Origin of the sequence: Kitasatospora sp. NPDC093550, from assembly GCF_044764985.1 — a bacterium.
Taxonomy (GTDB): Bacteria; Actinomycetota; Actinomycetes; order Streptomycetales; family Streptomycetaceae; genus Kitasatospora.
The window spans coordinates 1-56,411 of sequence record NZ_JBIWJF010000015.1; the positions used below are offsets into that span (position 1 = coordinate 1).

Annotated in this window: 50 protein-coding genes, 4 tRNA genes, 1 pseudogene and 1 riboswitch (1 of these 56 running past the window's edge); of the genes and pseudogenes, 22 read left to right on the forward strand and 33 right to left on the reverse strand. The window is 73.0% G+C overall.

Annotated elements, in window-relative coordinates; genetic code table 11:
- Positions 1-90: 90 nt before the first annotated feature.
- The 3 genes from ACIRD3_RS23695 to ACIRD3_RS23705 all read right to left on the reverse strand — a co-directional run bounded on the left by ACIRD3_RS23695 (position 91) and on the right by ACIRD3_RS23705 (position 3,314).
- Positions 91-675 carry an ATP-binding protein gene (locus ACIRD3_RS23695; RefSeq protein ID WP_402219996.1) on the reverse strand — a complete coding sequence of 195 codons (585 nt, stop codon included), beginning with the start codon at positions 673-675 and terminating at the stop codon, positions 91-93.
- A 283-nt stretch (positions 676-958) separates the two neighbouring features.
- Positions 959-1,783, reverse strand: a complete 825-nt coding sequence (locus ACIRD3_RS23700) for a glycerophosphodiester phosphodiesterase family protein (protein ID WP_402219998.1) — start codon at positions 1,781-1,783, stop codon at positions 959-961.
- Positions 1,784-1,901: 118 nt separating this feature from the next.
- Positions 1,902-3,314, reverse strand: coding sequence for a purine-cytosine permease family protein (locus ACIRD3_RS23705; protein ID WP_402220001.1), 1,413 nt, complete (start codon positions 3,312-3,314; stop codon positions 1,902-1,904).
- Positions 3,307-3,453: riboswitch (TPP riboswitch) on the reverse strand. It overlaps the preceding gene by 8 nt.
- A gap of 208 nt (positions 3,454-3,661) precedes the next feature.
- Here ACIRD3_RS23705 and ACIRD3_RS23710 point away from each other — a divergent pair.
- Together ACIRD3_RS23710 and ACIRD3_RS23715 are read left to right on the forward strand one after the other, a co-directional pair.
- Positions 3,662-5,506: a S1C family serine protease gene (locus ACIRD3_RS23710; protein ID WP_402220003.1), complete on the forward strand. Its 1,845-nt coding sequence runs from the start codon at positions 3,662-3,664 to the stop codon at positions 5,504-5,506.
- A 77-nt stretch (positions 5,507-5,583) separates the two neighbouring features.
- Positions 5,584-5,671, forward strand: a tRNA-Ser gene (locus tag ACIRD3_RS23715).
- Between the two features lie 159 nt (positions 5,672-5,830).
- On the opposite strand, the gene ACIRD3_RS23720 is transcribed toward ACIRD3_RS23715, so the two are convergent.
- The 17 genes from ACIRD3_RS23720 to ACIRD3_RS23800 form a co-directional block, all read right to left on the reverse strand.
- Positions 5,831-7,198 (reverse strand): tyrosine-type recombinase/integrase, encoded by a 1,368-nt coding sequence (locus ACIRD3_RS23720; RefSeq protein WP_402220005.1) that lies wholly within the window; start codon positions 7,196-7,198, stop codon positions 5,831-5,833.
- A 62-nt stretch (positions 7,199-7,260) separates the two neighbouring features.
- Positions 7,261-7,452, reverse strand: coding sequence for a helix-turn-helix transcriptional regulator (locus tag ACIRD3_RS23725; RefSeq protein ID WP_402220008.1), 192 nt, complete (start codon positions 7,450-7,452; stop codon positions 7,261-7,263).
- A gap of 477 nt (positions 7,453-7,929) precedes the next feature.
- Positions 7,930-9,405, reverse strand: coding sequence for an ATP-binding protein (locus tag ACIRD3_RS23730; RefSeq protein ID WP_402220011.1), 1,476 nt, complete (start codon positions 9,403-9,405; stop codon positions 7,930-7,932).
- Positions 9,406-9,407: 2 nt separating this feature from the next.
- A complete protein-coding gene (locus ACIRD3_RS23735) occupies positions 9,408-10,262 on the reverse strand; it encodes a DNA primase (protein WP_402220014.1) in 855 nt (284 codons plus the stop codon).
- Between the two features lie 86 nt (positions 10,263-10,348).
- The gene (locus ACIRD3_RS23740; protein WP_402220404.1) at positions 10,349-10,957 is read right to left on the reverse strand and encodes an SAM-dependent methyltransferase; all 609 of its coding nucleotides are present in this window, start codon (positions 10,955-10,957) and stop codon (positions 10,349-10,351) included.
- A 110-nt stretch (positions 10,958-11,067) separates the two neighbouring features.
- Positions 11,068-11,352, reverse strand: coding sequence for a hypothetical protein (locus tag ACIRD3_RS23745; protein WP_402220017.1), 285 nt, complete (start codon positions 11,350-11,352; stop codon positions 11,068-11,070).
- Positions 11,349-11,561 carry a hypothetical protein gene (locus ACIRD3_RS23750; RefSeq protein ID WP_402220019.1) on the reverse strand — a complete coding sequence of 71 codons (213 nt, stop codon included), beginning with the start codon at positions 11,559-11,561 and terminating at the stop codon, positions 11,349-11,351. The genes ACIRD3_RS23745 and ACIRD3_RS23750 overlap by 4 nt, the downstream gene beginning before the upstream one ends.
- 12 nt (positions 11,562-11,573) lie before the next feature.
- Entirely contained in the window at positions 11,574-11,762 is a 189-nt protein-coding gene (locus tag ACIRD3_RS23755; protein WP_402220021.1) for a hypothetical protein, read from the reverse strand.
- 46 nt (positions 11,763-11,808) lie between these two features.
- Positions 11,809-12,063: a hypothetical protein gene (locus ACIRD3_RS23760; RefSeq protein ID WP_402220024.1), complete on the reverse strand. Its 255-nt coding sequence runs from the start codon at positions 12,061-12,063 to the stop codon at positions 11,809-11,811.
- 149 nt (positions 12,064-12,212) lie between these two features.
- Positions 12,213-14,405 carry a cell division protein FtsK gene (locus ACIRD3_RS23765; protein WP_402220027.1) on the reverse strand — a complete coding sequence of 731 codons (2,193 nt, stop codon included), beginning with the start codon at positions 14,403-14,405 and terminating at the stop codon, positions 12,213-12,215.
- 97 nt (positions 14,406-14,502) lie between these two features.
- Entirely contained in the window at positions 14,503-15,147 is a 645-nt protein-coding gene (locus ACIRD3_RS23770; RefSeq protein ID WP_402220030.1) for a hypothetical protein, read from the reverse strand.
- 47 nt (positions 15,148-15,194) lie between these two features.
- On the reverse strand, positions 15,195-15,575 hold the full coding sequence (locus ACIRD3_RS23775; protein ID WP_402220033.1) for an RRQRL motif-containing zinc-binding protein: 381 nt from the start codon (positions 15,573-15,575) through the stop codon (positions 15,195-15,197).
- A 2-nt stretch (positions 15,576-15,577) separates the two neighbouring features.
- Positions 15,578-15,898, reverse strand: a complete 321-nt coding sequence (locus tag ACIRD3_RS23780; protein ID WP_402220034.1) for a hypothetical protein — start codon at positions 15,896-15,898, stop codon at positions 15,578-15,580.
- On the reverse strand, positions 15,895-16,860 hold the full coding sequence (locus ACIRD3_RS23785) for a DUF2637 domain-containing protein (RefSeq protein ID WP_402220037.1): 966 nt from the start codon (positions 16,858-16,860) through the stop codon (positions 15,895-15,897). The genes ACIRD3_RS23780 and ACIRD3_RS23785 overlap by 4 nt, the downstream gene beginning before the upstream one ends.
- Positions 16,857-17,111 carry a hypothetical protein gene (locus tag ACIRD3_RS23790; RefSeq protein ID WP_402220040.1) on the reverse strand — a complete coding sequence of 85 codons (255 nt, stop codon included), beginning with the start codon at positions 17,109-17,111 and terminating at the stop codon, positions 16,857-16,859. The genes ACIRD3_RS23785 and ACIRD3_RS23790 overlap by 4 nt, the downstream gene beginning before the upstream one ends.
- On the reverse strand, positions 17,111-17,404 hold the full coding sequence (locus ACIRD3_RS23795; protein ID WP_402220042.1) for a hypothetical protein: 294 nt from the start codon (positions 17,402-17,404) through the stop codon (positions 17,111-17,113). The genes ACIRD3_RS23790 and ACIRD3_RS23795 overlap by 1 nt, the downstream gene beginning before the upstream one ends.
- Positions 17,405-17,517: 113 nt before the next feature.
- Positions 17,518-18,225 carry a hypothetical protein gene (locus tag ACIRD3_RS23800; RefSeq protein WP_402220045.1) on the reverse strand — a complete coding sequence of 236 codons (708 nt, stop codon included), beginning with the start codon at positions 18,223-18,225 and terminating at the stop codon, positions 17,518-17,520.
- Positions 18,226-18,449: 224 nt separating this feature from the next.
- Between ACIRD3_RS23800 and ACIRD3_RS23805 the strand changes: the two genes are divergently transcribed.
- The 6 genes from ACIRD3_RS23805 to ACIRD3_RS23830 all read left to right on the forward strand — a co-directional run bounded on the left by ACIRD3_RS23805 (position 18,450) and on the right by ACIRD3_RS23830 (position 24,809).
- Entirely contained in the window at positions 18,450-19,214 is a 765-nt protein-coding gene (locus ACIRD3_RS23805) for a GntR family transcriptional regulator (protein ID WP_402220047.1), read from the forward strand.
- Positions 19,215-19,221: 7 nt separating this feature from the next.
- The gene (locus ACIRD3_RS23810; RefSeq protein ID WP_402220050.1) at positions 19,222-19,950 is read left to right on the forward strand and encodes a histone deacetylase; all 729 of its coding nucleotides are present in this window, start codon (positions 19,222-19,224) and stop codon (positions 19,948-19,950) included.
- 249 nt (positions 19,951-20,199) lie between these two features.
- Positions 20,200-21,027, forward strand: coding sequence for a MerR family transcriptional regulator (locus ACIRD3_RS23815; RefSeq protein ID WP_402220053.1), 828 nt, complete (start codon positions 20,200-20,202; stop codon positions 21,025-21,027).
- A 344-nt stretch (positions 21,028-21,371) separates the two neighbouring features.
- Positions 21,372-22,736, forward strand: coding sequence for an FAD-binding oxidoreductase (locus ACIRD3_RS23820; protein ID WP_402220055.1), 1,365 nt, complete (start codon positions 21,372-21,374; stop codon positions 22,734-22,736).
- A 455-nt stretch (positions 22,737-23,191) separates the two neighbouring features.
- A complete protein-coding gene (locus ACIRD3_RS23825) occupies positions 23,192-23,521 on the forward strand; it encodes a hypothetical protein (protein ID WP_402220057.1) in 330 nt (109 codons plus the stop codon).
- Between the two features lie 499 nt (positions 23,522-24,020).
- Positions 24,021-24,809, forward strand: a complete 789-nt coding sequence (locus tag ACIRD3_RS23830) for a pyridoxal 5'-phosphate synthase (protein ID WP_402220059.1) — start codon at positions 24,021-24,023, stop codon at positions 24,807-24,809.
- Positions 24,810-24,856: 47 nt separating this feature from the next.
- Here the strand turns inward: ACIRD3_RS23830 and ACIRD3_RS23835 are convergent, their stop codons facing one another.
- Positions 24,857-25,924, reverse strand: coding sequence for an EamA family transporter (locus ACIRD3_RS23835; protein ID WP_402220062.1), 1,068 nt, complete (start codon positions 25,922-25,924; stop codon positions 24,857-24,859).
- Between the two features lie 152 nt (positions 25,925-26,076).
- On the opposite strand from ACIRD3_RS23835, the gene ACIRD3_RS23840 reads away from it, so the two are divergent.
- The 6 genes from ACIRD3_RS23840 to ACIRD3_RS23865 all read left to right on the forward strand — a co-directional run bounded on the left by ACIRD3_RS23840 (position 26,077) and on the right by ACIRD3_RS23865 (position 32,309).
- On the forward strand, positions 26,077-26,949 hold the full coding sequence (locus ACIRD3_RS23840) for a DUF1906 domain-containing protein (protein WP_402220065.1): 873 nt from the start codon (positions 26,077-26,079) through the stop codon (positions 26,947-26,949).
- Between the two features lie 45 nt (positions 26,950-26,994).
- Entirely contained in the window at positions 26,995-28,260 is a 1,266-nt protein-coding gene (locus ACIRD3_RS23845; RefSeq protein WP_402220067.1) for a hypothetical protein, read from the forward strand.
- A gap of 108 nt (positions 28,261-28,368) precedes the next feature.
- Entirely contained in the window at positions 28,369-28,761 is a 393-nt protein-coding gene (locus ACIRD3_RS23850) for a hypothetical protein (protein WP_402220068.1), read from the forward strand.
- Positions 28,762-28,763: 2 nt separating this feature from the next.
- Positions 28,764-29,945, forward strand: a complete 1,182-nt coding sequence (locus tag ACIRD3_RS23855; RefSeq protein WP_402220070.1) for a hypothetical protein — start codon at positions 28,764-28,766, stop codon at positions 29,943-29,945.
- A gap of 101 nt (positions 29,946-30,046) precedes the next feature.
- The gene (locus ACIRD3_RS23860; protein ID WP_402220072.1) at positions 30,047-30,517 is read left to right on the forward strand and encodes a hypothetical protein; all 471 of its coding nucleotides are present in this window, start codon (positions 30,047-30,049) and stop codon (positions 30,515-30,517) included.
- A 130-nt stretch (positions 30,518-30,647) separates the two neighbouring features.
- A complete protein-coding gene (locus tag ACIRD3_RS23865; protein WP_402220073.1) occupies positions 30,648-32,309 on the forward strand; it encodes a long-chain fatty acid--CoA ligase in 1,662 nt (553 codons plus the stop codon).
- Between the two features lie 99 nt (positions 32,310-32,408).
- On the opposite strand, the gene ACIRD3_RS23870 is transcribed toward ACIRD3_RS23865, so the two are convergent.
- Positions 32,409-35,867 (reverse strand): PAS domain-containing protein, encoded by a 3,459-nt coding sequence (locus ACIRD3_RS23870; protein WP_402220075.1) that lies wholly within the window; start codon positions 35,865-35,867, stop codon positions 32,409-32,411.
- A gap of 178 nt (positions 35,868-36,045) precedes the next feature.
- Between ACIRD3_RS23870 and ACIRD3_RS23875 the strand changes: the two genes are divergently transcribed.
- From ACIRD3_RS23875 to ACIRD3_RS23900, 6 genes are all read left to right on the forward strand, one after another.
- Positions 36,046-36,139: transfer RNA gene (locus ACIRD3_RS23875), tRNA-Ser, on the forward strand.
- A 208-nt stretch (positions 36,140-36,347) separates the two neighbouring features.
- Positions 36,348-36,423 (forward strand) — tRNA-Arg (locus tag ACIRD3_RS23880).
- Between the two features lie 32 nt (positions 36,424-36,455).
- Positions 36,456-36,531: transfer RNA gene (locus ACIRD3_RS23885), tRNA-Arg, on the forward strand.
- Between the two features lie 288 nt (positions 36,532-36,819).
- Positions 36,820-39,954, forward strand: a complete 3,135-nt coding sequence (locus ACIRD3_RS23890; RefSeq protein ID WP_402220076.1) for an Ig-like domain-containing protein — start codon at positions 36,820-36,822, stop codon at positions 39,952-39,954.
- Positions 39,955-40,147: 193 nt separating this feature from the next.
- On the forward strand, positions 40,148-41,428 hold the full coding sequence (locus tag ACIRD3_RS23895) for an SPFH domain-containing protein (protein ID WP_402220078.1): 1,281 nt from the start codon (positions 40,148-40,150) through the stop codon (positions 41,426-41,428).
- Entirely contained in the window at positions 41,425-42,408 is a 984-nt protein-coding gene (locus ACIRD3_RS23900) for a C40 family peptidase (RefSeq protein ID WP_402220080.1), read from the forward strand. Before ACIRD3_RS23895 ends, ACIRD3_RS23900 begins: the two co-directional genes overlap by 4 nt.
- A 58-nt stretch (positions 42,409-42,466) precedes the next feature.
- Here ACIRD3_RS23900 and ACIRD3_RS23905 read toward each other — a convergent pair whose 3' ends face one another.
- Positions 42,467-43,423, reverse strand: a complete 957-nt coding sequence (locus ACIRD3_RS23905; protein ID WP_402220082.1) for an aldo/keto reductase — start codon at positions 43,421-43,423, stop codon at positions 42,467-42,469.
- Positions 43,424-43,575: 152 nt separating this feature from the next.
- Here ACIRD3_RS23905 and ACIRD3_RS23910 point away from each other — a divergent pair, with 152 nt between their 5' ends.
- The gene (locus ACIRD3_RS23910) at positions 43,576-43,776 is read left to right on the forward strand and encodes a hypothetical protein (protein ID WP_402220084.1); all 201 of its coding nucleotides are present in this window, start codon (positions 43,576-43,578) and stop codon (positions 43,774-43,776) included.
- 57 nt (positions 43,777-43,833) lie between these two features.
- Here ACIRD3_RS23910 and ACIRD3_RS23915 read toward each other — a convergent pair whose 3' ends face one another.
- The 8 genes and pseudogenes from ACIRD3_RS23915 to ACIRD3_RS23950 all read right to left on the reverse strand — a co-directional run bounded on the left by ACIRD3_RS23915 (position 43,834) and on the right by ACIRD3_RS23950 (position 53,999).
- Positions 43,834-44,838, reverse strand: coding sequence for an endo alpha-1,4 polygalactosaminidase (locus ACIRD3_RS23915; protein ID WP_402220087.1), 1,005 nt, complete (start codon positions 44,836-44,838; stop codon positions 43,834-43,836).
- 22 nt (positions 44,839-44,860) lie between these two features.
- The gene (locus ACIRD3_RS23920; RefSeq protein WP_402220090.1) at positions 44,861-45,553 is read right to left on the reverse strand and encodes a spherulation-specific family 4 protein; all 693 of its coding nucleotides are present in this window, start codon (positions 45,551-45,553) and stop codon (positions 44,861-44,863) included.
- A complete protein-coding gene (locus ACIRD3_RS23925) occupies positions 45,550-46,467 on the reverse strand; it encodes an NAD-dependent epimerase/dehydratase family protein (RefSeq protein WP_402220093.1) in 918 nt (305 codons plus the stop codon). Before ACIRD3_RS23925 ends, ACIRD3_RS23920 begins: the two co-directional genes overlap by 4 nt.
- A 125-nt stretch (positions 46,468-46,592) precedes the next feature.
- A pseudogene (locus ACIRD3_RS23930) lies at positions 46,593-47,294 on the reverse strand (NDP-sugar synthase); the annotation flags it as partial.
- A 72-nt stretch (positions 47,295-47,366) separates the two neighbouring features.
- Complete coding sequence (locus tag ACIRD3_RS23935; protein WP_402220096.1) at positions 47,367-48,359, reverse strand: SDR family NAD(P)-dependent oxidoreductase; 993 nt, start codon at positions 48,357-48,359, stop codon at positions 47,367-47,369.
- Between the two features lie 122 nt (positions 48,360-48,481).
- Positions 48,482-50,002, reverse strand: coding sequence for a hypothetical protein (locus ACIRD3_RS23940; RefSeq protein ID WP_402220099.1), 1,521 nt, complete (start codon positions 50,000-50,002; stop codon positions 48,482-48,484).
- 34 nt (positions 50,003-50,036) lie between these two features.
- Positions 50,037-51,548, reverse strand: a complete 1,512-nt coding sequence (gene pelF / locus ACIRD3_RS23945) for a GT4 family glycosyltransferase PelF (RefSeq protein WP_402220102.1) — start codon at positions 51,546-51,548, stop codon at positions 50,037-50,039.
- Between the two features lie 111 nt (positions 51,549-51,659).
- The gene (locus tag ACIRD3_RS23950; RefSeq protein WP_402220104.1) at positions 51,660-53,999 is read right to left on the reverse strand and encodes a hypothetical protein; all 2,340 of its coding nucleotides are present in this window, start codon (positions 53,997-53,999) and stop codon (positions 51,660-51,662) included.
- Between the two features lie 465 nt (positions 54,000-54,464).
- On the opposite strand from ACIRD3_RS23950, the gene ACIRD3_RS23955 reads away from it, so the two are divergent.
- On the forward strand, positions 54,465-55,301 hold the full coding sequence (locus ACIRD3_RS23955; RefSeq protein ID WP_402220107.1) for a tyrosine-protein phosphatase: 837 nt from the start codon (positions 54,465-54,467) through the stop codon (positions 55,299-55,301).
- A gap of 9 nt (positions 55,302-55,310) precedes the next feature.
- On the opposite strand, the gene ACIRD3_RS23960 is transcribed toward ACIRD3_RS23955, so the two are convergent.
- On the reverse strand, positions 55,311-56,216 hold the full coding sequence (locus tag ACIRD3_RS23960) for an RNA polymerase sigma factor SigF (protein ID WP_402220109.1): 906 nt from the start codon (positions 56,214-56,216) through the stop codon (positions 55,311-55,313).
- Positions 56,217-56,359: 143 nt separating this feature from the next.
- Positions 56,360-56,411, reverse strand: the 3' end of a protein-coding gene (locus tag ACIRD3_RS23965) for an RNA polymerase sigma factor SigF (RefSeq protein ID WP_402220112.1). It continues 788 nt past the right edge of the window; the window shows 52 of its 840 coding nt (coding positions 789-840); its start codon lies beyond the right edge, outside the window; it ends in the stop codon at positions 56,360-56,362.

Genomic DNA, 56,411 nt, shown 5'->3' on the forward strand with positions numbered 1-56,411 from the left:
AGTTGTCCTATTTCTCGAGCGCCCGACCTGGGAGTCAAACCGCATCCAAACGGACACCCTGCCGCGGCCCCCAGCCTTGTGAAACAACCTTTAGGCGCTGCGGGCGTCGCCTCCGCCCCGCCGGGCGTGCCGGGCGCGGGCGGGCAGTGCGGCCCAGACCGTCACCTCGCCGGGCGCGTCGCGCACGCCCCAGTCGCTGGCGAGCTGGTCGACGATGCCCAGGCCGCGGCCGCCGCGCGAGGTCAGCGAGGGACTGGCGGGCAGCGGCCGGGTGGTCGCACCGCCGTCGGTGACCTCCAGGGTGAGCACGCCGTCGGTGTGCATCTGCCAGCGGACCAGCACGCCGCCGTCGGGCTCCCCGGTGTCCTCGCCGTGCTCCCGGCCGCCCGGTGCGGGGTGCGCCCCGGACGGGACGCCGACCAGCACCTGCCCGAGCACCTCGGCCCGGGCACTGCGGCCGAGCGCCGGCAGCGGGCCGAGCGGGCGGGCGTACCGGCACGCATTGCTCAACAGTTCGGAAAGGATCAGTACGGCATCATCGATGACCGGTTCCGGTATCTGCCGGTCACCCAGATCTCGACGCAGTCGGCGCCGTGCGACCCCGACACTCGCTGGGCCGTGCGGCACTGCCATGGTCGATGAAGTCGGCACTTCACGCGCCACCATCAACGCCACCCCCGGACCTCCTTCAGCGTATGCCGAGGGAGAGATGCCCCTTGGTAATGCGTCGGAAACGAGCACCCGACGATTCCGCGAGCCCATTTCGAGCATCGCGACAGACCGTCGACCGGAGGTCATTCCGTGCTCACCCTCCGTCGCCCGGCGGAGTCCGGGAGAGTCCGGAAGAGGCCGGAAGAGTCCGCGGGGAGAGAAATTCCGGCAATATCGCGCGGGGAAGGTTTGACTGCCGACCAGGCTGATCAGTGCGCACCGGGACGGCCCCGGACGCACCGGCGGATCACCGTCCGAGCTGCGCCAGTACCTCGGCGGGCCGGTTGGTGATGATCGCGGACACCCCGAGTTCCAGGCAGAGCTCGACGTCGGCCGGTTCGTCCACCGTCCACACGTGCACTTCGTGCCCCAGCTCGCGAAGCCGGGTGACCAGCTGGGGGCGGGCCCGCACCAGCTCGATGCCCGGCCCGGCGATCCGCGCTCCGCCCGGCAGCGGCGAGCCCTCGCGCAGCTTGCCGAGCAGCGGCAGTGTCCGCTCGAACAGGAACACCCGCCGGTACTGCGGTGCGGCGGCGGCCACCCGGTTCAGCGCGGTCGAGGAGAAGCTCATGATCCGGGCGGACGGGCGGTCGCCCTCCCGGGTCGCGCCGATCTTGAACCGCTCCAGCACCCGCAGCAGCTCGGTCTCCACCAGGCCGCGGAAGCGCACCGGGTGCTTGGTCTCGATGGCGAGGTCCACCGGCCGGCCGCAGTCCACCACCAGCTCCAGCAGACGCTCCAGGGTGAGCACGCCGCGCAGCTCGGGGTCGGTGCTGGGGCGGCCGGTCTTCCAGGCGCCGAAGTCGTACGACTCCAGCTCGGCGAGCGTCATGGCGGAGACGGTGCCCCGGCCGTTGGAGACCCGGCCGATCCGCCGGTCGTGCACGCAGACCAGGTGGCCGTCGGCCGTCACGCGGACGTCGCACTCCACCGCGTCGGCGCCCTCGTCGAGGGCGCGCCGGTAGGCCGCGAGGGTGTGTTCGGGCAGGGCGGCGGAGGAACCGCGGTGGGCGATCACCTGGACGGGCGACGCGGTGCGCGCCGCCGTCGAGGACAGGTCTGGGCTGGTCACGGGGCCAACGATAGGCGGCCGAGGTGAAGCGGGGGCGAAGACGGTCCCAATCCGCGGGGCCGTCCGCGGGCCCTCCGGCGCCGGTACCGGGGTCGGTGCCCGGCGCCGGAGGGCGGCGTCAGCGCGCGGCGCGGCGGGAGAGCGGGGTGAGCGCCCAGGTGGCCAGGGCCGGCACCAGGAAGGCGAACAGCGAGGCGGAGGTCCACTCCTGCGGGGTGAAGTGCAGGGTCTCCTGGGCGGAGGTCCAGAAGTCCGTCCACCAGCCGGCCACCTTGGTCGGTGCGATGAACTGGTAGACGGCGAAGCCCAGCAGCCACGGCAGCAGCATCGTCCAGCGGGACGGCGCGTCCTCGGAGAGGTCCCAGCCGCGGCGCCCGGCGCCGAGGAAGAAGTCCACCGCCAGCACCGCCAGCAGCGGCACGAACACCGAGCCGATCAGGCCGAGGAAGTTGTAGTAGCTGTCGGTGAACTGGTCGATCTGCAGCGCCAGCACGGTGGTCAGCGCGCCGATCCCGCCGCTCAGCACCCGCCGGTCGACCTTCGGCAGCAGGTTCTGCACCGACATCGCGGTCGAGTACACGTTGGCGAAGGACTGGTCCGTCTCGCGCAGCACCAGCACCAGCAGGAACAGCCAGCCGGCCCAGACGCCGAGGAAGGAGTCGAAGATCTTGTCGGGGTCGCCGCCGGACTGCAGCAGCGCCATCAGGCCGAGCACGTAGCACCAGACCTGGGCGATCGTGTAGCCGGAGAAGCTGCCCCAGAACGCCGAGCGCGGGGTGCGCGAGTGCCGGGTGTAGTCGGCGGCCAGCGGCACGAAGGAGATGGACACGGCGATCATCGCGTCGGTCGCGCCCAGGAAACCGTGCCAGTTGCCGGCGCCCGGGTCGGGCACGCCCTGGCGGCCCAGCTGGACGGTGAAGTACACCATCGCGACCGCCACCGCGCCGGCGACGAAGCGGCGCAGCACCGCGATCGAGCCCAGCGGCCAGATGGTCAGCGCGGTCGTCAGCGCGCCCGCGAGCAGCACGAACAGCCAGCGGTAGCCGGTGGTGTGGGCGACGGTCTGGGCGCCCGCCGAGATGGTCAGCAGCTCGAACACGCCCCAGCCGACGCACTGCACGATGTTCAGCACCGTCGGCAGGTAGGACAGCCGGGTGCCGAACAGCCCGCGCAGGCTGGCCATCGCGGGGGCACCGGTCCTGGCACCGATCAGCGCGGCCACGCCGAGCATCGCGGTGCCGACCGCCGTACCGACGGCGATCGCGGTCACCGAGGCGGCCAGCGAGAGCTCGCTGCCGGGGGCGCCGAGCACGGTGGCGGCGGTGGAGAAGCCGATCAGGCTGACGCCCAGGTTCATCCAGAGCGCGAAGTGGTCCCGGAAGCGCAGCGTGCGCGGCGGCTCGGTGTCCAGGACCAGCGGCGCCTCGGCGCGCTCGGGCCGGTCCAGGACGGCGGTGGCCGAGGCCGGGTGGTCGGGGAAATCCTTGGACGCGGGTGCGCCCGAAGAAGAGGATGGCGAAGCAGGCGGCATGGCCGATACTCCCTACGCCGGCATTACCCGGACAGGTTCCGGCGGTCAGCGCCCCCTCGGCCGTCCGCCTCGCTCGCGTGGCGTACGGTCGACATGCGCACTCTCAGCCTGGTCGGTCCAAGCTCCCGCGTGTCAGTTTGGAGCGACAGGCTAACCGGCACGGGGGCGAACGCCAAGGCCAGGGCGGGTGCCGTCCGCATCGCGGGACGCCCGGCGGGGGCGGCGAACCATCGGCCGTCGGCGCGGGCTAAGGATTCTTATGAGTTCTTCAGAGGGGTCCTTACGACAACCGAATCGGCAATGCGAAAAACTATGGTCCTTGGTTCTGCCAGCTATGGAGGTCGTCCGTGAGCACCGAGCGCGAGGTTGGGCCCACCGGGCCGCAGGGGGAGCAGCCCGCAGGCCCGGAGGCGGCTGAGTCCGCTTCCGAAGCCCCCGCTCAGGGCGGGCACAAGCCGACCATGGCGTTCCGCCGGGTCCCCGAGCCGCAGGCCGCCCCGGTCGACGCCGGTGAGGCGGCCGACGCCGCTCCGGCGGACGGCGGGCACAAGCCGACCATGGCGTTCAGCCGGGTCCCCGAGCCCGAGGCGGCGCCCGCGGCGCCCCCGGCGGCCGAGGCCGCGCCGGCGGAGGGCGGGCACCGGCCCACCGTCGCCCTCACCAAGGTCCCCGAGCCGGAGGCGCCCGCCGCGCCGGTCGCGTCGGCCGCCGAGGAGCCGGCCGTCGACCCGGCCACCGGGTACATCGACGCGCCGCCGCCGGTCCTGCCCCCCGCCGCGGCCGCTCCCGCCGCGGCCCAGGCCGCGCCCGCGGCCCCGGCACTGCCGCCGGCCGCCAACCCGTACGCCACCCCGACCCACGGCGTGCCCGCCGCCGGTGCGCACGACCCGTACGGCACCGCCCCGGCCGCGCCCGCCGCGCACGCCCACCACCCCTTCGGCGCCGGCCAGCCGCTCGGCGGCTGGGGCCCGACCCACGACGCCGCCGGCGGCGCGGGCTTCCCCGGCGGCCCGGCCGGCCCGCTCGGCTACCCGGGTGAGCACCCCGGCGGCCCGCACGGCGGCGGCCCGCGCAAGAAGCGCGGCGGACTGGTCGCCCTGATCGCGGCCGTCGCGCTGGTCGCCGGGGTGGCCGGCGGCGCGCTCGGCGTGACCATCGCCGACCGCAACCCCGGCTCCAGCTCGGCGGACGACCACCGCAGCACCACCGTCCAGGCCAGCGACACCCAGAAGAACGAGCCCGCCCCCGGCTCGATCGCCGCGATCGCCCAGAAGGCGCTGCCCAGCGTCGTCACCATCAAGGCGCAGGGCAACGGCGAGTCGGGCACCGGCACCGGCTTCGTCTTCGACACCGAGGGCCACATCCTCACCAACAACCACGTGGTCGCGCCGACCCTCAACGGCGGCAAACTGACCGTCAAGTTCGCCGACGGCACCTCGTACAACGCCTCGGTGCTGGGCCACGCCGAGGGCTACGACGTCGCCGTCGTCAAGATCGACAACCCGCCGAAGAGCAAGCTGGCCCCGCTGCCGCTGGCCGACTCCGACAAGGTCAACGTCGGTGACGCCACGGTCGCGATCGGCGCGCCGTACGGCCTGGAGTCGACCGTCACCAGCGGCATCATCAGCGCCAAGGACCGCCCGGTCGCCTCCGGCGACGAGACCGGCTCGCAGGCCTCCTACATGAACGCCCTGCAGACCGACGCCTCGATCAACCCGGGCAACTCCGGCGGCCCGCTGCTCGACTCCGGCGGCGCGGTGATCGGCATCAACTCGGCGATCCAGTCCAACGCCTCGGCCAACGGGCGGGCCGGCAGCATCGGGCTGGGCTTCGCCATCCCGATCAACCAGGCCAAGTGGGTCGCGGACACCCTGATCAAGACCGGCAAGCCGGTCTACGCCAAGCTCGACGTGCTGCGCAACGACGACTACAAGGGCGACGGCGCGCAGATCCAGACCCGCGACATCCAGGGCCAGCCGGCCGTCGTCCCCGGCGGCGCCGCCGACAAGGCCGGCCTCAAGCCGGGCGACGTCATCACCAAGCTCGGCGGCGTGCCGATCGAGAACGGCCCCGCCCTGGTCAGCCGGATCTGGACGCACAAGCCCGGCGAGACGGTCGACGTCGAGTACACCCGCAACGGCCAGACCTTCACCACCAAGGTGACCCTCGGCCAGCGCGACGGCGACCAGTGACCCCGGCCCGCTGACCCGCGACGCCGGGAAACCGTGTGCGCCGAACCCCGCCGGACCCGTTAGGCTGACCTCCGCCTGGAGAGCTGCCCGAGCGGCCTAAGGGAACAGTCTTGAAAACTGTCGTGGCGTGACCCGTCACCGTGGGTTCGAATCCCACGCTCTCCGCTGGTGGAGAAAGCCCAGATCAGGGCGGGTATCGGCAAGCTGCCGATACCCGCCCTTTTCGATTCCGTCCCAGCCTGTCCCACCTGTGTGCCGGGGTCGGTCAGGGTGTGTGGGCCAGCTGTGGGCCAGCGTGGAACGCCCGTGGAACGGAGTGACCACCTACGTGGTCAGGTCGTGGCCGTCGAGGAATCGCTGAATCAGCGCGTTTGCGTGGTCCTCTCGCCCAGCGATGATCTTCGCGTAGAAGCGGAGCAGGACGGCCACGCTGTGGCCGGCGCGGCGCGCAACCTCCATGGGGTCGACACCGGCGACCAGCCAGCCGGATACGGCGGTTGCGCGGCACAGGTACACCACGTTGGCCAACGGCGACGCGGACTCCTGAGGCGTGAGCCCCAGCTTCCGGGTCTCCTTCCAGACGGCCGACCACTCGTTGCTGAGCAGGCGCCCACCCCCGGCCGCCCGGAACAGTCGGCCGTCCGGTGCGATGCCGAATTCGGCAATGTGCTCCCGGAGCAGTTGGACGAGCACCGGTGGAATCGGTACCGGGCGCGTGGCTTTCCTGGCCCGCCGCTTGAGACCCCGCTCGTCGTGGGTCGACCCGTCGTCCGTCCACCGTGACCCGACCCCGGGCGCGCTTCCGTCGAGCACGATCTCGCCCCAGCCCTCCTTCGGCAAGGTGCAGTCCGACTCCAGGATGTCCAGTGCTTCCGACGGGCGGGTCGCCGCGTAGAGGATGCACCCGTAGAAGGCACGGAGGTGCCTGCCGCGGGCTGAAACCTGGCCAGCTGCTTCGATCAGCGCCCGGCCCTGTGCAGGGCTGGGCACCCACCGAAAGTCGATCTCGTCGTCAGTCTCCGGGGGACTCCAGTCAACAAACTGCAGGGGGTTCGTGGGGAGCTTGCGGCGCTCCACGGCGTACTGAAGAGCGTTGTTGAACACCATCCTCTTGCGGGTGATCGTGTTGTCCGCTGCGACGCCGCCGTTCAAGAGTCGGGAAAGGGCTTCCAGGGCCAGCCGAACGGTGTCGGAGTCCTCCAACTGGCTGATCTTGACGGACTTCCGCGCCATCCAGGCCAGCGCCTCGGTGACCTCTTCGGGCTGGTCCAACTGGTGCTCAGAGAAGTTGAACGCCCAGCAACTCAGGGCCCGTCGGAGCAGTTTCTCGTCCGGTGCTTCCCGTCGATCCGTCACCAGCGCGGGCGTGATGGTGGCGAGCGCGTCGGCGCGGGTCGCGCGGCTCTTCGCCGACGAACGCGCCCACTTCATCTGCGCGTACGCGGTCGCGTGGTCGAACCAGGTGCCCTCAGTCTGCTTCCGCAGCTCGGACACAGGTAGTCCACTCTCCTGGTCGAACTCCTCGCCGTTTTTCATCGCGGTCCGCAGCTCGGCGAGTCGTCCCGTGGCGAGCGTCTTCGTGGCGTAGCTCTTCGAGTGCGGTTTCGAGCCGACTTTCCACCGCAGCTCGAAGGGCAGCCGCCGGCCGGGGCGCTGGCGGATGGTGTACAGCTTCACGTCGTACGTCAGCACGTGTTCTCCAAACTGGCAGGGCCCCGGCGTCGGCCGGGGCCCTGGGCGGGTTAGCGGGCGGATCAGGCGGCGGTCTGTTCCTGTGCAGCCCACCAGGCGTCGAGGTCGCTCCGGCGAACGCGAATCTGGCCGTTGGGGAGCTTCATAGTCTTGGGCCCCTTCCCCAGGGCGACCATCCGGTAGTACGCCGAGCGGGACATCTCGATCTCTTCGAGGACTGCGGCGAGCTTGAGCTTCGGGTCCTTGACGGGCATGCCGGATCTCCTCCTGGGTTCAACAGGTGGGGGGTGGTGGCGTGGGTGGTGAGAGCAAGACGGAGACAGGGGTCTCTCGGTTTGTCCGAGGTGGGGATTTCTGCGTCACTGCGTCCTGTGCGTCACCCGGGCCTCTGACCTGGTGCTTTGCGTGACGCAGCGGTCCGGCGTGCGTCACGGGCTGCGTCACCGCATGACGCAGCCCGTGACGCGGTGACGCAGCGGTGACGCAGCGGCCGTCGTCTGCGTCACGCCCGTAGCGGCTGGTCAGGGGCCGTTTTCCGGCTCGCGTGACGCAGGTGACGCAGCGTCTTCCTACTTAGGAAAAAAGGAGGGGCTGTTTGCTTGTAGTCGGGTGCGCCTCAGAGCGAAAGAAGGAGCCGCTTCGCGGCGCGACCTCGGGCGGCTTCGCCGAACAGCAAGAAGAGCACCCGGGCGCCGGTGCTCTTCTTGCTTGTCCGGTGCGGTGAGGCGCGGTCAGACCAGCCGGGGCTGTTCGTGCGGGGGCGGGACAGCCGGGCGGGCCATTTCGAGGTAGCGGCCCTCCTTCGTGCGGCCGGTGTCGATGAGGACACCCCGGGCTGCGAGGGTGGGCTGGAGCCGCTTGAGGCGGTCGCTGAGGACCTTGCCGGTGGTCGGCCAGCCCTTGGGTAGCGGGCGCAGGTCGTCGCCGCTGTAGACGCGGCCGAGCAGCTGCAGCCACTGCGTGGAGGTCATGCGCTGCGCGCCCCCGGACTCGATGGTCTCGGCGTGCTTGAGGACGGTCTGCGCGAGCAGGTCGCCCTCGATCACGTCGTCGTTGAGGTCGTCCAGGCTGGCCCGGTAGGCGGCCAGTGCCCCGAGGTGGGTCGCGGCGTCGAGCTGCGCGCACAGGTGGGCGAAGTCGGCCATGCGCAGGTCGGTGGGGGTCTCCGCCTCGGCCGCGCGGACCTTGACCGTGAGGTCGAGCAGCGACCCCAGCACGACGGGCAGGACGTCCGCGTACTCGGCCCACAGCTCCGCCTCGGTGCGCCTCACGCTGGGCCGCTCCAGCCGCAGCGGCAGGAGGCGTTCGGCGAGGTCGGGGCGGATGACGCCGACGTCGATGCCGGTCAGCAGCAGCGGGCGGCGGTAGGCGGAGCGGTGGACGTCCCCGTCGGTGAACAGGGCGCGCTTGACGCTCTCGGCGCCGGTGACGATGCAGCACATGGCGTCGGACAGGTCCGGGCCCATGTGGCTCAGGTTGTCCAGGGCGGTGACCCACCCGGCCGCCACCGCCGCGATCAGGTTCTCCTCGTCCTTCGGCGCCCGCCGCAGGTCGCCGCTCATCCCCTCGATGATCCTCACCAGCATCCGGCCCCCGGTGGACTTGCCCGCGCCCTGCGGACCGGTGAGGAACGGCGCCGGCACCGGGACGGACGGCCCGAGGCAGCCGATCAGCCAGGCGATGGCCAGGCACTCGGCCTTGGCGTCGGCGAAGTTGCACAGCCGCAGCAGCAGGTCGATGCCCTTGCCGTCCGTGTCCTTCGCGGGCAGCGGCAGCTCCCCGGTGAGCTGGGTGCGACGCCAGCACACCTCACGCGGGTCCGGGACGGTGATGTCCCAGCCGGTGGGGTGGATGCGCACGGACAGGCCGTCGGCCCGCCCGAGGTCGAGCCAGGTGGCCCCGTCGAATCCGGGGGCCACCCGGATGTGGACGGGCTGCACCTCTTCGGAGAGTGCGAGGGCCTCGATCAGGTCGAGCGCCTCCTTGAGTGCGGTTCCGTTGAAGACTCCGCAGCCGTCGCGGTAGAGGCCGACCATGAGTTCCTGGCGGTGGCTGCCGGTGGTGCCCTGGGAGCGGATCGGCCGGGCCACGGGGTGGCCGGTGCGCTGGGCGTAGACGGTGCCGTCGGCGGTGCGGAAGTACCGGAAGTGCTGGCTGGCGTAGTCGGCGATGATCTCGCGGGCCGGGGTCTTCTCGTCCTCGGCCATGGCTACATCCCCAGCCGGGTGAGGGCGTTGGTCCACGCGTCGGTGCAGTGCCGGGGCGATTCGCCCTTGGCCTGTGCGGCGGCGAACAGCCGGGCGGTGTGTGCCTCGGTCAGGCAGCCGCAGCGGCCGTGCGTGGACAGCACGGCGAGGAACGTCGCGAACACCGTGGCGTGCACGGCGGCGGTGGCGTCGGTGATGCGCTGCTCGGCCATGGCGATGCCACGGGCCAGGTAGGTCGGGGTGCGGTGGGGGCACGTCCCGCCCCGGGCCGGGGAGGGCACCGTGACGGGCGCCGGTCGGGCAGCCGGGGGCGTCTTCACGACCAGGGCGCGGACGATGTCCGGCAGCGCGGTCAGGGGGCCGGTGCCGGGGCCGAGCCACCGGGCGTAGGACATGGACGACTTGATGTCGACGCCGGGCCGCACCGCGTTGGCGGAGGGCATGACGCCCTGGTAGAGCCAGTGCTCACCCCGGGTGGTCGCGACGGTCCGGGTCGCGGGCAGAGCCTCCCGCGCCCACGTGATGGCGTCCGTGTTGTCGAGGTCGACGACGGTCAGTCCGGCGCCGCCGGGGTGGTAGGCCACCGCCGCCGCCTGGCCCCACGCCCGCGTCCACGCGGGGGAGTTGAGGACGTCGGGGTCGGTGGTGGCGGCGGCCCAGCCGTGGCACGGCAGGGGGCAGGTGCAGGGGCCGGGCTGCTTCATGTTCGGCCGGCCGCCGCACGCGTTGCGGGCGCAGCGCGGGCAGTTGCCGAACGGCACCTTCCCGGCTCGCAACGGCAGCACGGGCACGCCGTCGGCGGCCAGGGAGAGCGCGACGGGCAGGTGCTCTCCCCGGATGTCCATCGGTTGGGTCATGCTGGAGGTCTCCAGTTCTCTAAGACGGTGCTGGATTGGCGGCGGCCCCGCTTCTTGGCGGGAGGGGGCCGCCGCTGCCGTTCGCTTCAGGCGGCGTGTGCGGCCGTGGTGTGGAGCTGCCGGGCGGCCTGCTGGCCGATGAAGCGGCTATAGGCCGGGGGGATGCACTCGCGGATGCCGTCGCGGGTCATCCACGGGACGGTGAGGGCCTGGCGGGCGTGGGAGACGCCGGAGAAGTTGCCGACGAAGTGGCCGAAGTGCCCGGGCGGGATGGGGCGGCCCATCTTGGCCTGCGGGGCGGTGTGCTCGGGGTCGGGCGGGGCGGTGAGGGTGAGGCCTCCGCCGGGCTCGAACCACCGGTGGCGGTAGGTCGGCAGGGCGAACATGGCGCCGCACAGCATGACCGGGTCGTGGAGCTTGGGCAGGGCGCCGCCGACGTTCTCGATCACCCACGGCCGCCCGGTGGACTGGAGGGCTTCGCGGGTGGGGCCGATCAGGTCGGGGTGCCGGTTGCGCTGGATGCGCTGGGTCTCGCTGTCGTGCTGGCACGGCGGGGAGGCGTGCAGGAAGTCGAAGCGGTGCCCGTAGCGGGCAGTGAAGTCGACCGCGTCGGCCTGCGCGAAGCGGAACGGATACCGGGGCTGCGGGTCCTTGTCGACGCCGAGGACGTCGAACCCGGCGAGGTAGTAGCCCATGCCGGCGCCGCCCTGGCAGCAGTACGCGTCCAGGACCGTGAGGCCGTTCCAGGGCCGGGCGGGAAGCCAGTCGGCGGCCGGGCGGATCGGAGTGTCCACAGGCGGCCCTCTCAGGCGGCCCGGCGCGCACCGGCGCCGGTGAACGGCAGGACGGTGGCGAGCCGGGCCGCCGGGGCGGTGACGGCCGGGGCGGGGGCGCCCTCGCCGCCGTCCGGCGGGGCGGTGTCCGTGGTGGCGGCGCGGGCGGCGCGTTCGGCGGCGGAGGCGGCGAGTACCTGGTTCACGGCGGCGCTGTCGGCTTTGCCGCGGTGCTGGGTGATGAGGGCGGCGGCGGTGAGGATGGCGCCGGGGGCGATGAGGGTGGCGGTCACGAGGGCGTCGGTGGTGGTGCTCACGGGGTTCCTCCGGTGCGGGCGGCGTGGGCGAGCAGGTCGACCAGGTCGGTGCCGAGCAGCGCGGCGCGCTGTTCGATGGCGGTCCAGGACTGGGGGTCGATGTGCATGAGCGCGGCGAGTGCGGCGGCCGGCTGGTGGTTGGCGGCGGCGGTGAGGGCTTCGCGCAGGTGCACGGCGGCGAGCGGCCGGATCGCGGCGGCGGCGGTCATCGCGGGCGCCGGTCAGTGGTTGCTGGCGGCGGAGACGACGGCGGCGAGCAGGTTGTTCACGGGCCCGGCCAGGCCGGTGGAGGCGGCGGTAAGGCCGGACAGCCAGACGATGAGGGCGGTGCCGGCGCCGACACGTTTGGTCCACACGAGGGTGATGGTGATCAGGCCGGTGACGGCGGCGACGGAGATGGTCACGTTCATGCGGTTCTCCCGGGGCTGAGCGGTGGGCGAGTGGTCTGGGGCGGGGTCAGTTGATGCCGGCGGTCCAGGTGCGGTGGGCCAGGTTGTAGAGATGGCGGCCGACGCGGATGCGCTTGCCGACGCCTCGGCAGCGGCGGCAGTGCTTACCGCGCTTGGGCTTGCCGCGCCGGTCGTGGGTGAGCTGGAAGCCGAGTCCGTCGCACTTGCGGCAGTCACCGAAGGGGCTCGCGGCGCACAACGCTGCGTAACAGAGCGCGGCGAGCAGGGCGGCGGCGAGCAAGGCGAGTATCAGGGGGGTCATGGGTGCCTCCGGGGCGGTTTCCGGCATGCGAGAGAGGGGTGCGCTAGGGGCTAGCTCCCTGATCAGGAGCTATATGGGCCGCTAGCGGGGGTGCTAGGTCTAGCGGGGCGGGCCGCTAGGCCTAGCACCTGTTCCTGGACCGTCCGGCCCTATCCGGCGTCGCGGTTCTTGTCGCGCTCGGTGACGGCCTTGGTGATGTCGGCGCGGGTGATGCCCCGCCGGTTGGCGCCCTTGCCGTCCTCGGTGGTGCCCCACACCTGACCGGTGGTGATGCCGTAGGGCTTGAGTGCGGTCACCAACTGGTCCGCCTTCGCGCGGCCCTCCAACTCGCCCCACGGCCCGTACACGTCCGGCCGCAGCTCGGCCAGGCGGGCGACGACCGTCTCCGACCACAGCTTCGGCTCGTCCGGGCCCATGACGGCGAGGATGTCGGCGAGCAGGTCGAACCGCGGCGCCGTCGCGGGAGCGGTGTCGGTGCCGCCGGCGGCGTGGCCGGTCAGCAGCCCGGCGCTCTCGCGGGCGTCGCGGCCGCGCTGGGCGATGGCCTCCGCGTGAGGGGCGTCCACGAACACGGAGCGGACGATCTGCGCATCGGCGCCCTCACCGCCGATGTAGTAGGCGATGCCCCGGTCGGCGCGGGTGAACGTCGTCGCCCGCACCCCGCGCTTGTAGGCGGAGGTGCCCAGCACCATGTCGTTCTCCGTCTGGCCCATGACCTTGAGGCACAGCCGCAGGATCGCGTTCGCGGAGATGCCGGTCGGCAGGGACCTGGCGTCCGGGCGCTGGGTGGCCAGCAGTAGAACGATCCCCGTGGCGGGGCCGCGCTTGACCAGGTCGGTGCAGATCTCCTCGAACTCCGCCCCGTACTTCGGGTGTTCGAACCACACCTGGCACTCGTCCACGCCGACGACGATCGGGTGCAGCCGCAAGCTCTTGTTGTCGGCGAGCTTGCTGGTCACCTTGCTCTCGGGGCACACGTCCCGGGGCAGCGAGCGGATCACCTTGGTGCGGCGCCGCAGCTCGGCCCGCAGTTCCCGCAGGTCGGCGATCGCGTACTCGATGTCCTCGTCGTCGTCCCCGGCCCGGTGACGGTGGCTGACCTTCTCGCCGACAGGGTCGAGGTCGCCGGTGCCCTTGAGGTCGTAGGTGTGCAGCTCGGCGCGCGGGTCGAGGGCGGCGATGAGCAGGAGCAGGCGGAGCAGGAAGGTCTTGCCCATGCGCGGGACGGCGCCGATCACACCCGCGATGAACATCAGGGTGACGTTCACCCAGGCGCCGCGCTGGTCGGTGGCGAAGGGGACCGGGTCGAACAGGTCGACCGTGCCCTTGCGGGCGAGCGGCCAGGCGGGCTGCTTGGCGGTGGCCATGTCCTGGTCCCCGACCCACAGGACCATGCGGCCGGGGTGCTCCCCCGGCGCCTGCTCCGGCCACACGGTCCCCAGCGGGCGGCGCAGGCCCGAGGCGAGCTGCCCGCGCTTGCCCATCACGTCCGCGACCTCCACGCCGTGCGGCAGCTCGACGTCCGCACGCCACCCCGGCCCGTCGCGCATGATCGGCGCGGGGAACGTGATGCCGGAGCCCTTGGACTTGGCAGAGGTGATCCCGCCGATGCCCAGCGACTCCAGGGCCCGCACCACCATGTCCGACGTCAACTTCGGCGCCTTCGCCTTCACGACGGCGCGGCCGATGAGCGGCTCATCCGCCGGGGCGCCGGCGACGCCGAGCGCGAGCACCACGGCGGAGGCGAGCGCCAGGAGGGTGGCGGTGCTGGTCAGCACCCACAGCACGATCACCGCCGTGAGCCCGAACACCGAGCCGAGCAGCGAGATCAGGCTCCGGAGCCGGACCCGGTTGTCGCGCTGGCGGGTGAGCTTCAGGTACAGCTCGGCGTCCTCGCGGCGAGCGGCCGCCGCGCGCAGCGGCTGACCCTCCGCGTCGGAGGCCCACCGGCCCAGGAAGGTCAGGGCCCGGGCGGTTCCGCGCGGGGCCCGGGCGGCCAGGCGGGCGGCGTAAAGCGGGGTGCGGACGGCGTGGTAGGCGGCGGTGTGGCCGATCTGCCCTGCCGTGTAGGCGAGTTGGGTCCGAAGCTCGGTCTTGGAGAGCAGCCACGCGGGGAGGATCGGGCGGCGGGTGCCCTCCGGCACCGGCAGCGGCGTGGTGAGCGGCTGGTCGACGTAGACGGACGGGCCCTCGTCGGCCTCGTCGCCGTCCACGGCCGTGGTGGTGGGGCGGCGTTCGGCGCGGGCCTTGGCGAGGTCGACCACGCCGTCGCCGGCCATCTCCGCCGCGAGGCGGGCGAACAGCTCGTTCTCGGCGTCGTCGCCGGGGGTGTGGTGGTTCACTGAGGGTCCTTCCTCACTGCTGTGTGGTGTGGAAAGGGGTCCCGGGGCGGCCGGACACGCCGGCAAGCTGAGCGGCCGTCCCGGGGATTGTGCGAGTTCACGCGGCGGGCCGGAGCAGTTCCGGCTCGAGGGAGAAGAAGAGGACGGAGGCGTTTCGGGTCTCCGGGCGGTGGCGGGCGATGGCGTCGCGGATCGCGTGCCGCGTGGTGGTGCGGGTGTCGCCGGGGCGGACCTGGTGAGTGCCGCTGAGGGTGAGGACGTCGTTGCCGTGCCCGGACGGCGAGGCGTACTGGAGGGTGATCTCCCACCCGTAGACGGCCGACCCGGCGCCGGTGACGGCGTCGCCGGTGGCGGTGCGCTCGACGACCGGCTCGTCCAGGTCACGGTGTTCCAGGACGACGGGGATACCGGTCTTGCCCAGGCGCTTGGCGAGGACCCCGGCAACGGTCGCGGCGCGGTGTCGGCCGCCGGCGCACCCGACCGCGATCGTCAGCGGCCCGTCCTGCGGGCCGGCGTCGTAGGCGTCGGCCATGGCGGCGGTGGCGGCGATCAGCTCCTGGATGCCCGGGGTGCCGAGCACCGCCCGGCGCACCGGCACGTCGCGGGCGGTCATGTGGCGCAGATCCTTGTTGACGTGCGGGTCACGGAAGTGGCGGCGCAGGTCGAGCGTGACGGTGGCGTGCTCGGGCGGGGCGCCGTGCAGGTAGCCGAACGAGATCACGCGGATTTCGGTCACAGACATGACAGGGCTCTCCTTGCTCGGATTGTGGAGCAGGTCAGGGGGTGGGTTCAGGCCGCGAGGGCGGCGGGACCGGCGCAGGGCAGGCAGGTGCCGAGGTGCGCGGGCAGGACGTAGCCGGCGTCCCGCCCGCAGGTGGGGCAGGTGCGGCGGGCGGTGTTCGCGGCAGCCAGGGCCCGGCGTCGCCCGTCGGTCATGGGGCGCACGGGCCGGGCGTGGGTGAGGCGGTACAGATAGGCGACCCGCACGCCGTTGGTGGAGCGGCGTGAGCGCCACATGAGCTGCGCGGCGACCTGCTGCCCGCCCGGGCGCAAGCCGCGGGCGCGCAGCTGTCGTCGGGTGAGCAGGCCGGCCGGGGCCATCCTCCACGGGTAGGTGGGGATACCCCCGAACCGGCGGCCCTCCGGGTCCCAGAACCGGGGCCGGGCCACGACTACCGCCCGGGGACGTCGACGTCGGCGACGGCGAACAGTTCCACGGGCACGCCGTGGACCTCTCCGACGGCGCCCAGGCACGCGCCGTGGTGGCAGGCGCTGTAGGCGATGTCGTGCGGGTGGAGACCGAGCGCGGCGCGCCACTGCTCGAAGCGGGTGAGCGAGTCACGGACGACCAGGGACACGCCCCAGTCCGGTACGTCGGCGTCGGGCTCGAAATCGCGCACCTCGAACTCGTCTGGCTGGGGCAAGGCCCCGTGCTCGATGAGCATCATCATCAGCGCGTGGGCCGCGTCGGCCCGGGTGGCGAGAGCGGTCACGACGCCTGCTCCTCAACGAAGTTGGTGGTCTCGGTGGTCTCAACCGCCGGGCCGCCGGTGGCGGCGTGGGCGGAGTCGGGGACGGCGTGCAGCGAGGGCCGCTCCGCCTCGGCAGCGGCCGGTGCGGCGCGCTCGGCGGTGAGGGTGTCGCGCAGAGTCCGCGCGTTCGCGGCCGAAGTGCGGACCGCCTCCCGGATCCGGTCGGCGGTCAACTCGGCGGCCGACCACTCGGCGGTGGCCGACCGCGCCTCGGCGAGCAGTTCGTCCGCCGTGCGCTTGGGTCGGGTGGTGCGGGCCGACTTCGGGACGGCGCCGGTCGCCCGACGCGGCCGGGCCGCCGCCGGAGCGGTCGGCTTGCGGGCCGGTTCGGCGGGCGCCTGCTCGGCCGGGGCCACGGTCGGGGCGACGACCGGCATGGTCGGCACCGGGGTGGACGTGGAGTCGGGCGACTGCCACACCGACTCGGTCTGCTCGGCGTTCCCGGGTTCGTGCTGGTCAGGCCCCGACCGATTCGTCATGATGTCGGGCGCTTTGTCGGCTTTGGGGTTGGCGTGCAACACCTTCGCGACCAGGTCCGACCCGAAGTAGATCGACCCGACCGGCAGGCTGCTCGCGAGCAGGACCAGGGCCCAGTGCGCGGGCGCCCACCCGGCCAGTCGGGCCCGCCCGCCGCCGTGCAGAGTCGGCACCATGCCGTGCACGTAGTTGAGCACCAGCGACGCCGCCGTGTACCCGGCCAGGACTCGCAGCGCGAACCGGCGGTCGGCGCCGGTCAGCGCCAGAGCGACGACCAGCGCCAGCGCCATCAGCCCGTCCACCACCAGGGGGTAGACGGTGGCGGCGGTCGGGTCGGCCCCGATCGCCGCCGCGATGTCCTTCAGCGCGTTCCAGGAGACGCGGAACGCCATCGCGGCCACGGCCAATAGGCCGGTGATCAGCCATCCCTTTCCGGCGCGGCTCACCGGAGCCACCTCCGCATCGGCTGCTCGCCGTCGGTGGTGAAGCCGGCGTATCCGCCCTCCGGCGGTTCGACCGGGCCGTAGAGCTTGGCGGCGACGATCGCGGCGACGCCGAGCCCGGAGACGGCGGCGGCGGCCCCGGTCAGATCGGCGTCGTGCGCGGCCGAAGAGGCCAGCGCGACGACGGTGGTGATGTTGCGGTTGGCGGGCATCGCCAGCGCCACGCGGTCGGCGGCCGTGCGCAGGATCCCCATCACGCCGCTGCCTTCCGCGAACGCGGCCGGCGGCCGACGGAGCGGGGCCGGTGCAGCGGCACCGGCGCCGTCCTCAGCAGCCGCTCGGCGTAGGCGGCCAGCATCGGGTCCTCGCGACGCAGGTCGGCCACGATGTCGGCCGCGGCGTCCATCCGGGCCTCGCGCTCGACCGCGCTCTCACCGGGGACGCCGGTGAACAGGCGGGTGAACGCCGAGTCCACGGTGAGGCCGAGCGCCAGTTCCGCGAACTCGTCCTTCGTCACGGCCGTCTGGCCTGCAATCCTGTCCTTCATGGGTCTGCCTCTTCCTGAGTTGGGCGGGCCCGGCGGGGACGGTTCCTCTTCCGGCCAAGGAGATGGGGAGCCGTCCCCCGTCACGAGCCCGTGACGGGTAGGTAGTGCTGGGGTTAGTGCTGCCGGGCCCGGGTCCCGTCGCCGTAGCGGCGGGAGCCGTCAGTGCACCGGACGACGTGACGCGGGCCGTTGCGGAACGGGCTCCACTTCTCGACCAGCCGACGCTCGTCCTCGCCGACCACGTCCAGCGCGCTCGCCGGGCGGGCGGCCAGCAGCTCGTTCACCAGCGCCTCGACCCGGCCGTTGCGGGTCCGGTCGACCACGCGGTCGTCCTTGGCGGCGGTCAGCTGGATGAACTCCGTGGCTGTGACAGCCAGGTGCTCCGGGTCCGGCGCGGAACGCCTGTTGGCGGGCGTCTGCTGCTGGGGCTCCGCGTCGGTGTCGGCGGAGGTCCGGCACGGGTTGCACAGGCTGCCGGTGTTGGCCCGGTTCAGGTTGGTTCCGCACTTGGCGCACGTGGCGCGGTCCGCCTCGGTGGCGACGCCAACCGCCGTCCCGGCATCGGCCAGGGCCGCCGCGCCGGCCGCGAGAACCGTCCGCCAGTCCGCCTGGCTGATCTCCCCGCTCCACCGAGGCGACCGGGTACCGGTCAGCCGGCCGAGACGGCATGCCGCCGCCCGACGCTTGCGCTCCGCGCCCTCAGCCTCCGCCACCCACGCCCCCGCCGACATCCGCCGGGACCCGCTCGTCAGCGTCGCCACACGACGGGCGTAGGAGCGGCCGGTCACGGTCCGGGTGGTGGTGCGGGGAGCGGCGGGCATGGCGAAGCCTCCTGAGCGGACAGGTGGAGCAACGACAGAGCGGCGCATTCGCGCAGTTCGGAGCAGCCCAAGGAAGGGCCAACCAGGCATGTAGCCTCACCCGGTCCTGTTGGCTGACTTGTTCCAACAAGCTCTGGGCAAGAGCTTGGGGCATGGGTGCTCGCGTCGTCAAGCACTTCGGGGTACCTTGTTGGAACAAGTCGACCAAGGCAGGAAGATCAGACATGGCCAAACAGACGCCGCGCTACCACGCCATCGCCGATGACCTGCGGCTTCAGATCGAGCGGGGCCAGTTGGAGCCCGGTCAGAAGCTCCCCACCGAGGAAGAACTGACCACGGCCTACGGCGTCAGCCGCAACACCGTGCGCCTCGCGCTCGGTCGCCTGACGGACGAAGGCCTCCTGGTGTCGGCACAGGGGCGAGGAAGCTTCGTCCGCGAGCGCTACAAGCAGGCCGTTTGGAACTGGACCACCATGGAGTCCCGGTCCGTTCACGAGGTGAACCACACTGCCGGCGACCAGTGGGCCAGCCAGATAGCCGGTAATGGCCAGGAGCCGCGCCAGGAGATCCGCGTATCGATCAGGCGCCCCCCGGAGGAAGTGGCACATCAGCTTCAGCTCGACCCCACGGCGGCGCTGACCGTTGTGCGCGAGCGGATCCGCTACGTGGATCACGAGCCGTACGCGCTGGCTGACTCGTACTTCCCGGAGGAGCTGGTCCGGAACACGCCGCTGATGCTGCCCGAGGACGTGTCGGCCCCTGGAGGCGTGCTCGCCAGCGCTGGCCTGGTCCAGGTGCGGTACAGCGACGAAATCACCGTCAGGATGCCCACCCGGGAAGAGAGTGAGCGACTCGTTCTCCCTGCAGCAACCCCGGTGGCGGTCCACCGCCGCACTGGCTACGACAAGGACGACAGGCCGCTCCGGGTGATGATCACGACGCTTCCCGGCGACAGGCACGTCATCCGCTACGACGTTTCGGCGGACTAAGGACGACATGACCACCCTGAGCGCTGTACGCCGCCCGGAACCCCTGGACGGCCACGAGCCGGACTCTGAGCTTGTCTGGTACGCCGCGTACGGCTCGAACATGCATCTCGACCGGCTCATGTACTACATCGCCGGCGGGTGCCCACCGGGCGGTGCGCGTGCTTACCCGGGGTGCCGCGATACGCGCCCGCCTCGGGCGACGGTGCCCGTGATGCTGCCAGGACAGCTGTACTTCGCCTTGGAGTCGAAGGTCTGGACCGGTGGCATGGGCTTCTACGACCAGACAGACGACGGAGAGATGCCCGCGCGGGCCTACTTGGTCTCCAGAGAGCAGTTCTCCGACATCGCGGCTCAGGAGATGCATGAGCTGCCGGGGCGTGACCTCGACCTCTCGCAGGCCCTCAAGTTGGGAAGCGTCCGCCTCGGCCCTGGCCGCTACGAGACGCTGGTATGCGCGGGGCAGATCGACAGCCACCCCGTGCTGACTTTCACCGCGCCATGGCGGCGCGTTGATGCCGAGGTGACTCGCCCATCAGCCGCCTATCTCCGCAACTTCGTGTCCGGGTTGCGGGAGGCCCACGGATGGACCACCGAGGGCGCGGCTAGGTACCTGAGCACCCGGCCCGGCGCGGCCGGGTCCTGGACGGCGAAAGAGATCGTGGCGGCCGTTGGCCTCAAGCCTGGGGTGGAGTCAGAGCCGGAGGCGCGTGGGCCAGCTGTGGGCCACGAGTGCTGATAGGCCCCGGGCGATAGGATTGCGTTCCTGATCAGACGCGATGCGGGCGCAACGGGCGAGTTGTTCTTGAAAACTGTCGTGGCGTGACCCGTCACCGTGGGTTCGAATCCCACGCTCTCCGCCGGTAGGAGAACCACCTGCTCAGGGCGGGTGCCGACATCGTTCGGCACCCGCCCTCGGTGTTTCCCGGCGACGTCCGACGGCCGGGGTTGACCCTGACACCGTGGGAGGCCGTGGAGTGGAGCCATCATGTTGAACATCGGAGACTTCGCCAGCCACGGCCGGGTGTCGGTGCGGATGCTGCGCCACTACGACGCGATCGGCCTGCTGCGGCCCGCCCGGGTGGACCCGGTCAGCGGCTACCGCTTCTACGAGGCGGCCCAACTCGCCCGGCTCAACCGGGTCATCGCGCTCAAGGAGCTCGGCTTCACGCTGCAGCAGGTGCGGGCCGTCCTGGACGACGAGGTGGACCCGGCCGAACTGCGCGGGATGCTGCGGCTGCGGCGGGCCCAACTCGCCGAGGCGATCGCGGCGGACGAGCTGCGGCTGGCCCGGGTGGAGGCGAGGCTCCGAACGATCGAGAGCGAGGGGACCATGTCCGCGCACGACGTTGTGGTGAAGCGGGTGCCGTCCGTCCGGGCGGCCCAACTGACCGGTGTGGCCGCGAGTTACGAGCCGGAGGACATCACGCCGGTGATCGGCCCGCTGTTCGGCGAGCTGTGCCGGCGGCTGGCCGAGGCCGGGGTCGAGGCGGCGGGCCCGTCCGTCGCCCGGTACCAGGACGGGCCGGACGGCGACGGCTCGGTGCTGATCCTGGTCGCCGTCCCGGTCGGGCCGTCGGTGCGTGCGGGCGCGCACGACTTCGAGGTGATCGACCTGCCGCCGATCGAGGAGGCGGCGACGATCGTGCACCGGGGCTCGATGTCCGGGGTGCTGGGCACCGTCCAGGAACTGGCCCGCTTCATCGAGGAGAACGGCTACCGCTCGGCCGGCTACGCCCGGGAGCTGTACCTGGAGTGCCCGGACGACGAAGCCGGGTGGGTCACCGAACTCCAGGAGCCGGTGGCCCGCCGGTAGACCGCGCCGGGGCCCTCGACCCGGTCGAGGGCCCCTGGGGGGTCTACGGCCCCTCCTGTCCTGTGGTCTCCCCGTCCGTCCCCGGAGGCCCCTCGCGTCCCGCGGGCTCCCCGTCCGCCCCCGGCGGTCCCTCCCGTCCCGCGGTCTCCCCGTGTTCCCCGGAGGCCCACTTGCCCCACTACCGGCACGCGGCCCCGTTCCCCTGCCCGTTGCTCCCCGTCCGCCCCCGGCGGCCCCTCCCGTCCCGCGGTCTCCCCGTGTTCCCCGGAGGCCCACTTGCCCCACTACCGGCACGCGGGCAGAGTGCGGAGGTGGAGCTGGTCGGGCGGTGAGCGGAGGCGGCGATGGGTGATCTGACGGACCGGCTGGCGCAGGGTCTCCCGGCCGGGGCCGTGGTGGTGGATCCCGATGTGACCGCCGCGTACCGCCATGACATGGCGGGTTTCTGCGCGGCCGGGGTGCCTGCCGTGGTGGTCTTCCCGGAGACGGTCGAGCAGGTGCAGCACGTGATGCGCACCGCCACCGAGCTGCGGGTGCCGGTGGTGCCGCAGGGCGCCCGGACCGGGCTCTCGGGTGCGGCGAACGCGGTGGACGGCTGCATCGTGCTGTCGCTGGTGAAGCTGAACCGGATCCTGGAGATCGACCCGGTGAACCGGATCGCGGTGGTCGAGCCCGGCGTGGTGAACGCCGAACTGTCCCGTGCGGCCGACAAGTTGGGCCTGGCCTATCCGCCGGACCCGTCCAGCTGGGAGTCCTGCACGATCGGCGGCAACATCGGCACCGGCGCGGGCGGGCTCTGCTGCGTGAAGTACGGCGTCACCAGTGAGTACGTACTCGGTCTGGACGTCGTGCTGGCGGACGGGCGGCTGCTGTCCACCGGCCGCCGGACGGCGAAGGGCGTGGCCGGGTACGACCTGACCCGGCTGTTCGTCGGCTCGGAGGGGACGCTCGGCGTGGTGGTGCGGGCCGTACTGGCGCTGCGGCCCGCGCCGGCTCCGCAGCTGGCGCTGGCGGCGGAGTTCCCGAGCGCGGACGCGGCGGGTGCGGCGGTCTGCGAGGTGATGGCGCGCGGTCTGACCCCGTCGTTGATGGAGCTGATGGACGCGGTCTCCGTGCGGGCCGTCAACGAGCTGGGGCAGATGGGGCTGCCGGAGTCGACCCGGGCGCTGCTGCTGGTGGCCTTCGACGGTCCGGACCGGGTGGACGCGCTGGCGCGGGTCGCGCGGCTGTGCCGGGAGGCCGGGGCGACCGAGGTGGTGCCGGCCGAGGACCAGGCGGAGTCCGATCTGCTGCTGGCGGCGCGGCGGCTGGCGCTGCCGGCGCTGGACCGGCTGGGGACCACGATGATCGACGACGTGGCGGTGCCGCGTTCCCGGCTGGCCGAGATGCTGAACGGCGTCGCGGTGATCGCCGAGCGGCACGGGCTGACCATCGGGGTGGTCAGTCATGCCGGGGACGGCAACACCCACCCGATCGTGATCTTCGATGCCGAGGACGAGGAGCAGACCGCGCGTGCCCAGCGCTCCTTCGACGAGATCATGGCGCTCGGGCTGGAGCTGGGCGGCACGATCACCGGGGAGCACGGGGTGGGGCTGCTCAAGCGCGACTGGCTGGCCCGCGAGTTGGGCCCGGTCGGGCTGGACCTGCACCGGCAGGTGAAGGCGGTCTTCGATCCGCTGGGAATCCTGAATCCCGGCAAGATGGTCTGATTGTCGCTAGAGCGGATCAGTAATGGAGTGAGAGTCGTTTGTCCGCCGCTCGGGTGTGACTTTCCGATGGTCTGCGAATGGCTGGAAAAGTCGACATGGAAGGGTGGTCGAACTTTTTCGGGGGCGCATTCGCCGTCAGCTCGCGCCAGGGTGGTGCGCCCGGTCGTTCGCGAGGCGTCGATGCGCCGCTTACGGCGGTCCGCGAACCGGCGACCGTCCGGGCGAAGTCCCAGCTCATCGGTAGCGCGTCGGCGCGCTCTCCGGGTTTGCACCCGTTATGCGAGGCCCGGGTGGATATCACACTAACGGGCGAAAATGGCGGGGTCGACTAGTGCTTTGTCGATTTGTTGCGGAAGTCTTTCCCCCGGCGTCGCAGCCCGCAGGTGTTCGTCTGGCCGACGAACCCCGCACACCATGGTCGACATTGCACGATGAACAGATTTCCGGAGGTTCTCATGGCTCGTATCCACACACGTCCTCTAGCCGGTCTCCTGCTCGCCGGCCCGCTCGCGGCCGGTCTGCTGCTGGCGGGGGCCGGGGCCGCCGCCGCCGACAACGGCGCGGGTGCCGCGGCCGGTTCCAACGCCGGCGTGGTGTCCAACGCCGGCACCGGCAACGTGTTCGGCGGGGTCGACGGCAACTACGTCTCCACCCAGCAGACGGCCACCGGCTCCGGTGCCTCGAACCAGAGCAACACCCTCGCGGTGAAGGACAACGCGGGCGCCGTCCTGGCCGGCCAGGGCAACAAGAACATCAACGTGGTCTTCGCCCCCGTCTTCCCCTGACCGTCCGGCCGCACCGCGTGCGACCGGGTACCACCGAGTACCACTGACGGCGGGGGCGCCGGAGGTGGGTGGCCGCGGGTGAGCTGAGCACCCGCGCCCGGACTCGGACTCCGACTCGGAAGCACGACAGCCGCGACAGCCGCTACACCCGAAACAACCGCAACAACCGCAACAACCGCAACACCCGCAACAACCCCGAGAAACCAGAGGGGACCGCGCATCACCGAGGGAACAGCGCATGACCGGCCAGCGGAAAGGGTCACCGCGAAACCGGCCTCGTGGGCGGTGCCGCCATCGGCACCGCCCACGAGTGCGTCCGGCTCCGTCCCGGCTCCGTCCCGCCGCCGGACCGGCCGCGAGCCCTCCAGCGAGGGCCCGCGCCCTGCGGCGTCGGCCCACGGCGGTACGGTTGCGCTCCGACAGCACACCGCGTGCCAGGGCCCGCGAGGGACGGCCCGACCGGGGTGGCGACCGCGGCAATCGGAAGAAAGGGCGCGCGATGGCGGCGGAGGAGGAGGGCCTGACCGGCCCGGGCGAGTCCGGGTCCGTACCGGGGCCGGAAGCGGAGGCACGCCGGGAGCCGGCGGCCGAGCCGCCCGGTGAGCGCCGGTCCGAGCCGAGGTCCGTCCCCGAGCTGTTGCTCGGCCGGCCGCCGATGGCCCGCCCGCTGCCGTCCTTCGACCACGACGCCGCCCCCGCCGAGCCCGGTCCGCTGCTCGTGGACTGGCTCGCCACCGCGCTGGACGCCGGGGTGCTGGACCCGCAGGCGTTCACCCTCTCCACCGTCGACGCGGACGGCATGCCGGACGCCCGGGTGCTGGTGCTGCGCGACGTCGACGCGGCCGGCACCGGCTGGAACTTCTCCGCCGCCGCCGACAGCCCCAAGGGCCGGCAGCTCGCCGACCACCCGGCCGCCGCGCTGACCGTCTACTGGCCGCAGCTGGGCCGCCAGGTGCGGGTGCGCGGCAGCGTCGAGCGGGCCGCCGACCTGGTCGCCGCCGCCGAGTTCGCCACCCGCTCGCCCGCCGCCCGGGCCTCCTCGCTGGTCGGCCGGCAGAGCGAGCCGCTGGCCGCGCTGACCGAGTACGACGAGGCGGTGGCGGTCGCCCGCCGCCGGCTGGAGGCGCACCCGGACGTGGTCCCGCCCGGGCACGCCGTCTACACCCTGTGGGCGCACGAGGTGGAGTTCTGGCAGGGCGACTCCCAGCGCCGGCACGTCCGGCTGCGCTACACCCGCACCGGCCCGGTCAGCTCCCCGGACTGGTCGCGCACCCTGCTCTGGCCGTGAGGCGCCGCCGGCCGCGGGTGACCGCGGCCGGCGGGTAGCCGCCGGACCTACCGGCGGCCGGTCAGCGTGGCGCCCACACTGGCCGCCACCACGCAGCCGATCCCGGCCAGCTGCGACGCCCCCAGCAGCTGGCCGAGCACGACCAGGCCGACCAGCGCGCTGACCGCCGGCTCCAGACTGACCAGCACGCTGAACACCCGCTGCGGCATCCGTCGCAGCGCGGTCATCTCCAGCGCGTACGGGATCACCGGGAGCAGCAGCGACACCCCGGCGACCGCGGCGAGCAGCAGCAGCGGCGAGGAGCCGGACGCGGTCAGCCCGTGCCAGGCCTCGCCCAGCCCGAACGGCGCCAGCGCCAGCGCACCGACCGTCATCGACACCGCCAGGCCCTGGAACCCCTGGAAGGTCGCGCCGACCTTGTCGGTGAACAGGATGTACGCCGCGTAGCAGGCGGCCGCCCCGAAGGCGTAGAGCAGCCCGACCGGGTCGAGCGAGCCGCCGCCGTCCCCCTCGCCGAGCAGGGTCAGCAGCGCCACGCCGGCGGCCGCGAGCAGCGCCCAGAGCAGGTGGCTGGCGCGCCGGGCGAAGACCAGGGCGACCGCGAGCGGGCCGAGGAACTCGATGGTCGCGGCGGTGCCCATCGGCAGTCGGTCGATCGCCCCGGCGAACAGGAAGGTCATCCCGGCCGAGGCCACGCCGAGCAGGGCGGCCGCGCCGAGGTCGCGCGGACGCTTGTCGCGCAGCTCCGGCCGGGTGACGGCGAGCAGGATGACGGCGGCGAAGCCGAGCCGCAGGAAGGTCGTGCCGCTGACCCCGAGCGGGCCGAAGAGGGGCTTGGACAGCGCGATCCCGGTCTGCACCAGGAACATCGCGGTCAGACAGAGAAGCGGCGCCGGGATCCTCTCCGGGCGCCGCAGGATCGTGCCGAGCCGGCCGCTGGTCCGGCCGGCCTGTCCTTCGGGTGGCGCCGCGGGGCCGGACGCCCCACCTCGTCGCCAGCTGCCCCGCTCGCCGGCGGGCTCGCCCTTGGGGGCGGGCGGCATGGCAAGGGCCTCGGCGACGGCGGCGGCCGACGACGAGGCGGTGGGGGGTGCGCTGGTATGGGAGGTGGGCATGCTCGCGAGTGTGCCGTAAGGAGTGATGAACCAGCAAGCTCGTTACAAATATCGGGACGGATGCGGACGGGTGCGTCCCAAAGGGTGGACTCGCGGGGGCGCCGCGGCGTGGTTGCCGCATTCGTCCGATGGTCCGTCAGTATCAAGGCCGGGTGCGCTATCTCCGCCCTGCGGCCCTCCTCGCCGCCTCCCTCGTGCTCCTGCTGGCCACCGACGGGACGGGCGTGCGCGCCGAAGCCACCGTTCCGTCCGCCGCCGCCGTCCCCCGCATCCGGGCCCGCGCCCTCCCGGACAAGGGCGTCCCGCCCCGCTTCCGGGAGAGCTGGAACGGCCCCGCCTTCGACGTCTGCGCCGCGCCCCCGCTGGACACCCTGCGGACCTGGCGCACCGCCTCCCCGTACGGGGCGATCGGCGTCTACACCAGCGGCTCCCAGCGCGCCTGCGGCCAGGCCCGGCTCACCGCCGAATGGGTGCGGCAGGCGCGCGCGATGGGCTGGCGCTTCCTGCCGGTGCACGTCGGACTGCAGGCGCCGTGCGCCGACCCGACCCGCAAGCCCAAGCGGATCGACCCGGCGAACGCCGTGCGGCAGGGCCGGGACGAGGCGGCCGAGGCCACCCGCGCGCTGCGCTCGCTCGGATTCGGCCCGGGCAGCCCGGTCTACCTGGACATCGAGGCCTACCCGATGCGCGACCCGGCCTGCGGCCAGGCCGTGGTCGACTTCACCCTCGGCTGGACCCAGGCCCTGCACTCCGCCGGCTACCGCTCCGGCTTCTACTCCAGCCTCGACTCCGGCATCGCCGACCTGGCGGCCGCCCACCGGGTCGGCAGCACCCCGATGCCCGACTCCCTCTGGTACGCCCGCTGGGACGACCACGCCGACACGGCCGGCTCCGGTGCCCTCGCCGCCGACCTCTGGACCGTCCACCAGCGCGTCCACCAGTACCGCGGCAACGTCCCGGAGACCTACGGCGGTGCCACCCTCACCATCGACCGCAACCAGGTGGACGGTCCGACCGCCGGCTGAGGCTCCCGCCGGTAGGGTGGCCCCCGGTCCGGCGGAGGGGGCGGCATGGCGAACGGCCAGGGACAGGGACACGGCGGCGCGGACGGGTACGGGTACGGACCCGGCGCCGCGGGCGGTCAGGGCGCGGTACCGCCGCAGAACCCGTACGGGCCGCCGGCGCCGTACGGCCACAACCCGTACGCCCAACCCGTCCCGCCGCAGCAGCCGTACGCCCAGCAGTCTCCGGCTGGCGCCCAACAGCCTTACCCCGCACCGCAGTTCGGTGCCCAGCAGCCGCAGCCGCAGCCGCAGCCGCACCAGCAGCACGCCCAGCCCCAACCGCAGCCCGGCGGGTTCCCGGGCCCGCTGCCGCGCCGCAGCCGCGTCGCCGTCCTGCTCCAGTTCCTGCTGCAGTGGATCTACGCCCCGCTCTGGATCGCCGCCCTGGTGCTCCTCTTCGTCGTCCTGATCTTCGCGGACTACAACGGCAGTGGCCCCAGCTCGGACGGCTGGCTGAAGGTCAACCGCACCTTCATCCCCCCGCGCCGTCTGAAGGCCGAGCTCACCGGCCGCCCGGAGGACTGGGAGCGCTACGTCACCCCGATCCTGGAGCGCCGGATCGCCGCCGCCGAGGCCTCGCACGCGGCCGGCGGCGGCGAGGTGCAGGCCGACCTCGGCCGACAGGTGGCGGTCCGGCTCGCGGCGCGCCTCTACCGGGGCCTCGGCGCGGCCGGCGTGGTCCGGATCGCCGAGCGGCACGGCTGGCACGGCTCGCCCGTCGGCACCGACGCCGGCCACGTCGGGCTGGTCCGCCGCTTCCCCGCCCCGGCCGGCCCTCCCGCCCCCGCCCCGCACGACCCGCCCGCCGCCCCCGGCACCCCGTGGGGCCCGCAGCCGACCCGTTCCGCGCTGCTGCTCCCGTTCGTCTTCCTGTTCCAGATCCTCTACGTCCCGGTGTACGGCCTGGCCACCTTCTGGGTGAACCGTCCCGAGCCCGACTACTGGGAGCGCTGGGGCGCCCGCTGGACGGTCGGCCCGCGTGCCTTCCGGGCCGAGTTCACCGACAGCCCCGCCGCCTGGGACCGCCACATCCGCCGCATCCTCCAGCGCGACACCAAGCGCGAACTCGCCCGCACCCCCGACAGCTACGCCAAGCTCGCCGCCCCCGACGGCACCTACTACCGCCGCATCCAGCTCCACCGCGCCACCTACCGCGGCGCCGGCGCCCACCACGCCCTGCGCATCGCCGCCGAGCACGGCTGGACCCTCGACCCCGCCTACACCCCCGACCCCGCCAACTCCCTCCGCCTCTGCCGCCGCGAACAGCGCTGATCAGCGGTCCATCGGAACCCGGTGCCTCATTTCGGCGATCCGATGGTGAGCGTCCGGTCGTGCGGATACGTTGGCCAGGAGTTCGGACGCGAAAGATACGGGGGATCGATGGCGAACACGATCTGGGATGCGTTCGGCGGGGGGCCGGTGGCGAAAGCGGGGAGCCCGGTGCCATCGCCGTCCCCGGGGCCGGTGCCGACCGTGCCCGACGTCGAGGTACATCCGGAGAAGCTCCGTCCTGTCGGGGAGCATGCGGACGCCTTGTTCGCCAGGCTCCAGGTCGGCTCGGGTGAGCTCGCGGAGAAGACCAAGGCCGCACAGAAACAACTTGAGACCTGGCCCTCCGGCTCCGTGGTGGGATCTGCTCTCGACGCCTGGGAGAAGAACCTGGATGCCTTGAGGAACGATCTCGGGCAGACCGCTGAGAACATCCGCCAGACCGTCAACGCCTATGTCACTCACGAGCAGGCGACAGCGAGCAACTTCGGCGGGGGAAACTGACCATGGTCACCGTTCCACAGCTTCGTGGGATCTCCCTGGGGCCCCTGCTCAGTGCTGCCGAGTCGTGGGACGCTGCGGCGACCAGGCTGGAGGGCATCGCCAATGACGCTGACCGCGACCTCAAGTCGGCCCTCGATGACTCGGTGTGGAAGGGCGACCCAGCCGAGACCGCCAAGAAGCGGATCGGCACGATCTGCGAGGCGTTGCATGCCGGCGCCCGCGTCACCCGTGCCAACGCGCAGGCCCTGCGGCGTGCGCACCGGGCGCTCTCCGTGGCCCAGAAGGGCCTCAACGATGCGCTCGACAGCGCCCGGAGGACGGACTTCACCGTCAGGGACGACGCTTCCGTCGAGTGGCCGAAGGCGAGTTACGCGGACCGGCACGACACGGAGTACGAGCCGGCCATGCGCCGCGAGGCGACAGCCATTCGGGACCGAGTGGTCGCGGCACTGACCCTGGCCGCCCAGGCGGACCAGGAACTCTCCGCCGCCCTCTCGTTCAACCTCGCCACCCCCGACAACTCGTCGAACACCAATGGCTGGCTCCGCGGCAGCGACGAGCGTGGTGGGCGCAGGCAGGGGAACGACCGCGCCGCCGACCGGGCCCAGGGCGGCGACGGGAGCAACGACAACTTCAACAATGACTGGGCGGGCCGGGCGATCCTGGAGCGCTACCTGACCGGGGGTGGCGACTGGACCATCGTCAACGACCAGTCCTGGAGCGACTACATGAGCGCCAACACCACGCTCAACGGAAAGCTGGACAAGCGCTTCGAGGAGATAGCCCAAGAGGCGGTCAAGCAGTACCCGGACGGCGGCACGGGAGGGTTCGACCGCACGACCGGCATGGAGATCGAGAACGGTGAGGGGATGGTGGGTTACCAGTACCTCCACGGCACGGACAGCACCGTCGGCGGCTTCGGAATCAAGGGGAACCGCCAAGTGGTCAAACTGGCCGACGGCACCTATGAAGTCCACATCAAGTCCGCGTGCACCTGGAACGACATCGTGGACCCGAACCCCAAGTACTCAACGGACAAGTCGAAGGCGGACATCGGAGACATCATTTCCCTGGGGCAGGCGGAGTCGTACCAGTTCCACCTGACCTGGCCCCGTGAGTCGGTGATCCGGCTCGACGCGGACGGGAACGTGCTCACGACCGTGAGTGGGCAGCCGAAGAAATGATCCGGTGGCGGAGGGCGCGGCTGGGGATCGGGTCGATCGGGGTGCTGGCGGTGATGGTGGCGGCGGGCGGGTGCGGTGGTGCGTCGACGGGGCCGGGGGCGGTGCACACCAATCGGCTGCACACGGACAGCGAGGCCCGGCCGGACTACTGGGTGCGCGCGCCGTACGACCGGTACGCGCTGCTGGTCGAGGAGAGCGCGGAGCCCGGGGGCGGCAGGGGGTGGCGCGGGGTGGTGCGGGCCTACACGCCGTCGGTGCGCGGTGAGGGCGAGTTGAAGGACGTGCTGTGGCGGGACGACACGCTCTACGACAGCGGCAAGGACCAGCCGGAGTACCGGTGGCAGGAGGGCGGCCGACAGGTCTGGATCTTCACCGACCGGCGCCGCGCCGCGGTCGGGGCCGTGGACGAGGTGCGGGTGGTCGAGCCGGGGGCGGACGGGGTGTGGCGGAGCCGGACCCTCGCGCCGGAGCAGTACGGGGCGATCCCGGGGGACGTGCGCACCCGGTTGCCGGCGGAGCTGCGGCAGCGGGCGGAAGCCGGTACGGCCGGGGCGGGGGATGGTGGGCCGTGATCCGTGCAACGGGCCCGGGATGCTGACAGGGGGTGGTGCGGGGCGGCAAAATCGGGCAGGTCCGCGCCCATTACCGCCCAGTAGGTGCCGCAGGCGCAGGCTGCCAGTGCCGCCCGGTCAAGGAGGACCCGTGTTCAGCACGATGCAGGACGTTCCGCTCACCGTCGCCCGGATCCTGGAGCACGGGTCCACGATCCACGGCCGTTCGACCGTCACCACCTGGGACGGCACCGGGCCGGTCGTCCGCAGCTACGCCGAGGTGGGCGCCCGCGCCGCACAGCTGGCGTGGGCGCTGCGCGACGAGCTCGGGGTGGCCGGGGACGACCGGGTCGCCACCCTGATGTGGAACAACGCCGAGCACCTGGAGGCGTACCTGGCCGTCCCCGCGATGGGGTCCGTGCTGCACACGCTCAATCTGCGGCTGCCCGCGCAGCAGCTGTCCTTCATCGTCAACCACGCCGCCGACCGCGTGATCATCGTCAACGGCTCGGTGCTCCCGCTGCTCGCCGCCGTCCTGCCGGAGCTCGCGCCCACCCTCAAGCACATCGTGGTGAGCGGTCCCGGCGACCGCTCGCTGCTGGCGGGCTTCGCGGGCGGCGTGCACGACTACGAGGAGCTGATCGCCGGCCGGCCCACCGCGTACCCGTGGCGCGGCGACATCGACGAGCGGCAGGCCGCCGTGCTCTGCTACACCTCCGGCACCACCGGCGACCCGAAGGGCGTGCTCTACAGCCACCGTTCGGTCTACCTGCACTGTCTGCAGGTCAACACCGGCGACAACTTCGCCTTCACCCCGCGCGACACCGCGCTGCCGGTCGTCCCGATGTTCCACGTGAACGCCTGGGGCATCCCGCACGCCGCCTTCATGTCCGGCGCCAACCTGCTCATGCCGGACCGCTTCCTCCAGCCCAAGCCGATGGCCGAGATGATCGCCGCCGTCCGCCCCACCGTCAGCGCCGCCGTCCCCACCATCTGGAGCGGCCTGCTGGACGAGCTCGACGCGGGCGACTACGACACCTCCAGCCTGCGCATGGTGGTCATCGGCGGCAGCGCCTGCCCGCCGTCGCTGATGCAGGGCTTCGAGGAGCGCCACGGCATCCGGGTCATCCACGCCTGGGGCATGACCGAGACCTCTCCGCTCGGCTCCTTCGCCCAGCCCCCGGGCGGCCTCACCCCCGAGGAGGAGTGGCCGTACCGGATCACCCAGGGCATCTTCCCGGCCTCCGTCGAGGCCCGGCTGATCGGCCCGGGCGGCGAACGGATGCCGCACGACGGCGTCTCGGCGGGCGAGCTGGAGGTGCGCGGCCCGTGGATCGCCGGGGCCTACTACGGCGGCGCCGGGCAGGACCCGGTCCGCCCGGAGGACAAGTTCTCCGAGGACGGCTGGCTGCGCACCGGGGACGTCGGCACCATCACCGCCGACGGCTACCTGACCCTCACCGACCGGGCCAAGGACGTCATCAAGTCCGGCGGCGAGTGGATCTCCTCGGTCGACCTGGAGAACCAGCTGATGGCGCACCCCGAGGTGGCCGAGGCCGCCGTGGTCGCCGTCCCGGACGAGAAGTGGGGCGAGCGCCCGCTGGCCACCGTGGTGCTGCGACCGGGCGCGACGGTCGGGCTGCGGGAGCTGCGGACCTTCCTGGCCGGACGGATCGCCTCCTGGCAGCTGCCGGAGCGCTGGTCGATCGTGGAGTCGGTGCCGAAGACCTCGGTGGGCAAGTTCGACAAGAAGGTGATCCGGGCCAGCTACGCGGCCCAGGAGCTGGACGTCACGGTGCTCGGCAAGGAGTAGCGGCGGGCACGGAAGAGGGCCGGCCGCGCCCGTACCGAACGGGGCGGCCGGCCCTTCGACGTGTCGGAGCGCTCGGCCCGCGGCGGCGACGCCCGCGCCTCAGCCCGCTGCGGCGACGCCCGCCTCGCCCATCGCGCCGATCCGCCCGAGCAGGTCGACGATCCGGCCCTGGACGTCCTCGGTGGTCGAGCGCTCGGCGAGGAACAGCACCGTCTCGCCGGTACGCAGCCGGGGCAGTTCGCGCGGGTCGAGGTCGACGGAGGTGTAGACCACCAGTGGGGTGCGGTGCAGCCGGTCGTTGGCGCGCAGCCAGTCCAGCAGGCCGACCCGGCGGCGGCGGATCTGCAGCAGGTCCATCACCACCAGGTTGGGCTGCACGCTGCTGGCCCGGGCCACGGCGTCGTTCTCGTCCACCGCGTGCTCGACGTGCATGCCGCGCCGTTCCAGGCTGCTGATCATGGCGGCGGCGATGTCCGGGTCGCTCTCGACCAGCAGGACGCGCGGCGCGTGGTGCTCGCCGTCGCGCGGTGCGAGGGCGCGCAGCAGCACGGCCGGGTCGGCGCCGTACGCGGTGTCCCGGGTGGCCTGGCCGAGGCCGGCGGTGACCAGCACCGGGACGCGGCGGTTGAGCGCCGCGGTGCGCAGGGACTGCAGCGCGGTGCGGGTGATCGGTCCGGTGAGCGGGTCGACGAAGAGGGCGGCCGGGAAGGCGGAGGCCTGGGCGTCCACCTCCTCGCGGGAGCTGACGATCACCGGCAGGTAGCCACGGGCCTGGAGGGCCTGCTGGGTGGCCGGGTCGGGCTCGGGCCAGACCAGCAGCCGCCGGGTGTTGGCCAGCTCGCCGCCGGCGGCCGACGCCTGTTCGGCGGCGGGCCGCTGTTCGGCGGCCGGGAGTTCGGCCATCGGGCGCGGGGCGGTCCGGGCCTCGGCGGGGCCGGACTGCTGCGCGGGGAGCACGGTTACCGGCGGGGCGCCGAGCGGCCGCGGCGGGGCGAGCTCGCCCAGGCCGGTGCCGACCGGGCGCGGGCCGGACGGGTCCTCGGCGGCGGCCAGCGCGGACCGGGCGGGCTCCAGCGCGGTGCCGGGGCCGCCCGCGTCCTGGCCGGACGGTACGGGCAGGGCGGACGGAGCGGGTGCGCCCACCGGCACGTCGGAGCCCGGTCCCGGCGGGACGGCCAGCCGGCGGCGGCGTCCGGTCGGGGCCGCGGCCGGTTCGGGCAGCGCGGGTGCGGGGCCGGCCGGCAGGGCGTGCTCCAGGCCGGGGTACACCGGGGTGTCGGCCGTCCCGGGCAGGGCGAAGCCGCCGGAGGAGTCCTCGGCGGAGGGCAGGGCGCGGCGTCGGCGGGGCTTGGGTTCGGCCGAGGCCTCCTCCGGGGCGGGCCCGTCGGTGGGGGTGCCGCCCGGCGGGGTGCCGTCGGCGGCCGGGGCGGGGGCCGGGCCGAGCGCGAGCGGCTCGCGTCCACCGGGCCGCTGCTGCTGGTTCCGCTCGCCCTCGACGGGCACGGCGTAGGCGGGGCCGGAGCGGCCGTCGTCCTTGCCCCAGGGGTCGTTCGGCGCACCGTCCGGGCCGGGCAGGCCCTGGCGGCCGTACGCCGGGTCGTTGCCGGTGCCGTTCCACTGCTCGGGGACGGCCCGCTCGACCCGGGCGGGGGCGTTGGGCCACTGGTCGGCGGGGCCGTCGGAGGCGGCGGGCGGCGGGGTCTCGGCGGCGGGGCGGCCGCGGCGGCCGCGCCGCTCGGGGGCCCCGGCCTCCTCGGCGGGCGCCTGCTCGGCCTCCGGGGCCGTGCGGTCGGGCCGCTCGTCGGCGGCCGGCTCGGTGTTCCCGGTGGTGCTCGGCAGCTGCGGGATGCCCGGCAGCTCGGGCAGGACGGCGCTGTCGCTCTCCTTGGGCCGGTCGGAGCGGCCCTCGGCGGCGGCGCGTTCGGCGGCGGCCTTCGCGGCGGCCGGGTCCAGCGGCAGTTCGACGACGTACGTGGTGCCGGCCTTGCCGGGCAGCTCGTGCGGCTGGAGCACCCCGCCGTGGCGCTCGACCACCGCGCGGGCTATCGGCAGGTGGACGGGGCTGCCGCCGATGCCGGGGCCGCGGATCTCGATCCGGGCGACCTCGCCGCGCTGGGCGGCGGCCAGCACGACGGTCGGCGGCTCGGGGGCGGGCGGCGGCACGGGCGCCGCGCCGTTGTGGAGACCGGGCACCGCCAGACCGGGGGAGGGGGAGGCGGGGGCATCCAGGGCGAAGCCGACGCCGCTGACGTCGGCGACCAGGTGGGCCAGTGCCTGCGCGAGCCGTCGCTCGTCGGCGATCACCTCGACCGCGGCGGCGTGCACGGAGAAGCGCACCCGGCCGGGGCCGACCAGCTCGCCGGCCTCCTCGACGGCCCGGCGGACCACCGTGTCCAGGGCGACCGGCACCTGCGCCGCGGCCTTCCGGCGGCCCTTGCCGTCCTGGGCCTCCTTGCCGTCCTTGCCGTCCTTGGCCTCCGACGGGCCGCTCTCGCCGGCCTCGCTGCGCTGGTGGTCGAGGACCCCGTCGATCAGCTTCCCGAAGCGGCGGCACTCGGCGGCGAGCCGGCGCAGCGTCCAGTTGGCCTCGGGCCAGAGCTGTCCGGCCGGGTCGGCGGCGAGCGCGTCCAGCCGCTGGTTCAGCGCGGTCAGCGCGCCGCCCAGCTCGCTCTCCAGGACGGCGGTGAGGTGCTCGTTGCGGGCGATCAGGGCGAGTTCGCGGCTGCGGTCGGTGAAGGTCATCACCGCGCCGACCAGCTGGTCGCCGTCCCGGACCGGGGCGGTGGTGAGGTCGACGGTGACCGGCCGGCCGTCCTTGCGCCACAGCACGGTGCCGCGCACCCGGTGCTTGCGCCCGGAGGTCAGGGTGTCCAGGAGCGCGGACTCCTCCAGCGCCAGCGGGGTGCCGTCGGCCCGGGAGTGCTGGATCAGCGGGTGCAGCTCGCGCCCGCCGAGCTCGCTCGCCCGGTACTCCAGGATGTGCGCGGCGGCCGGGTTGACCAGCACGCAGCGGCCTTCGAGGTCCACCCCGAGCACGCCCTCGGCGGCGGCGCGCAGGATCATCTCGGTCTGCTTGTGCTGGCGTCGCAGTTCGGCCTCGACCCCGAGCCGGCCGGAGAGGTCGCGGACCAGCAGCAGGAGCAGGTCCGAGGAGGACGGCGAGCGGGAGCCCTCGCGGTACGGGTCGTACGGGACGAGCGGGGAGAGCGCGTAGCCGCGGCCGTTGTCGTTGTCGTCGGCGAAGTCGTTGCCGGAGACCTCGACCGGGAAGGTGGTGCCGTCGGTGCGGTGGGCGGTCATCCGGACCGGGCGGTCGAGGGCGTCGCCGTCGCGGGTGGCCGGGCGCATCGAGCCGGGGATCCGGCTGGGGTCGAACTCGGGGAGCAGGCCCAGCACGCCCATGCCGACCAGCGAGGTGCCCGGCGCCTGCAGCGCTTGGACCGCGGCGCTGTTGGCGTCCACGACCGTGCCGTTGCTGTTCACCAGCAACAACGCGTCGGGCAGGGCGTCGAGTATGGCGGCGAGGCGAGCAGCGCCTCGGATCGGCCTGCTGCTCACGTCGACAGGTCTCCTCGGCTCGGGGCAGCTCCTCCGGAGACGGCAGTATCTCATTCTTCTTTGCGGCGGGGACGACCCGCCTAGTAACGTTGGCGGTGGTTGGTGCCGAGCCCCACGGTTGTGGCATCATCACTGACACACGGAACGGGTCCGCTTCGCGCGGGCGTGGTCCATGTGGGGAGGCTTCGCCTAGTCCGGTCTATGGCGCCGCACTGCTAATGCGGTTTCGGGGTTATTCCTGATCGAGGGTTCAAATCCCTCAGCCTCCGCCAGTCGGGAGCCCCCGTCGACGATCTTGTCGACGGGGGCTCTTCGCGTTCCCGGGGGACGTCGGGGCCGGTCGGGGCGGGCGCGGGCGGGCCTCCGGCAGGGGTCGGGAGCAGGGCCGGGAGGGGCCCCGGGGGAATCGATTTCGCCCCACGTCGCAGGTCATGTAATGTTGTCCCCGCACCGCCCCGGGGGCAACGTTCACCGGGGCGAGCGCTCATAGCTCAACGGATAGAGCACTTGACTACGGATCAAGAGGTTGCAGGTTCGAATCCTGCTGAGCGCACCAAAACTCCGCAAGATCGGGTTCGCCCGTTCCTTGCGCTCATAGCTCAACGGATAGAGCACTTGACTACGGATCAAGAGGTTGCAGGTTCGAATCCTGCTGAGCGCACCATCGAGAAGCCCCCGGCCACCGGCCGGGGGCTTCTCCCGTTTCCGGATGCCTCCACCGCCTTCGGGCCGGCTCCGTCCGATTGGTGCCGATTGCCGCCCAACGGATGACATGCGGTCGTTTCGGGTAGATCCCCGCCCTGCCGCCCGGATGGCGCCAAACGGGTGGGAGGCGGGCAGAACCGCAGGTGTCGCAGTATGACCGGTTCGGGATCGTGCTTCCTTTTTGTCGGATCTTGTGCCTGCCCAGACTGCCCGCCCGACCCGGCAGCCGACCGCGAAGGAGAGCCGGATGAGCCGCCAGTTCCCCCGCACCGCTGCCGCCCTGGCCGTTCTCACGGCCGGGCTGCTGACCGGCTGGAACGTCCCGCTCGCGGTGGCCCAGCAGACCCCCGACACCTGGTCGGGGGAACACCGGGCGGTGCTGCCCTCCGGCCTTTCCGTGCAGCTCGACTTCGAGGCCTCGCCCGGAGTGCGGGTCACCGCCGGAACCGGCGAATTGGCGGACCGGGCCGGAGGAGGACGGTCCGCCGCCCTCTACACGGACGGAATCCGCCCCGGAGACCCGGCGCAGACCTTCGAACTCACCCCGGACCGCCCGCAGGCGGACGGCTCCTGGCGCACCGCGGGAACGCTCCGGCTGACCTTCTCGCGCCCCGTCCGCAATCCCCGGCTGCACCTCAGCGGTCTCGCCACGGTCGCCACCGGGAAGTCCGGCACCACGGGGACCGCCACCCGGCTGACCCTCACCGGCGGCTCGCCCACCGCCCCCGTGCTGGTCCACCGCACCGACTTCCCCGGCTGGAAGGTCGACGCCAACACCCTCGCCCCCGCGGGCCAGGACGGCACCGCCGACGGCTCGGCCGGCTCGGCCGCCGAGGGCTCCCTGGAACTCGCGGGGACGTTCGGCACCGCGGTGTTCCGGGTCGAGCAGCGCTCCACCGCCCGGGCCGGCAGCACCACCGCCCCGCCCGTCCTGCGCCAGGCGTACACCGTCAGCGTCGACGAGGACCTGGGCACCGCGCCGCAGGCCTACGGCAACGCCTCGCACGTGCTCTCCGACCTCTTCCTCGGCGCCGACGCGGCGGGCCCCGGCCGACGTGACGGCGCCCCGTCCGTCGCCGCCGCGGACGACGAGCCGCTGGTCCGGCTGGACCACGGCGCCTCGCTGACCAGCCCCTTTGCCAGACCCTTCGGCAGTCCGCCGCCGCCCAAGCTCCAGCCCGGCCGCGGCGAGTACCTGGGCGCCGACCCGTCGATCAGCTTCCCCACCGAGGCCGCGATCGGCCGCTACTACCGGGTGACCGTCCCGGTCCGGGTGGGCGACCAGCCCGCCACCCTGGCCGGCTGGATCGACTTCGGGCACGCCGGCCGCTTCGAGGCCGCCCAGCGGGTGCAGACCGAGGTCCGGCCCGGTGCCGACACCGCGACCCTGGAGTGGACCGTCCCCTCCGGCGCCGCCTCGGGCGAGACCTGGGCCCGGCTTCGGCTCGGCCGCGACACCAGTCAGCTGGTCTCCTCCGGCGGCTTCGCGGACTCCGGCCAGGTCACCGACCAGCGGATCAAACTGACCGTCGGGGCCGCCCGGCCGGAGATCGCCGAGCCGGTCGACGGCACCGTCCTCTCCGAAGCCCGTCCGGAGATCAGCGGCGAGGGCGCGGTGGCCGGCGCCACGATCGAGGTCCGGGAGGGCGACACCGCGCTCTGCAAGGCCAAGGTCGGGCGCGACGGCGACTGGTCCTGCCGCCCGGCCGCGGCCCTCGCCGCCGGCCCGCACGGCCTCACCCCGGTGGAGACCACCAGCGGCGGGGTGGTGCTGCGCGGCGAGGCGGTCAAGGTCACCGTGAAGACCGCGCCGCCGACCGCCCCCGCCCTCACCCTCCCCGCCTACACCAACGACCCCGGGCTGCAGCTCACCGGCACCGGCGACGCGGGCAGCACCGTCTCGGTCACCGAGCGCTCCACGGGCGGCGAGCTGTGCAGCACCGCGGTGCGGACGGACGGCCAGTGGTCCTGCCTGCCGGTCGAGAACCTGACGGAGGGGACGCACCAGCTCACCCCGGTCGCCGTCGACGCGGCGGGGAACCGGACGGCCGGGCAGCAGGCCGCGCTGGTGGTCGACACCGTCCCGCCGGACCGGCCGGTGCTCGGCTCGCCGGCCTCGGGGGAGACCCTGCGGGTCAGCCGCCCGAAGCTCGCCGGACGGGCGGAGCCGGGCACGAACGTGCTGGTCACGGCGGGGTCGAGCGCGATCTCCGACCAGCGGACGGTGCTGTGCGGGGCGCCGGCGGCCCTCGACGGCAGCTGGACCTGCACCGCGAACCGGGACCTGACGGCCGGGGATCAGTGGCTGACCGTCACGGCCACGGACCTGGCGGGGAACGGGACCTCGGCCGACCCGGTACGGGTCCGGGTCGCCGCCGCGGTGGCCGTGCCGAGCCCGGTGACACCCAGCCCGGTGACGCCCAGCTCGGTGACGCCCAGCTCGGTGACGCCCGGCCCGGTGGCTTCGGCGTCAGCGGTGCCGAGCCCTGTGGCGTCGAGCCCGACGGTTCCGGGCCCGTCGGCATCGGTGTCGGCCGTTCCGAGCGCGGCGGTGTCGAGCCCGGTGGTTCCGAGCCCAGGGGTGTCGAGCCCGGCGACGCCCAGCCCGTCGGCGTCGGCGTCGGCGTCGGTGGCGGCGTCGGTGGCGGCTTCGGCTTCCGCTTCGGCGGTGCCGAGCCCGAGCCCGAGCCCGTCCGTCGTGGCCGTACCCGAGGTACCGGTGGCGACTCCGCCGGCGGTGCTGCCGATCGTCGTGCCGCCCGTGGTCGCTCCGACCGCAGTGCCGAGTCCGGTGGCGCCGAGCCCGGCGGCGGCTTCGGCGGGCTCCGCGACGCCGACCGCGAGTGCGTCGAGTCCCGGTCCGAGCCCGTCGGTGGTGGCGGTACCCGAGGTGTCGGCGCCGGTGCCGCCGGCGGTGCTGCCGATCGTCGTGCCGCCGGTGGCGCCCGGGCCGGTGGTGGTTGCGTCGGGCTCCGCGGAGCCCGGCCCCGTCCCGTCGGGGTCCGCGCTCCCGTCGACCCCCGCGAGTGCTTCCCCGACCTCAACCGCGACCTCAACCCCGACCTCAACCCCGAGCCCGACCCCGAGCCCGGGCCCGACCTCCGCCGTCAGCCCGTCCAGGGCGGCCGTCGCCGCGCCGACCGGTGGACCCTCGTCGGCCGAACCGGTCGGATCCGTCGAAGCCGTCGAAGCCGAGCCCGTCAAGGGCACCGCCCGGCCGCTTCCGGTGCCGCCCTCGGCGGAGGGCACGCAGGGTGTGGCGGGGCGGTCCGAGGACTCCGGTTGGCGCGGTGGGCTCGCCGGGATCCTGTTGATGCTCACCGGGATCGGGCTGATCACCCGTCGGGTGTTCGCCCGCGGTCCCGGTGCTCGAAGGCGCTGACCAGCGCCGATCGTCCCGACCGTCAGTTCATGTGCCTGCGCGTCAGGTCGGCTTTGGACGATACGTCAGGAAATGTCGACACACCTGGGATCAAATGTCGCATTTGATGACGTATGAACTTAGCCTGACCCTGGCACTGCCCGTCAGATCCGGGCCGCCCGTTGCGCGACACACCGACCCAGAGGATCCGTGCATGGACGTCACCCGCGACTCTTCGCAGCGACCCGACCATCTGCCCGAGGCGCTCCCGCCGACGCTGCCGGAACGTTTCGCCTCCGGCTCCAGCCCGCTGGTCAGAGCCACCGCGATCACGGCGGCCAAGGCGGCCAAGCCGGTCGGCCCGGCCGACAGCGGGCCGCCGACCACTCCGATGGCCGTCGTCCCCGGACCGTCGTCCGCCGCTCCCGCGGACCTGCGCGACCCGCTGGAGACCGGCGGCCCGGAAACCGTCGGGATCCTCGACCCCACCCCGGTCGGAGCAACCGCCGGCACCTCCCGGCGCCCGCCGCGCGCCGACCAGGCGCTGCGCGAGCACGGCGCCACCACGCTGCCCGGCTGGACCGCCCTGCTGGTGGTGCTGCTCGGTCTGGCCGGGGTGCTGTTCGTGCTGCTGCGCACCGGCGTGATCCCGCACTGGGACGTGCTGCCCGACCTGCGCGGCCCCGCCGCGCGGGCGAGCGGACGGGCGGAGGTGGACGCGGCCCCGCTCGCCGGGATCGGCGCGGCCGGCCTGCTGGTGGTCTGCGCCCTCGCCGGGCTGCTGGCCAACGCGGGCGGTGAGACCCGGGTGCTGACCCGCTGGGGCCGCTACCGGGGCACCGTCCGCCGGACCGGTCTGGTCTGGGTCAACCCGCTGCTGCGCCGCCACCGGGTGGACGTGCGGCTGCGGCACTGGCGCAGCGAGCCGGTCAAGGCGGTGGACCGGACCGGCACGCCGATCGTGGTCCGGCTGCTGATCGTCTGGCGGGTCAAGGACACCGCGCGGGCGCTGCTGGCGATCGAGGACCACGAGGGCTACCTGCGCGAGCAGGTCCAGGCGGTGCTCACCCGTACCGCGTCCACCCTGCCCTGCGACAGCAACGCGGCGCCCGGCCCGGCGCTGCGCGACGGGCAGTGGTTCGCCGACGAGCTGACCAGGGCGCTGGCCGCCGAGGTCGCCCCGGCGGGCCTGGAGGTGTACTCGGCGCAGCCGCTCGGGCTGGACTACGCGCCCGAGGTCGCCGAGTCGATGCGCCGCCGCCGACTGGCCGACCTGGACGCGGGCCTGCGGACGGTGCTGGTGGACGACGCGGTGGAGGCGGCGGCGCTCGCCGTCCGGCGTCTGGAGCGCGCCACGGCGCACGAACTGGACGAGGCGGCCCGCAGCGCCCTGATGGAGCAGCTGCTGGTCGCCTTCGTCGCCCCGGCCGGAGTGGCCGCCTCGGTACCGCCCCCGGCCGTCCGCGCCGGGCGGAAGGAAGGACGACCCGCATGAGGATAGCCACCGGCGCGTACGCCGAACCCGCTATCGACCTCGCCGAGGACCTCGACCTGATCGGCTTCGAGGAGCGTCTCGGCACCATCCCCGCGATCGACGGCTGCGGCTGCCCGAACTGCGCGCCCCGGCCGCGTGCCGCCCCCGGCGCCCCGGCGGCCGGGGGCAGCCGAATACACCGGGCCGTGCGCAGCACCTGTCTGGCCACCACCGTGCTGGCGGGCGCCGGCGTCGTCGGCCTGACGGCCGGTGCCGGGTCCGCGCACGCCGCCGCGGGGAAGCAGGGCTGGGACGGGTCGAAGTACTGGTTCAAGAACGGCGCCGGTGAGTGGCGCTGGACCAGCCACTACGACGTGTACGCGAGCCGCACCGGTCGCTCGGGCGGCTCCGGCGGGTCCCCCGGCTCGGGCGCCCAGACCGCCTCCCACGGCTCGGCCTCCTCGGACGGAATGCGCCAGGGGTGGGACGGGTCGAAGTACTGGTTCAAGAACAGCAGCGGTGAGTGGCGCTGGACCAGCCACTACGACGTCTACCTGGACCGCACCGGCCGGTCCGGTGGTGGTGCGGCCCCGGACCGGCCCGTGAGCCGGCCGTCCGCGGACACCGCGCCGGCCTCCGGGAGCACGGAGGCGGCCGTCGACTACGCGCTCGCCCAGCTGGGCAAGCCGTACGTCTGGGGCGGCGACGGCCCGTACGGCTACGACTGCTCGGGGCTGGTGCAACAGGCCTTCCAGCGCGCGGGGATAGACCTGCCGCGGGTGGCCGACGACCAGTACGCGGCGACCACGCCGATCAGCGCGGGGCAGCTGCGCCGCGGTGACCTGGTGTTCTGGTCGGACAGCGGCCGGGCCTCCGGGATCCACCACGTGGGGATATACCTGGGCGGCGGCACGTTCGTGGAGGCGCCCCGGCCGGGCAAGACCATCCGGGTCTCGACCCTCAATCCGGGCTACTACCCGACCCACTTCGGGCGGCCGTAGCGCCGGACGCGCACCGGGCCCCCGACAGCACTGCGCCGTCGGGGGCCCGGTGGCGTGCTCAGACGGCGGAGGCCTCGTCCAGCAGGGCGGTCTGCGCCGGGGTGAGCGCGAGCGTGGCGCCGGCCAGCAGCGGCGGGAGCTGCTCGACGGTGCGGGCGCTGGCGATCGGGGCGGCGACCGTGGGGCGGGCGGCGAGCCAGGCCAGGGCGACGGAGGCGAGCTCGACCCCGTGCTCGGCGGCGACGCCGTCCAGCGCCTCCAGCACCTTGGGACCGCGCGGTTCGGCCAGGTAGCGGGCGGCGCCCTCGGCGCGGGCGCTGTCCACGCCGGGGCCGCCCGGGCGGTACTTGCCGGTCAGGAAGCCCGACGCGAGCGCGTAGTACGGGACGGTGGCCAGTCCGTGCTCGGCGACCACCTCGGCCAGCGGGCCCTCGAAGGTGTCGCGCGAGACCAGGTTGTAGTGCGGCTGGACGGCGACGTACTTCGCCAGGCCCTCGCGCTCGGCGAAGGCCAGCGCCTCGGACAGCCGCTCGGCACCGATGTTGGAGGCGGCGACGGCCCGGACCTTGCCCTCGCGGACCAGCTCGTCCAGCGCGGTGACGAACTCCTCGACCGGGGTGTCGTCGTCCCGGTGGGTGTAGTACAGGTCGATCCGCTCGACGCCGAGGCGGCGCAGCGAGGCCTCGGCCGCCGCCTTGACGGTGGCCGCGCCCAGGCCGCTGGCCTCCGGGTGCATGCCGACCTTGGTGGCGATCACGATGTCGTCGCGGTTGCCGCGGCTGCGCAGCCAGTTGCCGAGGACGGTCTCGGACTCGCCACCGGTGTTGCCCGGTGCCCAGGCCGAGTAGACGTCGGCGGTGTCCACGAAGTTGCCGCCGGCCGCCGCGTAGGCGTCCAGGACGGCGAAGGACTGCTGCTCGTCGGCCGTCCAGCCGAAGACGTTGCCGCCGAGGGCGAGCGGGAAGACGGACAGGTCGGAGGTGCCGAGGCTCACCCGGCTGTGGGTTCCGGTCATGATCGCAGTCAACCCGCTCCCGCGACGGTGCATTCCGTCCGTCGCACGGTGTTCACGAGCCCGTCGCACGGTCGTCGCACACCGGGCGGTGCGCCGCCCGCGAGGGGGTCCGGGCTGTGCCTGAGGTGGGCCGATTCGTTAGAGTCCCTGCCATGGCTGACAACGACTACGACCCCGCCGGCAGCACCCAGATGTTCCGGGCGTTCGTCGACGAGACCCCGGCTCGTCAGGAGCAGGGCACCGTTTCCACCTACGGCCGCAGCGGCGGCGGCAGCCGGACCGGCGTGATCGCGCTGGTCGCCGTCGTCGCCCTGGCCGTGCTCGGCGCCGTCATCTGGCTGGCGGTCAAGTGACCCTCGCGCGGGTGACCCTCGTCCGGGTCACCCGCGCGACGGGAGACGGCGACAACCTCAACAGGGCTTGCGCCAGGCGTTCAGTTCGAGCTTCTTCTGCATCGAACTGAAGCCCAGCGACTTGGCCTTGGCGCAGAACCGGTCCGTGTCGAGCTTGTACTCGACGTGGAAGACCGCCTTGCCCGCCTTGACGAACGGCGCCACGCGGTCGCACTCGTCGAACTGCGAGCACTCCTCGTTGACCGCGAAGTCGAAGTCCGGCAGCAGCGCGGGGATCTGGTCCAGGTCGTTCTTCAGGCCGATGGCCAGGCCGCGCTCGTGCGCGAGCTGGGCCAGCATCCGGTTGTACTTGAGCTGGTCGTCGGGGGTCAGCGGGAAGCCGCTGTTCTGGTTGTAGGCCTCGATGGTGTCCGGCTCGATGGCGTCGAAGCCCTTGCTCTTGCACATGTCGAAGCGGGCGGCCATCAGTGGCTTCAGCTCGTCGAGCTTGCGGATGTCGAACCACTTCTCGCCCTTCCAGCCGGTGTCCGAGCCCTGCAGCGCCTTGGCGAAGGCGGAGGAGTCGGGGCGGAAGTTCTCCCAGGAGCCGGCGTTGATGTAGCAGATCACCTTGCGGCCCTTGGCGTGCAGCGCGGCCACCACCGAGGCGTCGTTCTCGAAGCCGTCGATGTCGTAGACCGGGACGTCCACCGACTGGTCCACGGTGCCGCCGAGCTGCCACTGCCAGGCCAGGCCGGGGGTGGGCTGCCAGCGGGCGCCGGACGGCGGCGGGGCGGTGGTGCCCGGCGGGGTGGTGCCCGGGGGAGTGGTGCCGCCCGGCGTGCCCGGGGCCGTGCTCGTGGCGGGGGCGCTGGGCGAACCGGGGGCGGGCGTGCCGTCCGGGGTGCCCGGGGCGGGGGTGCCGGGGGTGCTCGGGGCGGTGGCCGCGGGCGGGGCGCTGGGAGAGCCGTCGGCCGAGTCGTCGTCGTCCTCCGAACCGGAGCTGCTGCACGAGGTGGCCAGCAGGGCGGTGGCGGTGGCGAGGGCCAGGGCGGCCGGCAGGAGCCGGTTACGGCGGTTCACGGTAGTCGAACTCCGCATCGAGTCAGGTCAGTTCAGCGGCGGTCAGGCCGTACGGCAGGGTGCGCCAGGGGTTCTCCCCGGCCCCGGGTACGGCGCAGCCCACGCCCGCCCGGCGGGCGGCGATCAGGGCGGTGGCGTCCTGGGCGTGTTCGACCGGGACGTCGTAGACCAGGTGGCAGAAGCGGGAGGCCGCGTGCCGGGCGGTCCACAGCGGTTGCGTCATCGAGCGGTAGGTGTCCCAGTCGCCCTCGAAGGTGACCAGCAGGTCGGCGAGGCCGACCTCGGCGTAGCCCGGATCCGGGTGCTCGCCGTGGCCGAAGATCACGGTGCCGCAGCCGGCCGCGCGGGCCGCCGTGGCGAGGCGCCGGTAGTGCGCCAACGCGCCCGGGTGGGTGGTCACCTGGTCGAGGTAGACGCCGGTGATGCCGTGCCGCTGGCGGTACGTCAGGATGTCCGCGACCACGGCCGCGTGGGGCCGGCGGCCGTAGTCGGTGTCGGTGTACCCGACCAGCGGCAGCCCGGCCGAGCGGAGTTCGTCGGCGGCCTCGGCGAAGACGTTGTCCGGGACCTCGCCCGGGCCGTCGGCGAGGTTGAGGACGACGGCGGCGATCCGGTCGGGGTCGGCGGCGGCGACCGCCCGCCAGGCCGCCGGGTCCACCGCGGGGTGGACGTACAGCGGCACCAGCAGGCGGCCGTCGGGGTGCCCGGCGGTCATCGAACCACCGGGGTCGGCGCGGGCTCGGCGGTGCTGAGCCACAGGTCGCGCAGGGTGTCGGCGAGGTCCGTCTCCGGGCGCCAGCCGAGCTCCCGGGCGGCGGCCGAGACGTCGGCCTGCTGCCAGGAGACCGCGGCCGAACGCTCGGAACCCGCCCCGCTCTCGTCGATCCGGCCGGTGAAGCCGGCCGCGGCGACCAGGCCGTCGGCGATCGCCCGGACCTGCTTGGCCTGCCCGGAGGCGAGGTTGAGCACCCGGGGCAGCGGCCGGTCGGCGGTGACGGCCAGGCCGACGGCCCGGGCGACGTCCCGGGCGTCGACGAAGTCACGGTAGGCGGAGAGGTCCCCGACCGTGATCACGCCGTCGGCGCCCTCGGGCGCCACCCTGCGCAGCTCGGCGGCCAGCCGGCCCGGCAGTGAGCCCGCCGGGGCGCCGGGGCCGACCGGGTTGAACACCCGCAGCACCACGGCGTCCAGCGCCGAGCCGGCCACCGCGAGGGAGCCGGCCAGCTTGGTCGCCCCGTACACGCCGACCGGGCGGGCGTCCGCGTCCTCGGGCAGCGAACCGCCCTGGGCGCAGACGCCGTACTCGCCGGCCGAACCGATGTGCACCAGGCGGGCCTTCGGGGCGCCGAGCTGCAGCGCCTCGCAGAGCACCGCCGGGCCGCGGGCGTTCACCTCGGCGAGCTTGACCGCGCTGCCGGCCACCGCGCCGGCGAAGTTGACCACCGCGTCGGGAGCCAGCGCGGCCAGTTCCTCGCCGAGCGGGCCGGCCTGGGCGGTGGCCAGGTCCAGCCGGAGGTCGTGGGTGGGCCGCCGGCCCGCGGTCAGCACGGTGGCACCGGGCAGTGACCGCAGGACGGCGGTGGCGTGACGGCCCAGGAAGCCGTCGCCACCGAGGATCAGGATTCTCACGCGGCCCGTCCGTCGCTCTCGGCGCCCGCGACGACGGGCTCGTCGGCCGTCTCGTCGGAGGCGGTGCGGGCGGCCGGGACCGGGAGCTCCGCGACGCCCGGCAGGACGCCGGTCGACTCGAAGGGCATCAGGACCGGGCGGATGGAGGAGAACTCGGCGTTGGCCCGGTCGTAGTCGTCCGGGCGGCCGATGTCCAGCCAGTAGCCGCCGAACTCGTAGGCGGCCGGCGGGGTCTTGGCGGCGAGCAGGTCCAGCACCAGCTCGTCGAAGCCCAGCGGCAGGCCGGGGGTGTACTTGGCGAGCGCCGAGCGCGAGACGCCGTACACGCCCATCGAGACGCGGTAGTCGATGCTGGGCTTCTCCTGGAAGCCGGTGATCGAGCCGGAGTCGGTGGTCAGCACGCCGAAGTCGATCTTGACCTGGCGGGCGTAGGTGGCGATGGTCAGCGGAGCACCGGACGCCTCGTGGTGCTTGAGCACCCCGGCGAAGTCCAGGTCGGTCAGGATGTCGCCGTTCATCACCAGGAAGTGCTCGGGCAGGCGGTCCTGCATGGTGAGCAGCGGGCCCATGGTGCCGAGCGGGCTGTCCTCGACGGCGTAGCCGACCCGCAGGCCCCACTGGGAGCCGTTGCCGACGTAGGCGCGGATGATGTGACCGAGGTGGCCGATGGCCAGGGTGACGGTCTTGAAGCCCGCGGCGGCGAGCTGTCGCATCACGATCTCCAGGATCGCGTGCTGGTCGCCGATCGGAACGAGCGGCTTGGGAAGCGCGGTGGTGTACGGGCGGAGGCGGACGCCCTTACCGCCGGCCAGGATCACTGCGTGCATGGTTTTTCCCCCACGGAAAGGATGTGCAGGCCACGAACCTTGGTTACCAGGACGAGCATGATCGAGGAGACGTCAGACGTTGTAGATGTCCGTCTTGTAGCGGGCCAGGTTGGCCGGGTCGCGGAAGAACTCGATGGTCTGCTCCAGGCCCTGCTCCAGGCTGAACCGCGGTGCCCAGCCGGTGGCCTCGCGCAGCCGGGTCGCGTCCGCGACCAGGCGCATGACCTCGGAGTTGGTCGGACGGATGCGCTGCTCGTCCTCCTTCACCAGCAGGTCGACGCCCATCAGCTTGCCGACCAGGGTGACCAGGTCGCCGACCGAGATCTCGCCGCCGGTGCCGGCGTTGAAGGTGCGGCCGACCACCGTCTCGGCGGGCGCGGTGCCCACCGTGCGGAAGGCGTTGGCGGTGTCCTTGACGAACGTGAAGTCGCGGGTCGGGCGCAGGTCGCCGAGGGTGATCTCGGTCTGGCCGGCGGCGACCTGGGCGATCACGGTCGGGATGACGGCACGCATCGACTGGCGCGGGCCGAAGGTGTTGAACGGGCGCAGCGTGACGACCGGGGTCTCGAAGCTGGCGTGGTAGCTGTCGGCCAGCCGGTCCCCGCCGGCCTTGGAGGCGGCGTACGGGGACTGGGTGTTGATCGGGTGGTCCTCGGTGATCGGCACGGTCTGCGCGGTGCCGTAGGTCTCGCTGGTGGAGGTGTGCACCAGGCGCGGGATCTCCTGGTGGCGCACCGCCTCCAGCACGTTCAGGGTGCCGGTGACGTTGGTGTCCACGTACGAGTGGGGAGCGCGGTACGAGTACGGGATCGCGATCAGGGCGGCCAGGTGGTAGACCGCCTCGGTGCCCTTGACCAGGCCGTTGACCGAGCCCGGGTCCCGGACGTCGCCCAGGACGATCTCGACCGAGTCCAGCACCTCCTCCGACAGGGTCTCCAGCCACCCGAAGGAGGAGAAGGAGTTGTACTGGACCATCGCGCGGACGTGGTGCCCGTCGGCCACCAGGGTCTCGACGAGGTGGGAGCCGATGAAGCCCTCGGCTCCGGTAACCGCGACGCTGCTCATGCGGGGTTCGCTTTCTCGATCTGCCGGGGCGGCCGGACGCTCTGTGGTGGTCGGCCGCCGTCGGCCTGGGTTGGTGTCTCAGGTGGGGCGGGTACGGCGGTGCACGCAGGTCGCGTGCGGGATCAGCGGTGCTGGGTGGTGCGGCCGAGCGCGGGCCCGGCGATGGCGGTGAGGACGACGGCGGCCGTCCCGCAGCCGATGAGCTGCAGGACGATCGGATCCGCACCGGTCAGCAGCCCGGTGCTCTCGGCACCCGCAGCGGCCAGACAGATGAGGGCGGTGCTCCAGCTGAACCCGAAGGCGTTCAGCAGCAGCGCCAGCCAGAGCGAGCCGCCGAGGAGCAGCATCGCGCCGAGCTGCGGGACGCCGAGCGCGGGGGCGCCGGGCCACAGCACGGTCGCGGCGGCGTCCAGCGCGGCCACGGTGGTGAGGTAGATGAACAGGCAGCCGAGCAGGATCCCGCCGGTGCGGCGGGTGAACTGGCCGGTGGTGTGGCTGGTGCGCAGCGCGGCCACCGCCATCGCCCGGTAGCGGAAGAGCAGCCACTCGGCGAGGCCGAGACTGAGCGTCAGCGCGATCATGGCCGGGCCGGTCGGGGTGGTCTGCGCCCCCGGCACGGGGTGGCCGCCGGTCTGCACGGCCTGGTGGATGGTCGTGCCCAGGCCGGCGATCAGCGTCAGCGCGCCGCAGGCCAGGCCGAACAGCAGGTGCGGCACCTCCTGGCGGAGCGGCAGCTTCAGCGCCACCGAGTCGCGTTCGCCGCCCCGGATGCAGACCAGCAGCTCCCGGACGGCCAGCCCGACCGCCAGCAGCAGCGAGGCGAGCAGCACGACCGTACGGACCGTCTGCGGGACGTCCGCCGCCAGCACCACGCCCGCACCGACCGAGGCCGGGGCCAGCGCGACCAGCAGGAACTTCTCCCGCCCGAGCACCAGCAGCACCGTGGCCGCGGCCAGGTAGCAGGACTGCCCGGCGGCGAAGCACAGCGCCCCGAGCGGCCCGCCCACCACGTACGCGGCGGCGGCCGCGATCAACGCGCCGAGCGGTGCCCCGACGGCCAGGCAGACCGCGGCCTCCCGGCGGCGGAGCCGGCCCAGCCAGCGGTACGAGCGGTGCGCCAGGGCCTGGTTGAAGCCCCAGCTGACCAGCGTGGCGATCGAGAGCGCGAGCATGCCCGAGGGCAGGCCGAAGCGCATCCGGGTGGTCGCGAACAGGTTGGCGCCGAGCAGGTAGCCGAGCCCGGGCAGGGCGAACACCAGGCCGCGCACGACGCAGCGCCAGGGGTCGGCCCGCCAGGGGTTGGCGAACTCGGAGCCCTGGCCGGGGTAGCGGCGCTCGACCTTCTCGAACAGCTCCTCGGCCACGGTGAACGCGTCGGGGCGCCCGTACAGCAGGGCGGCCTGCTCGTCCGAGAGGCCGTCGGACTCCAGGAAGGCCGCGATCTCGTACGGGTGGACGGCGTCGGCGCAGATGTCGTGCAGACGTTCGGCGAGTTCGTCCAGCGGGTCCGCGGAGAGGTCGAGCTGCTCCTCGGGCTCGGGCTCGGGCAGGGCCGGCCGGCGGCGCTTGAGCGGCAGCGTGCGCAGCTGCACCGTCCGCTCGGAGCCGCCCTCGTCCGGAACCAGACGCAGGGGACCGCTCATGCCTCCACCTCGCTGGTTCCGATGGTCCGCTCGTTCACGCGCCCACCTCGCTGGGCTCGGGGCGGGCGGCCAGCGGCTGGTCCCAGTCGGAACTGGGGACCTGGTCGGTGACGGCGACCATGCCGCCGGGCATCCAGCGGGAGGTGCCCAGGAGCTCGGTGTAGATGCCGCGGAAGCCGTCGATGTTCTGGCGGAGCGTGAACTGCTCGATCACCCGCAGCCGGGCGCCCTCGCCGAGCCGGGCGCGCCGTTCGGCGTCGCGCAGCAGCTCGATCGCGGCGGCCGCCATCGGCTCCGGCTCGCGCGGCGGGACGACCAGGCCGGTGTCGCCGACGGCCTCGCGCACGCCGCCGACGTCGGTGGAGACGGTCGCGCGGCCGCAGGACATGGCCTCGATCAGGGTGAACGGGAAGCCCTCGCTGATGCTGGAGAGCATGACCACGTTGCCCGCCGCGTACGCGTCGGTGATGTCGGCGACGCGGCCCTCGAAGGCCACCGAGTCGGCTATGCCGAGCTCGGCGGCCAGGGCTATGCAGCGGTCCCGGTACGCCTCGCCGCCCTTCGGCGTGCCCCCGAAGAGCCGCAGCCGCGCCTCGGGGATCTCGCGCTGGACGATGGCGAAGGCCCGGATCAGCGTCTCCAGGTCCTTGATCGGGTCGACCCGGCCGGCCCAGCTGAGGGTCGGGGTCTCGGGTTCGGGGCCGGCCGGCGGGAAGGCCGCCGGGTCCACCCCGTTGTAGACGGTGCGGATGTGCGCGGACGGTGTGCCGCCGCGCTCCTCCCAGCGCCGGTTGTAGCGGTTGCCGGGGGTGACCAGCGCGGCCACCCGGTAGCTCTCCTCGGCCAGCATCCGGTAGAAGCCGAGCAGCAGCGCCTTGACCGGCCAGCGGTACGGGCCGGTGCGGTAGCCGAGGTAGCGCTCGCGCAGGTAGATGCCGTGCTCGGTGAGCAGGAACGGTACGCCGTACTGCTGGGCGGCGATCAGCCCGGGCAGGGTGGCGAGGCCGCCGCTGGCCGCGTGCGCGACGCCGTCCTTCGGCGGCTCGACCGAGAGCGGCCGCAGGGCGTGCTCCAGCAGGTCGGTCGCGTTCAGGGCGTCGTGCAGCGTGGGCCGCGATACGGCGGTGGGCAGGTAGTCCCGGGTCCACACGTGCTGGAGGGTGCGGAGCGCGCGCTCGCTGCGCAGCGCGGGGCTGAGCAGCCCGCGCCGGGCGAGGTCGGCGAAGCCGTACAGCTCCGTGCCGAAGTGCGTGGTGTAGACCGGGTCGAGGATGGAGTGCAGGAAGCGCTCGTACGCGTTGAGGAAGCGCCGCATCTCCTTGCCGCGGGGCGGGGCGGCCTCGGAGGCCGGGCCCCACAGTGGAGCGGTCGTGACCGACTTGACGTTGGCGGGCAGCTCCCAGGCCAGGGCTTCGTGGCCGGTTCCGGTGACGGCGATGACGTCGAAGTCGACGTCCGGCATGCCTTGAACGAGCTGGTCGCACCAGACACTCACGCCGCCGTGCTGGTGCGGATACGTCCCCTCGGTGAGCAGGGTGACGCGCATTCCTGTCCCCCCTCCTGTTCTTGCGTCGGTTCCGGCCTGGGTGGCCGGAACGGGAGCCGTGGCGGGGCCGGGCCGGTTGCCCGGTCCGGCCCCGCCAGCGGGTCGTACGGGTTACCGGCTGCCGGAGCGTCCGGTGGTGCTGCTCGGCGTGGCCGTCCCCCCGGAGGCCTTGCCGTTCTTCGCCGCGGCCTTGCCGCTGGTGCCGGCGACGACACCCTTGCCGGGCACCGTGGTTCCGCTGCCGGGGACCAGGGACGCGGCGGGCTTGCGCGTGGTGTCGCTCGGGCCCACCGGGACCGGGGTGGCGACGCCCTGCGGGACGACCTTCTTGTCCGCCGGCGCCGGGGCCGGGACGGACTGGGCCGCGACGCTCGGCGCGACGGCGGCCGGAGCGGCCGGAGCCGACGGCAGCTGCAGGGTGACGCCGCTCTGCAGGGCGCCCGGGGACACCCAGCCCGACAGCGTACCGGCGTAGGCCGAACCGAAGGCGGTCGACCCGATGGCCAGCTTCTGAGAGGTTCCGGTCGGCATGGTGGCCTGGACCTGAACACCGGCCGGCGCGTTGACCGTCACGGTGTTGCCGACCCGGTAGGCGGTGACCTTGCCGGCGGCGACGGCCGCGTTCCAGGCCGCGCGCTTCTGGAACTCCTGGCCGATCTCCCGCTCGCCGAGGTTCACGATCGGGGCGTTGTCGGCGTGCAGCGAGCGGTAGGTGCCGAGGATCTTCTCCAGCACCGGGTAGAGGATCTTGTCCTCGGACAGGTTCGACTGGTGGATGAAGTGCGGGCGCGGGTCGTTGCTCAGCACGTGGCCGAGGTCGATCCGGGCCTCCAGCGGCACGATGTACGACTGGTAGCCGGTGTTGACGTCCAGCGGCGCCGGCAGGCAGGTCGAGTTGGCGTTGTTCTCGCAGACGCCGCTGCCGCCGTTGGCCGCGCTGGTGTAGATCCAGTTGTACTCGTCGGTCTCCTCCTTCGCCGTGCCGGCGTTGTAGAAGACGTTCATCGGGTACCGCGGCACGGTCAGCGTGGACGAGCCGACGGCCCGCTGGGCGGGCTCGCGGGAGGCGTCGCTGCCCGTGAACTTGATGCCGTTGGCGGCCAGCGCCGGCGCCAGGTACGGGTTGTCGCTGGTCTCCTGCGGGGCGGTCAGCAGGCCGGAGTGCTCACCGGTGACCAGGACCTGCGGGTCGACGTTCAGCCCGTTGGCCTTCGCCCAGTCGAAGTTGTTCTTGATCTGGGTGGAGATGGTGTTCTGGTCGACCCAGACGGTGTTGCCCGCGGCGTCCTTGCTGCACTTCCACGGCACCACCGAGACGTCCTGGACGCAGCCCAGGTACGGGTGGGTGTAGGTGTGGTTGACCCAGCGGTAGCTCGTCTGGTCGGCGATCATCTGGCTCGCCGTGGGGTCCGTGGTGACCGAGTGGTCGGCCTTCCAGTCCTCGCTGCCGCCACCGTTGAACACCATGTCCAGGGTGAAGTTGTTGGCGGCCTGCCACTGCTTCGCGTACTGCGCGTCGGCCTGGGTCATCCGGATCGGGTTGGCGGTGTCCGGGGTGCCGGGCGGGCAGGTGACGTCACCGGGGGTGCACTTCAGCACGGTGTCCCAGCGGTCGTCGGCCAGGAAGACGTCGTCCACGTGCGCCGCGAAGTAGTTGCGGTCGTAGCCGAGGTGGACGCCCTGGGTGATCCAGTCGACCATGCCGCGGGCCAGCAGGCGGTACTGCTGCTGGTACTGGTTGTAGACGAACGTGACGACCAGCTCCTTGCGGCCGTCGTGGGTGTACTCGCCGACCAGCGAGCCGCGGGAGGTGGTGCCGGGTATCTGGGCGTCGACCAGGGGCGTGAACGAGGCGCCGGCCGGGAGGGAGGCGAGCGGGGTCGCCAGGTAGCCGTAGCTCTCGCTGACACTCGGGTCGTTGTCCTCGAACGGGACGCTGCCCTTGAGGTACCCGAACGGACCCGAAGTTCCGGCCGGGGTGGTGGCACCCTGGAATCCGTCGAGAGTGCCGACGAAACCGGGATTCTGGGCGTAGTTCAGCCCCACCGCGGGACTGGCCCACGTGTACGCGTCGATCTGGCGGACGTTGAAAGCGGCTTCGTAGCTCGCGATGGCCGACATCTCGGCGGCGCTGTTGGGGAAGGGGTTTTCGTTGGGCAGCACGATGCCCTGGAACTTCCCGCGGGGCTGGCCGTTCACCGTGTCACTCAGGAAAGCCGAGTTGATGACGGGACGGTTGGGGTCATTGAGGCTGATGACCTTGTACGGCGTGCCCTGGCTCTTCAGCTCGGCGGTGATGGCCGCGACCGAGGGTCCGCCGTCGTCGACGACCAGGATGGTGAGGTCGATCCTGGGCGGCGTCGTGTCGCCAAAGGCCAGGGTGGACTGCAGGCCGCTGGCCAGCAGAACTGCCGCCGCACACGCGGCGACTCTTCGGGTCGCTCGACCCATGGTGATCCTCCCCTTGAGGCAGGCGCCGCGCTGCTCGGCGCTCGCCTGCCCGTGTAGCTGTTCGCGGGCAGCAGGCTGCCCGGGGCCCATCCTGGTCGAGGGTCGGCCGTGCGAGGGACCAAATGGGCGAGAGTGCAGCGAACCTGTTACCAACGTTCATGGCGATGCCATGAAGGCGCTGATTGTGACCGGAACTGGACCGGTGGCGCAAATAATGAATTGAAAATGAAAAATCGAACGCTGAGCGCTACAGGCGGTTACCGACGGTGTGGCTCGGTGGGGCGGGCGGGACACCTACACTGTCGTCGTTGCGCATGACACTCTCGCACATCTTGCCGGTCCATCGGGCAGGTTCATGCAATATCGGGCACCGCTGTGCCATGTGACAGTCCGAATATGCAATGGAGGCCCCGCGTGGCTGATCGGCACACCGAGTCCGGGACTTTCGGGAGTGCACGGAAATCGGTGCGAGAACCGGGCGGAACGGAGCTGGTCGGACGCAGTCTCGGCCTGCGGGGTGCGGTCAACGCCCGTGATCTGGGCGGGTACCGCGCCGTCGACGGGCGGATCGTGCGGCCCGGAGTGGCCCTGCGCAGCGATGGCCTGAACCATGTCACCGCCGAAGACCTGGGCCCGCTGGGCGAGTTGGGCCTGCGCCGGGTGGTGGACCTGCGCAGCATGGACGAGGTCCGCGACACCGGCCACGACCGGCTGCCCGGCGGTGTGGCCCTGCATCATCTCCCGCTGCTGGCAACGGACTTCGACATATATCTGACGATCAGGGGCGCCCTGTCCGACCCCAGTCCGCAGCGGCAGCGCGAGCTGCTCGGCGAGGGCCGGGCGAGCGCCATGATGACCGGGCTCTACCGCTGGTTCGTCACCGATCCGCGGGCCCGCGAGCGCTTCGCCGGCCTGCTGCGCCTGCTGGCCGCCCCGGACGGGCCGCCGCTGCTGTTCCACTGCTCGGCCGGCAAGGACCGCACCGGCTGGGCGGCCGCGCTCCTGCTGACCGCGCTCGGGGTGGACCGGGAGACCGTCCTCGCCGACTACCTGCTGACCAACGAGCGCTCCGCCCCGGTCGTCGAGCGGGTGCTGGGCGACTTCGCGGCCCGCGGCCTGATGAGCGAGCCCGAGCTGCTCCTGCCGGTCTTCCGGGCCGACCGCGGCTACCTGGACGCGGCCTTCGCGGAGGTCGAGGCCGGCTGGGGCGGCTTCGACCCGTTCTGGCGGGAGGGGCTCGGGCTGGACGACGACGTGCTGGCCGGGCTGCGCGTCAACCTGCTGGACGGCAGCGGCGGCTGACCGGGCGGTTCAGCCCTCGCTGATCAGGCCCTCGCGGAGCTGGGTGAGCGTCCGGGTGAGCAGCCGGGAGACGTGCATCTGCGAGATCCCGATCTCCTCGCCGATCTGCGACTGGGTGAGGTTGCCGAAGAACCGCAGCATGATGATCCGGCGCTCGCGCGGCGGCAGCTTGGCCAGCAGCGGCTTCAGGGACTCCCGGTACTCGACGCCCTCCAGCGCGAGGTCCTCGTAGCCCAGCCGGTCGGCCAGCGGCCCGTCGCTGTCCTCCTCGCCGGAGCCGGAGTCGAGCGAGCTGGCGGTGTAGGCGTTGCCCACCGCGAGGCCCTCGACCACGTCCTCCTCGCTGACCCCCAGGCAGGTGGCCAGCTCGGCGACGGTGGGGGAGCGGTCCAGCCGCTGGGCCAGCTCGTCACCGGCCTTGGTGAGCGCCAGCCGCAGCTCCTGGAGCCGCCGCGGCACCCGGACCGACCAGCTGGTGTCCCGGAAGAAGCGCTTGATCTCGCCGACCACGGTGGGCATCGCGAAGGTGGGGAACTCCACCCCGCGCTCCGGGTCGAAGCGGTCGATCGCCTTGATCAGGCCGATGGTGCCGACCTGGACGATGTCCTCCATCGGCTCGTTGCGGCTGCGGAAGCGCGCCGAGGCGTACCGGACCAGCGGCAGGTTGAGCTCGATCAGGGTGTCGCGGACGTAGGTGTGCTCCTCGCTGCCGGGCTCCAGGACGGCCAGCCGGAGGAACAGCGAGCGGGAGAGCGTCCGGGTGTCCAGGGCGGAGCCGGGCGGCGTCGGGGGCGCCGCGTCGGGGACGGCCGGTTCGACCGGCGCGACCCGCTGCCGCGGGACCAGGGCCTCGGCGACGGCAGTGCCGGTGGCCTGACCAGCGTGGATCTCCGCAGTGCCCAGCTCTCCGGACATGCGCCCACCCCCTCGTGACTGACATCTGAACGGGGGCCGCCGCGCGGAGGTTCCCGGCGGGGCCCTCCCCCTCCATACCGGAACACGGTCCACGGCAAACCCGAACGTCGCAAGATGTCACGCGGGGGTAACGCGCTGCAATCTCACTCTTCCCAGGAGTTGCCGGTCCGAAGCCGGGTGAGGATCCGCGAGAGC

Bases quoted from the DNA above. Each gene is read 5' to 3' on its own strand.
- ACIRD3_RS23960 (WP_402220109.1), bottom strand. From the start codon at position 56,216: ATGTCCGGAGAGCTGGGCACTGCGGAGATCCACGCTGGTCAGGCCACC.
- ACIRD3_RS23790 (WP_402220040.1), bottom strand. From the start codon at position 17,111: ATGGGGATCCTGCGCACGGCCGCCGACCGCGTGGCGCTGGCGATGCCC.
- ACIRD3_RS23760 (WP_402220024.1), bottom strand. From the start codon at position 12,063: ATGACCCCCCTGATACTCGCCTTGCTCGCCGCCGCCCTGCTCGCCGCG.
- ACIRD3_RS23755 (WP_402220021.1), bottom strand. From the start codon at position 11,762: ATGAACGTGACCATCTCCGTCGCCGCCGTCACCGGCCTGATCACCATC.
- pelF (WP_402220102.1), bottom strand. From the start codon at position 51,548: ATGCGCGTCACCCTGCTCACCGAGGGGACGTATCCGCACCAGCACGGC.
- ACIRD3_RS23845 (WP_402220067.1), top strand. From the start codon at position 26,995: ATGGCGAACGGCCAGGGACAGGGACACGGCGGCGCGGACGGGTACGGG.
- ACIRD3_RS23820 (WP_402220055.1), top strand. From the start codon at position 21,372: ATGGGTGATCTGACGGACCGGCTGGCGCAGGGTCTCCCGGCCGGGGCC.
- ACIRD3_RS23735 (WP_402220014.1), bottom strand. From the start codon at position 10,262: ATGACCCAACCGATGGACATCCGGGGAGAGCACCTGCCCGTCGCGCTC.
- ACIRD3_RS23890 (WP_402220076.1), top strand. From the start codon at position 36,820: ATGAGCCGCCAGTTCCCCCGCACCGCTGCCGCCCTGGCCGTTCTCACG.
- ACIRD3_RS23750 (WP_402220019.1), bottom strand. From the start codon at position 11,561: ATGACCGCCGCCGCCGCGATCCGGCCGCTCGCCGCCGTGCACCTGCGC.
- ACIRD3_RS23725 (WP_402220008.1), bottom strand. From the start codon at position 7,452: ATGCCCGTCAAGGACCCGAAGCTCAAGCTCGCCGCAGTCCTCGAAGAG.
- ACIRD3_RS23705 (WP_402220001.1), bottom strand. From the start codon at position 3,314: ATGCCGCCTGCTTCGCCATCCTCTTCTTCGGGCGCACCCGCGTCCAAG.
- ACIRD3_RS23940 (WP_402220099.1), bottom strand. From the start codon at position 50,002: ATGAGCGGTCCCCTGCGTCTGGTTCCGGACGAGGGCGGCTCCGAGCGG.
- ACIRD3_RS23800 (WP_402220045.1), bottom strand. From the start codon at position 18,225: ATGCCCGCCGCTCCCCGCACCACCACCCGGACCGTGACCGGCCGCTCC.
- ACIRD3_RS23905 (WP_402220082.1), bottom strand. From the start codon at position 43,423: ATGACCGGAACCCACAGCCGGGTGAGCCTCGGCACCTCCGACCTGTCC.
- ACIRD3_RS23855 (WP_402220070.1), top strand. From the start codon at position 28,764: ATGGTCACCGTTCCACAGCTTCGTGGGATCTCCCTGGGGCCCCTGCTC.
- ACIRD3_RS23920 (WP_402220090.1), bottom strand. From the start codon at position 45,553: ATGACCGCCGGGCACCCCGACGGCCGCCTGCTGGTGCCGCTGTACGTC.
- ACIRD3_RS23950 (WP_402220104.1), bottom strand. From the start codon at position 53,999: ATGGGTCGAGCGACCCGAAGAGTCGCCGCGTGTGCGGCGGCAGTTCTG.
- ACIRD3_RS23900 (WP_402220080.1), top strand. From the start codon at position 41,425: ATGAGGATAGCCACCGGCGCGTACGCCGAACCCGCTATCGACCTCGCC.
- ACIRD3_RS23805 (WP_402220047.1), top strand. From the start codon at position 18,450: ATGGCCAAACAGACGCCGCGCTACCACGCCATCGCCGATGACCTGCGG.
- ACIRD3_RS23935 (WP_402220096.1), bottom strand. From the start codon at position 48,359: ATGAGCAGCGTCGCGGTTACCGGAGCCGAGGGCTTCATCGGCTCCCAC.
- ACIRD3_RS23740 (WP_402220404.1), bottom strand. From the start codon at position 10,957: ATGGGCTACTACCTCGCCGGGTTCGACGTCCTCGGCGTCGACAAGGAC.
- ACIRD3_RS23770 (WP_402220030.1), bottom strand. From the start codon at position 15,147: ATGTCTGTGACCGAAATCCGCGTGATCTCGTTCGGCTACCTGCACGGC.
- ACIRD3_RS23815 (WP_402220053.1), top strand. From the start codon at position 20,200: ATGTTGAACATCGGAGACTTCGCCAGCCACGGCCGGGTGTCGGTGCGG.
- ACIRD3_RS23835 (WP_402220062.1), bottom strand. From the start codon at position 25,924: ATGCCCACCTCCCATACCAGCGCACCCCCCACCGCCTCGTCGTCGGCC.
- ACIRD3_RS23830 (WP_402220059.1), top strand. From the start codon at position 24,021: ATGGCGGCGGAGGAGGAGGGCCTGACCGGCCCGGGCGAGTCCGGGTCC.
- ACIRD3_RS23730 (WP_402220011.1), bottom strand. From the start codon at position 9,405: ATGGCCGAGGACGAGAAGACCCCGGCCCGCGAGATCATCGCCGACTAC.
- ACIRD3_RS23795 (WP_402220042.1), bottom strand. From the start codon at position 17,404: ATGAAGGACAGGATTGCAGGCCAGACGGCCGTGACGAAGGACGAGTTC.
- ACIRD3_RS23895 (WP_402220078.1), top strand. From the start codon at position 40,148: ATGGACGTCACCCGCGACTCTTCGCAGCGACCCGACCATCTGCCCGAG.
- ACIRD3_RS23850 (WP_402220068.1), top strand. From the start codon at position 28,369: ATGGCGAACACGATCTGGGATGCGTTCGGCGGGGGGCCGGTGGCGAAA.
- ACIRD3_RS23910 (WP_402220084.1), top strand. From the start codon at position 43,576: ATGGCTGACAACGACTACGACCCCGCCGGCAGCACCCAGATGTTCCGG.
- ACIRD3_RS23810 (WP_402220050.1), top strand. From the start codon at position 19,222: ATGACCACCCTGAGCGCTGTACGCCGCCCGGAACCCCTGGACGGCCAC.
- ACIRD3_RS23825 (WP_402220057.1), top strand. From the start codon at position 23,192: ATGGCTCGTATCCACACACGTCCTCTAGCCGGTCTCCTGCTCGCCGGC.